The 56819-nt window shown below is 63.4% G+C and carries 58 protein-coding genes and 1 pseudogene (2 of these 59 only partly in view); 24 read left to right on the top strand and 35 right to left on the bottom strand.

Annotated elements, in window-relative coordinates; genetic code table 11:
- The 10 genes from ACQY9S_RS01325 to ACQY9S_RS01280 all read right to left on the bottom strand — a co-directional run.
- Positions 1-617 carry the 5' portion of a VWA domain-containing protein gene (locus tag ACQY9S_RS01325; protein ID WP_428422773.1) on the bottom strand. The gene continues 553 nt to the left of window position 1, outside the view, so only the first 617 of its 1170 coding nucleotides appear in the window; the start codon lies at positions 615-617; the stop codon falls past the left edge of the window.
- 1 nt (position 618) lies between these two features.
- Positions 619-1527: an AAA family ATPase gene (locus ACQY9S_RS01320; RefSeq protein ID WP_428422772.1), complete on the bottom strand. Its 909-nt coding sequence runs from the start codon at positions 1525-1527 to the stop codon at positions 619-621.
- Between the two features lie 4 nt (positions 1528-1531).
- Entirely contained in the window at positions 1532-2140 is a 609-nt protein-coding gene (locus ACQY9S_RS01315) for an SRPBCC family protein (RefSeq protein WP_428422771.1), read from the bottom strand.
- Complete coding sequence (locus ACQY9S_RS01310; RefSeq protein WP_428422770.1) at positions 2140-4554, bottom strand: aerobic carbon-monoxide dehydrogenase large subunit; 2415 nt, start codon at positions 4552-4554, stop codon at positions 2140-2142. Before ACQY9S_RS01310 ends, ACQY9S_RS01315 begins: the two co-directional genes overlap by 1 nt.
- Positions 4551-5042, bottom strand: coding sequence for a (2Fe-2S)-binding protein (locus ACQY9S_RS01305; RefSeq protein ID WP_428422769.1), 492 nt, complete (start codon positions 5040-5042; stop codon positions 4551-4553). The genes ACQY9S_RS01310 and ACQY9S_RS01305 overlap by 4 nt, the downstream gene beginning before the upstream one ends.
- Before the next feature lie 20 nt (positions 5043-5062).
- Positions 5063-5926, bottom strand: a complete 864-nt coding sequence (locus tag ACQY9S_RS01300) for an FAD binding domain-containing protein (RefSeq protein ID WP_428422768.1) — start codon at positions 5924-5926, stop codon at positions 5063-5065.
- 288 nt (positions 5927-6214) lie between these two features.
- Positions 6215-6580 (bottom strand): thioredoxin domain-containing protein, encoded by a 366-nt coding sequence (locus ACQY9S_RS01295; RefSeq protein ID WP_428422767.1) that lies wholly within the window; start codon positions 6578-6580, stop codon positions 6215-6217.
- Positions 6581-6640: 60 nt separating this feature from the next.
- Entirely contained in the window at positions 6641-7327 is a 687-nt protein-coding gene (locus ACQY9S_RS01290; RefSeq protein WP_428425547.1) for a LytR/AlgR family response regulator transcription factor, read from the bottom strand.
- A 225-nt stretch (positions 7328-7552) separates the two neighbouring features.
- Positions 7553-8185: an OmpW/AlkL family protein gene (locus ACQY9S_RS01285; protein ID WP_428422766.1), complete on the bottom strand. Its 633-nt coding sequence runs from the start codon at positions 8183-8185 to the stop codon at positions 7553-7555.
- 374 nt (positions 8186-8559) lie between these two features.
- On the bottom strand, positions 8560-8787 hold the full coding sequence (locus ACQY9S_RS01280; RefSeq protein ID WP_428425545.1) for a LysR substrate-binding domain-containing protein: 228 nt from the start codon (positions 8785-8787) through the stop codon (positions 8560-8562).
- 281 nt (positions 8788-9068) lie between these two features.
- Here ACQY9S_RS01280 and ACQY9S_RS01275 point away from each other — a divergent pair, with 281 nt between their 5' ends.
- The 6 genes from ACQY9S_RS01275 (at position 9069) to ACQY9S_RS01250 (ending at position 13747) form a co-directional block, all read left to right on the top strand.
- On the top strand, positions 9069-10436 hold the full coding sequence (locus ACQY9S_RS01275; protein ID WP_428422765.1) for a YncE family protein: 1368 nt from the start codon (positions 9069-9071) through the stop codon (positions 10434-10436).
- Positions 10433-10882 carry a CopM family metallochaperone gene (gene copM / locus ACQY9S_RS01270; protein WP_428422764.1) on the top strand — a complete coding sequence of 150 codons (450 nt, stop codon included), beginning with the start codon at positions 10433-10435 and terminating at the stop codon, positions 10880-10882. The genes ACQY9S_RS01275 and copM overlap by 4 nt, the downstream gene beginning before the upstream one ends.
- 77 nt (positions 10883-10959) lie before the next feature.
- Positions 10960-11496, top strand: coding sequence for an RNA polymerase sigma factor (locus ACQY9S_RS01265; protein ID WP_428422763.1), 537 nt, complete (start codon positions 10960-10962; stop codon positions 11494-11496).
- 1 nt (position 11497) lies between these two features.
- Positions 11498-12103: a hypothetical protein gene (locus tag ACQY9S_RS01260; protein WP_428422762.1), complete on the top strand. Its 606-nt coding sequence runs from the start codon at positions 11498-11500 to the stop codon at positions 12101-12103.
- 58 nt (positions 12104-12161) lie between these two features.
- The gene (locus tag ACQY9S_RS01255) at positions 12162-13397 is read left to right on the top strand and encodes a sulfite oxidase (RefSeq protein ID WP_428422761.1); all 1236 of its coding nucleotides are present in this window, start codon (positions 12162-12164) and stop codon (positions 13395-13397) included.
- Entirely contained in the window at positions 13394-13747 is a 354-nt protein-coding gene (locus ACQY9S_RS01250; protein ID WP_428422760.1) for a c-type cytochrome, read from the top strand. Before ACQY9S_RS01255 ends, ACQY9S_RS01250 begins: the two co-directional genes overlap by 4 nt.
- Positions 13748-13982: 235 nt before the next feature.
- On the opposite strand, the gene ACQY9S_RS01245 is transcribed toward ACQY9S_RS01250, so the two are convergent.
- The gene (locus tag ACQY9S_RS01245; RefSeq protein WP_428422759.1) at positions 13983-14138 is read right to left on the bottom strand and encodes a hypothetical protein; all 156 of its coding nucleotides are present in this window, start codon (positions 14136-14138) and stop codon (positions 13983-13985) included.
- A 1078-nt stretch (positions 14139-15216) separates the two neighbouring features.
- Positions 15217-15477, bottom strand: a complete 261-nt coding sequence (locus ACQY9S_RS01240) for a hypothetical protein (RefSeq protein WP_428422758.1) — start codon at positions 15475-15477, stop codon at positions 15217-15219.
- Positions 15478-15479: 2 nt separating this feature from the next.
- On the opposite strand from ACQY9S_RS01240, the gene ACQY9S_RS01235 reads away from it, so the two are divergent.
- The 3 genes from ACQY9S_RS01235 to ACQY9S_RS01225 all read left to right on the top strand — a co-directional run bounded on the left by ACQY9S_RS01235 (position 15480) and on the right by ACQY9S_RS01225 (position 19591).
- Positions 15480-17666 carry a di-heme oxidoredictase family protein gene (locus tag ACQY9S_RS01235; protein ID WP_428422757.1) on the top strand — a complete coding sequence of 729 codons (2187 nt, stop codon included), beginning with the start codon at positions 15480-15482 and terminating at the stop codon, positions 17664-17666.
- Positions 17663-18889, top strand: a complete 1227-nt coding sequence (locus tag ACQY9S_RS01230; protein ID WP_428422756.1) for a glycoside hydrolase family protein — start codon at positions 17663-17665, stop codon at positions 18887-18889. Before ACQY9S_RS01235 ends, ACQY9S_RS01230 begins: the two co-directional genes overlap by 4 nt.
- 336 nt (positions 18890-19225) lie before the next feature.
- Positions 19226-19591, top strand: coding sequence for a DUF1304 domain-containing protein (locus ACQY9S_RS01225; RefSeq protein ID WP_428422755.1), 366 nt, complete (start codon positions 19226-19228; stop codon positions 19589-19591).
- 153 nt (positions 19592-19744) lie between these two features.
- On the opposite strand, the gene ACQY9S_RS01220 is transcribed toward ACQY9S_RS01225, so the two are convergent.
- Positions 19745-20287, bottom strand: coding sequence for a chorismate--pyruvate lyase family protein (locus tag ACQY9S_RS01220; RefSeq protein ID WP_428422754.1), 543 nt, complete (start codon positions 20285-20287; stop codon positions 19745-19747).
- A gap of 326 nt (positions 20288-20613) precedes the next feature.
- Between ACQY9S_RS01220 and ACQY9S_RS01215 the strand changes: the two genes are divergently transcribed.
- Complete coding sequence (locus ACQY9S_RS01215) at positions 20614-21069, top strand: hypothetical protein (protein ID WP_428422753.1); 456 nt, start codon at positions 20614-20616, stop codon at positions 21067-21069.
- 216 nt (positions 21070-21285) lie between these two features.
- Here the strand turns inward: ACQY9S_RS01215 and ACQY9S_RS01210 are convergent, their stop codons facing one another.
- Entirely contained in the window at positions 21286-22185 is a 900-nt protein-coding gene (locus ACQY9S_RS01210) for a LysR substrate-binding domain-containing protein (RefSeq protein ID WP_428422752.1), read from the bottom strand.
- A 136-nt stretch (positions 22186-22321) separates the two neighbouring features.
- Here ACQY9S_RS01210 and ACQY9S_RS01205 point away from each other — a divergent pair, with 136 nt between their 5' ends.
- Both ACQY9S_RS01205 and ACQY9S_RS01200 read left to right on the top strand, forming a co-directional pair.
- Positions 22322-22954, top strand: a complete 633-nt coding sequence (locus ACQY9S_RS01205) for an NADPH-dependent F420 reductase (protein WP_428422751.1) — start codon at positions 22322-22324, stop codon at positions 22952-22954.
- 191 nt (positions 22955-23145) lie between these two features.
- On the top strand, positions 23146-23544 hold the full coding sequence (locus ACQY9S_RS01200; RefSeq protein WP_428422750.1) for a DoxX family protein: 399 nt from the start codon (positions 23146-23148) through the stop codon (positions 23542-23544).
- 44 nt (positions 23545-23588) lie between these two features.
- Here the strand turns inward: ACQY9S_RS01200 and ACQY9S_RS01195 are convergent, their stop codons facing one another.
- The 17 genes from ACQY9S_RS01195 to ACQY9S_RS01115 all read right to left on the bottom strand — a co-directional run bounded on the left by ACQY9S_RS01195 (position 23589) and on the right by ACQY9S_RS01115 (position 39688).
- Complete coding sequence (locus tag ACQY9S_RS01195) at positions 23589-24566, bottom strand: tripartite tricarboxylate transporter substrate-binding protein (protein WP_428422749.1); 978 nt, start codon at positions 24564-24566, stop codon at positions 23589-23591.
- Positions 24567-24713: 147 nt separating this feature from the next.
- Positions 24714-25115, bottom strand: a complete 402-nt coding sequence (locus ACQY9S_RS01190) for a hypothetical protein (RefSeq protein ID WP_428422748.1) — start codon at positions 25113-25115, stop codon at positions 24714-24716.
- A gap of 83 nt (positions 25116-25198) precedes the next feature.
- On the bottom strand, positions 25199-25987 hold the full coding sequence (gene dmpH, locus ACQY9S_RS01185; RefSeq protein ID WP_428422747.1) for a 2-oxo-3-hexenedioate decarboxylase: 789 nt from the start codon (positions 25985-25987) through the stop codon (positions 25199-25201).
- Positions 25984-27027, bottom strand: coding sequence for a 4-hydroxy-2-oxovalerate aldolase (gene dmpG / locus ACQY9S_RS01180; protein WP_428422746.1), 1044 nt, complete (start codon positions 27025-27027; stop codon positions 25984-25986). Before dmpG ends, dmpH begins: the two co-directional genes overlap by 4 nt.
- Before the next feature lie 11 nt (positions 27028-27038).
- Complete coding sequence (locus tag ACQY9S_RS01175; protein WP_428422745.1) at positions 27039-27953, bottom strand: acetaldehyde dehydrogenase (acetylating); 915 nt, start codon at positions 27951-27953, stop codon at positions 27039-27041.
- A 10-nt stretch (positions 27954-27963) separates the two neighbouring features.
- Positions 27964-28746, bottom strand: coding sequence for a 2-oxopent-4-enoate hydratase (gene dmpE / locus ACQY9S_RS01170; RefSeq protein WP_428422744.1), 783 nt, complete (start codon positions 28744-28746; stop codon positions 27964-27966).
- Between the two features lie 27 nt (positions 28747-28773).
- Positions 28774-29202: a RidA family protein gene (locus ACQY9S_RS01165; protein ID WP_428422743.1), complete on the bottom strand. Its 429-nt coding sequence runs from the start codon at positions 29200-29202 to the stop codon at positions 28774-28776.
- Entirely contained in the window at positions 29199-30668 is a 1470-nt protein-coding gene (locus ACQY9S_RS01160) for a 2-hydroxymuconic semialdehyde dehydrogenase (protein ID WP_428422742.1), read from the bottom strand. The genes ACQY9S_RS01165 and ACQY9S_RS01160 overlap by 4 nt, the downstream gene beginning before the upstream one ends.
- Before the next feature lie 22 nt (positions 30669-30690).
- Positions 30691-32757: an ABC transporter permease subunit gene (locus tag ACQY9S_RS01155; RefSeq protein WP_428422741.1), complete on the bottom strand. Its 2067-nt coding sequence runs from the start codon at positions 32755-32757 to the stop codon at positions 30691-30693.
- Positions 32754-33674, bottom strand: a complete 921-nt coding sequence (locus ACQY9S_RS01150; protein WP_428422740.1) for a branched-chain amino acid ABC transporter permease — start codon at positions 33672-33674, stop codon at positions 32754-32756. The genes ACQY9S_RS01155 and ACQY9S_RS01150 overlap by 4 nt, the downstream gene beginning before the upstream one ends.
- Positions 33667-34401: an ABC transporter ATP-binding protein gene (locus ACQY9S_RS01145; protein WP_428422739.1), complete on the bottom strand. Its 735-nt coding sequence runs from the start codon at positions 34399-34401 to the stop codon at positions 33667-33669. Before ACQY9S_RS01145 ends, ACQY9S_RS01150 begins: the two co-directional genes overlap by 8 nt.
- Positions 34402-34429: 28 nt before the next feature.
- Positions 34430-35146, bottom strand: a complete 717-nt coding sequence (locus tag ACQY9S_RS01140) for an ABC transporter ATP-binding protein (RefSeq protein WP_428422738.1) — start codon at positions 35144-35146, stop codon at positions 34430-34432.
- A gap of 8 nt (positions 35147-35154) precedes the next feature.
- The gene (locus ACQY9S_RS01135) at positions 35155-36027 is read right to left on the bottom strand and encodes an alpha/beta hydrolase (RefSeq protein WP_428422737.1); all 873 of its coding nucleotides are present in this window, start codon (positions 36025-36027) and stop codon (positions 35155-35157) included.
- Between the two features lie 119 nt (positions 36028-36146).
- Entirely contained in the window at positions 36147-37397 is a 1251-nt protein-coding gene (locus ACQY9S_RS01130; RefSeq protein WP_428422736.1) for an ABC transporter substrate-binding protein, read from the bottom strand.
- Positions 37398-37454: 57 nt separating this feature from the next.
- Entirely contained in the window at positions 37455-38270 is an 816-nt protein-coding gene (locus tag ACQY9S_RS01125; RefSeq protein WP_428422735.1) for a tRNA U-34 5-methylaminomethyl-2-thiouridine biosynthesis protein, read from the bottom strand.
- A gap of 12 nt (positions 38271-38282) precedes the next feature.
- Positions 38283-39269: a 2-aminophenol 1,6-dioxygenase subunit beta gene (gene cnbCb / locus ACQY9S_RS01120; protein WP_428422734.1), complete on the bottom strand. Its 987-nt coding sequence runs from the start codon at positions 39267-39269 to the stop codon at positions 38283-38285.
- 17 nt (positions 39270-39286) lie between these two features.
- Positions 39287-39688, bottom strand: coding sequence for a RidA family protein (locus ACQY9S_RS01115; protein ID WP_428422733.1), 402 nt, complete (start codon positions 39686-39688; stop codon positions 39287-39289).
- A gap of 321 nt (positions 39689-40009) precedes the next feature.
- Here ACQY9S_RS01115 and ACQY9S_RS01110 point away from each other — a divergent pair, with 321 nt between their 5' ends.
- From ACQY9S_RS01110 to ACQY9S_RS01055, 12 genes and pseudogenes are all read left to right on the top strand, one after another.
- Positions 40010-40597: a MarR family winged helix-turn-helix transcriptional regulator gene (locus ACQY9S_RS01110; protein ID WP_428422732.1), complete on the top strand. Its 588-nt coding sequence runs from the start codon at positions 40010-40012 to the stop codon at positions 40595-40597.
- 34 nt (positions 40598-40631) lie between these two features.
- Positions 40632-42305, top strand: a complete 1674-nt coding sequence (locus tag ACQY9S_RS01105) for a flotillin family protein (protein ID WP_428422731.1) — start codon at positions 40632-40634, stop codon at positions 42303-42305.
- Between the two features lie 87 nt (positions 42306-42392).
- The gene (locus ACQY9S_RS01100) at positions 42393-43958 is read left to right on the top strand and encodes a methyl-accepting chemotaxis protein (protein WP_428422730.1); all 1566 of its coding nucleotides are present in this window, start codon (positions 42393-42395) and stop codon (positions 43956-43958) included.
- A gap of 24 nt (positions 43959-43982) precedes the next feature.
- Entirely contained in the window at positions 43983-44876 is an 894-nt protein-coding gene (locus ACQY9S_RS01095; RefSeq protein WP_428422729.1) for a LysR substrate-binding domain-containing protein, read from the top strand.
- A 165-nt stretch (positions 44877-45041) separates the two neighbouring features.
- A complete protein-coding gene (locus ACQY9S_RS01090) occupies positions 45042-45938 on the top strand; it encodes a SphA family protein (RefSeq protein ID WP_428422728.1) in 897 nt (298 codons plus the stop codon).
- A 387-nt stretch (positions 45939-46325) separates the two neighbouring features.
- Entirely contained in the window at positions 46326-47186 is an 861-nt protein-coding gene (locus ACQY9S_RS01085; protein ID WP_428422727.1) for a hypothetical protein, read from the top strand.
- 49 nt (positions 47187-47235) lie between these two features.
- The gene (locus ACQY9S_RS01080; protein WP_428422726.1) at positions 47236-47808 is read left to right on the top strand and encodes a YceI family protein; all 573 of its coding nucleotides are present in this window, start codon (positions 47236-47238) and stop codon (positions 47806-47808) included.
- A 3-nt stretch (positions 47809-47811) separates the two neighbouring features.
- On the top strand, positions 47812-48423 hold the full coding sequence (locus ACQY9S_RS01075) for a cytochrome b (protein ID WP_428422725.1): 612 nt from the start codon (positions 47812-47814) through the stop codon (positions 48421-48423).
- An 18-nt stretch (positions 48424-48441) separates the two neighbouring features.
- Complete coding sequence (locus ACQY9S_RS01070; RefSeq protein ID WP_428422724.1) at positions 48442-48999, top strand: YceI family protein; 558 nt, start codon at positions 48442-48444, stop codon at positions 48997-48999.
- A gap of 98 nt (positions 49000-49097) precedes the next feature.
- A pseudogene (locus ACQY9S_RS01065) lies at positions 49098-49253 on the top strand (DUF1427 family protein); the annotation flags it as partial.
- Positions 49254-49284: 31 nt separating this feature from the next.
- Positions 49285-49671 (top strand): hypothetical protein, encoded by a 387-nt coding sequence (locus ACQY9S_RS01060; protein WP_428422723.1) that lies wholly within the window; start codon positions 49285-49287, stop codon positions 49669-49671.
- Between the two features lie 51 nt (positions 49672-49722).
- Positions 49723-50106, top strand: coding sequence for a hypothetical protein (locus ACQY9S_RS01055; RefSeq protein WP_428422722.1), 384 nt, complete (start codon positions 49723-49725; stop codon positions 50104-50106).
- A 308-nt stretch (positions 50107-50414) separates the two neighbouring features.
- Here ACQY9S_RS01055 and ACQY9S_RS01050 read toward each other — a convergent pair whose 3' ends face one another.
- The 4 genes in view from ACQY9S_RS01050 to ACQY9S_RS01035 are tightly spaced (at most 46 nt apart) and all read right to left on the bottom strand, a layout consistent with a single transcriptional unit that may run on beyond the window.
- The gene (locus ACQY9S_RS01050; protein ID WP_428422721.1) at positions 50415-51812 is read right to left on the bottom strand and encodes an FAD-binding oxidoreductase; all 1398 of its coding nucleotides are present in this window, start codon (positions 51810-51812) and stop codon (positions 50415-50417) included.
- 46 nt (positions 51813-51858) lie between these two features.
- Positions 51859-55380, bottom strand: coding sequence for an indolepyruvate ferredoxin oxidoreductase family protein (locus tag ACQY9S_RS01045; protein ID WP_428422720.1), 3522 nt, complete (start codon positions 55378-55380; stop codon positions 51859-51861).
- Complete coding sequence (locus ACQY9S_RS01040) at positions 55377-56648, bottom strand: NADH:flavin oxidoreductase/NADH oxidase family protein (protein ID WP_428422719.1); 1272 nt, start codon at positions 56646-56648, stop codon at positions 55377-55379. Before ACQY9S_RS01040 ends, ACQY9S_RS01045 begins: the two co-directional genes overlap by 4 nt.
- Positions 56649-56677: 29 nt before the next feature.
- Positions 56678-56819, bottom strand: the final stretch of a protein-coding gene (locus tag ACQY9S_RS01035; protein WP_428422718.1) for a VOC family protein. It continues 320 nt past the right edge of the window; the window shows 142 of its 462 coding nt (coding positions 321-462); its start codon lies off the right edge, out of view — the gene reads right to left on this strand; its stop codon occupies positions 56678-56680.

Raw genomic sequence — 56819 nt, 5'->3', positions numbered from 1 at the left:
CCGCCCGTCGCCAAACAGCGCCGCAACGTGCTGCGCAGGTCCAGCCGATGCCCGGTTGGCACCCGGCGCCACCGGCGCGTGAGTCGCCTGCGCATCGCCTTGGCGATCTGCTCGGCCAACCTGTCGAGCAGTGCCAGATCCTGCGGCAGCCATTGCGAGAACGACCGGTCGTGCAAGGCTTCGGTTCGGCTGGCGCCGCCTTGTGCGCGCTGCACCGGCGAGTCCTGCTCCGCGACAGTTGCTCCCTCGACCGACGTATCGAGCGACTCGGGGCGCCTGTCGCCCGCGCCGTTCGACTCGATCTGCTGCTGCATGTCGCGCACGACCTGCTCCAGAGTTCGTCCCGGCCGGGTCCGCCCGCTGACGCGCGTACTCCCCTTGATGGCCTCGGGCCACCAGTACCGCTGGAACAGGTCCGGCCAACGACGCCAATCGCGTACGTCGTGGCAGGCGATAGCGCGCCACGCTCCATTGAGACGTGCGTACTCGGTCACCGGCCAAGCCAGTGCCGCCCGGACCATAGCCTGCTGCTCCGGGACACCGACCGTCAAGCCGTGCTCGCGCAGCATCGCCGCAAACCCGGCGATGCGCTCGATTGGCTCCGGCTTTCCCGCCATGTCAGCCTGCCCGCGCCGCACGTTCGGCGATACCGACGACCCGCCGCCCTTCGATCAACTGCCGGACACGGTCGTCCGAGAGTTGGAAGCGGTCTTCGCGGGTCTTGATCAGACACCCGAGCGTGGGCGTCAGCGAACCAGGGTCGTCGGGAAGCGACTGGAAGTCGAAGTCATGCAATGCTTTGACCCAGTCGAGCGTCTCGGCGATCCCCGGGTTCTTTGCGAGATCCTCGCGCCGCAGGCGTTGGACGAACGCGACCGCCTGCTCGACCAGCGCTGGCTCGGCCTCGGGCACTGCGGCACGAACAATTGCGATCTCACGCGCAAGCGTCGGGAACTCAAGGTAGTGGTACAGGCAGCGTCGGCGCAGGGCGTCGGAAAGCTCGCGGGTCCCGTTGCTGGTCAGAATCACCCGGGGCGGCAGCGTCGCACGCACCGTTCCCAACTCCGGCACCGTGATCTGATACTCCGCCAGCACCTCCAGCAAGAACGCCTCGAACGCCTCGTCGGCGCGGTCGATCTCGTCGATCAACAAGACGGCAGCCGTCTCGCCGGAGAGGGCCTGCATCAAAGGGCGCTCCAGAAGGAACTCCCGCGAGAACAGATCCGACTCGGCGATCACCCCCTGACCCGACTCCTGCAAACGTATGGCCAGCAGTTGCCGGCCGTAGTTCCACTCGTACGCTGCCTGCGAAAGATCCAACCCTTCGTAGCATTGCAACCGGACCAGCCTCAGCCCTTCGAACCTCGCGAGGGCCAGCGCCAGGGCCGTCTTGCCAACGCCTGCATCTCCTTCAAGCAGCAGCGGTCGTTGCAGTCGCCCAGCCAGCCACAGCGTGGCAGCAAGAGGCTGGTCGGCTATGTACCCGGCGTGGTGCAGCCCTTCGCGCAGGACATCGTCGCGTGGCATGGGCTCAAGCCGCCTTCTTGCCGAAGAGGCCGGCGAACCAGCCCTTGATGACCATCCACATCAAGCCCAGGGCATTGAGCTCACGCGGCGCAACCCGAGGTGCCGGAGGTTGGCCACTGCTGCTGGCGGCAGTGGCGCCCACGCCGGCAGGCGGAGGAACCGCTTCAGCCGCCACTCGAAAGTTGTCAGCAAACTGCGCCAACATCGCATCGGCCACCGGGACCAGCAGACGGCCGCCGAACTGCGCGAGTTTGCCGTTGACCGTGATCGTCGCCAGGCCGATAAGCACCGAAGAGCCGCGAGTGTCACCGTTCTCAATACGAGCCGCCAGGTTCATCGAGGCCGATGATCCGGCCTTGTCCGCACCCTTGCCGAGAATCTCCAGGCGCCGCTGGCTGACATCCCTTCCGAGAAGTTCGATGTCACCGTTGAAGGTCATCACCGCCGGCCCGACCTTGCTCTTGACCAGGCCCTTGAAGTGCGTCTCATCGGACTGTTCGGTGATCTGCGCCCCGGGCATGCACGCCGCCACAGCACGGATGTCGGACAGAATGACCCAAGCCTGTTCCGGAGACACCGGCAGTGGGTAGCGTTTGTCGAGTTGGACTTCCATTACAGGACCACCCCGCACTGCTTGAGTTGCTGCCAGACGCGGAAGCTGTTGTGGGGCATGGTCATCTGCGTGACTCCGAGGTGGGCGAAGGCGTCGACGACCGCCGACGTGAAGGTTGGAATCGAGCCGACATGGGGTGACTCGGCCACCCCCTTTGCGCCGATAGGATGGTGCGGGCTGGGAGTCACGGTGTAGTCGGTCTCCCAATGCGGCGTCTCGACAGCAGTGGGCAAGTAGTAGTCCATCAGCGTGTTGCCGAGCAAATTGCCCTGGGCGTCAAACGGCATCTGCTGACCCATCGCTACCGCGAAGCCCTCGGTCAGTCCGCCGTGGATCTGGCCCTCGATGATCATTGGGTTGATGCGCGTTCCGCAATCGTCGAGCGCGTAGAAGCGGCGAATCTTCGTCTCGCCGGTGCCGCGGTCGATGTCGACCACGCACAGGTAGATGCCAAACGGGAAGGTGAAGTTGGGCGGGTCGTAGTAGTGCACCGCCTCCAGGCCCGGCTCCAGCCCGGGCGGCGGGCTGTTGTAAGCGGCCCAGGAGATGTCCTTCATCGACTTGAACTTGCTTTCGTTGCCCTTGACCTTGAAGCGGTCGATCTCCCAGTCGAGGTCGTTCTCGCCGACCTCCAGCAGATGCGCGGCGATCTTGCGCGCCTTCGCGTGTATCTTGCGTGCGGCCAGGGCGATGGCGGCGCCCGCTACGGGGGTGCTGCGACTCCCATAGGTGCCCAGGCCATATGGCGCAGTGCTGGTGTCACCCTCCTCCACCTGAATCACCTCACTGGGAATGCCCAGTTCCGTCGCGATGATTTGCGCGTAAGTGGTCTGGTGGCCTTGGCCCTGTGTGATCGTGCCCATGCGGGCAATGGCGCTGCCTGTGGGGTGAATGCGAATCTCGCAACTGTCGAACATCCCCACGCCGAGGATGTCGCACATCTTGCTCGGCCCTGCCCCGACGACCTCGGTGAAGGTGACCAGGCCGATGCCCATCAGCGTGGGGCAGTTCGGATCTGCACGCTTGGCGGCCTGTTCTCGGCGAAGCTCCGGGTAGTCGCAGGCGTCCAGGACCTTCTTGAGTCCCGTGTGATAGTCCCCGGAGTCGTACTCGAATCCGAAAGGGCTGTGGTACGGAAACTGTTCCTTGCGGATGAAGTTCTTCGCCCGAATCTCGGCCTTGTCGATGTTCAGCTTCTGCGCAAGCACATCGACCATTCGCTCGATCAGGTACACCGCCTCCGTAACACGGAACGAGCAACGGTAGGCCACGCCCCCGGGTGCCTTGTTGGTGTAGACACCCTTGACCTTGCAGTAGGCGGCCGCGATGTCGTACGAGCCGGAACAAATGTGGAACAGGCCTGCCGGGAACTTGGTCGGATCCGCGCAAGCGTCGAACGCGCCGTGGTCGGCCAGCACGTTGACGCGCAGCCCCAGGATGCGCCCATCTGGGGTCGCGGCGAGCTCACCGTCCATGTGGTAATCGCGGGCGAATGCGGTCGTCGAGATGTTCTCTACGCGGTCCTCCACCCACTTGACCGGCTTCCCGAGCACGATGCTGGAGACGATTGCGCACACATAGCCTGGATAGATGCCGACCTTGTTGCCAAAACCACCGCCGATGTCTGGCGAAACGATCCGGACCTTCGACTCCGGAATGCCAGACAACAAGGACACCACGGTGCGCACGACGTGCGGCGCCTGCGAGGTGATGTAGGTGGTCAAGTCGCCGCGCACGGGGTCGAAGCTGGCCACGCAGCCGCAAGTCTCCAGCGGGCAGGGGTGCACTCGCGGGTAGAAGATGCGCTCGGCCACCTTCACGGGTGCCTTGTCGAAGGCGGCATCGGCGGCGGCCTTGTCGCCGGCCTCCCAGGTGAAGATGTGGTTGTGGTGGTCACGCTTGCCGTGGGCACCTTCGGTCTTGCCGGCCAGGTCTTCGCGCAAGACCGGGGCATCTGGTGCCAGTGCTGCGAAGGGGTCGATCACTGGCGGCAGTTCCTCGTACTCCACCTGCACGGCCTCAACGCCATCGGCGGCCGCATAGCGGTCCTCCGCTATGACGACCGCCACCTCCTGCATCTGAAAGTGAACCTTCTCGTCGGCCAGGACGGCCGCGACGTCTCCGGCCAGTGTCGGCATCCAATGCAGCTTCAGTGGCTTGAGATCTTCGGCCGTGAGCACAGCCACCACCCCTGGCACCTTGAGAGCCTCGGTCTTGTCGATCTTCTTGATCCGCGCGTGAGCCACCGACGCACGCACGATGTCCATGTGCAGCATGCCAGGCAACTTGATGTCATCGACGTAGTTGCCCTTGCCCTGGATGAAGCGCGCATCCTCCTTGCGCAGGCGGCTGTCGCCCATGCCCTGCAGGGCGGCGCTGCGTTCCAGCAGCTTCGGATCGGCGGGCGCGTTCATGCGGCCTCCTTCTGGGTTTGCTGGAGCTTGGCCGCGGCGTATAGCACCGCCTTGACGATGTTCTGGTAGCCGGTGCAGCGGCACAGGTTGCCGCTCATGCCGGCGCGGATCTCTTCCTCGCTCGGGTTCGGGTTCTCCTGCAAAAAGCGCCAGGCGCGCATCAGCATGCCCGGGGTGCAGAAGCCGCACTGCAGGCCGTGCTCCTTGTAGAAGCCCTCTTGCACGGCATGCAGCACGCCGGCGTTGGCCAGCCCCTCGACCGTGAGGATGTTCGAACCCTCGCACTGCACGGCAAGGTGCGTGCAACTCTTGACCGAGCGACCGTCGACGTCGACCGTGCACGCGCCGCAGTGGCTGGTGTCGCACCCGATGTGGGCCCCTGTCAGTTGGCAATCTTCACGAAGGAAGTGAATCAACAGGTTCCGAGGCTCCACCGCCTTCTCGACGGTGCGCCCGTTGACCGTTGTGGTCAGCAGCTTCTTTGTCATGGTTGTAGTCTCCGAGTTGCCTATTTGCAGCGCGCAGCCGCTTTGCGGATAGCACGCCTGAACATTTCTCCGGCCATCGCCGTCTTGTATTCGCGATCCCCACGCAAGTCTTCGGCAGGGTCACAAGCAGCCATCACTTCGCCCGCAGCCTGCGCGATCGCCGACTCGGTCAGTGGTTTTCCGACCAAAGTTGCCTCGGCAGCCGGCACCCGCACCGCAGTCGGCGCGACATTGGTCAGAGCGATGCGAACACTGCTGACCTTTTCCGCAGACATCCGCAGAACCACAGCGGCCCCCGCCGTCGCCCAGTCGCCGGTCTTGCGCTTGAGCTTCTCGTAGGCATAGCCTGTCTTGGCTGCAAAAGCGGGGATCCGGATCTCCACAAGGATCTCGTCCTCAGCCAGTTCGGTCATGTAGGTGCCGTGGAAGAAGCCCTCCGCCTTGACTTGGCGCTGGCCCTTCGGTCCTTGAAGTACGAAGGTCGCATCGACCGCCAGCATCAACGCGGGGTGGTCGTTTCCCGGGTCACCGTGGGCGACATCGCCGCCGATCGTGCCTCGATTGCGCACTTGCGGATCGGCAATCAGGCGGGCTGCTTCGGGCAGCAGCGGCATCTTGGCCTGCAGAATCTTCGACTCGATGAGATCGTTCTCGACCGTCATCGCACCAATCACGATGGTCCCGCCGTCCTCTCGAATCCCTCGCAGCGAATCGATACGATTCAGGTCGATCAGGTGAGCCGGCTGCGCGAAGCGCAGTTTCATCATCGGCAGCAGGCTGTGCCCCCCCGCGAGCAGCTTGGCATCGGATCCAAGCTGCCCCATGAGCTTCAGCGCATCTGCCACTGACGTCGGAGCGTGGTAGTCGAAAGTTGGCGGAATCATTGGGATCTCCACAGAGTTGAAATCGTCTTGTTGGAGAGTCTCGCCCCGTGCCGTCGCTTGATCAATCGGCCGCTACAGCCTCAGCTGCGAGCACGAAGGGCCGCATCGTTTGCGCGACTGACCACATCGAACGCACGAACTGCGCGTTTCGCGCAAGTTGCTCACGCGGTGTTCATAGGGAAACCGATTGCTAGGGGAAACCCGTTTCGTGCGTTGCGCCAGTGCGCAGGAGCGTCGCCAGAGATCGGCAGCGCTCAACGAAATGAAATCGACGACACGCACATGCCGTCAAAGGCTTGGAGGCCGCTGCCGCAGTCCTTCGACCAAGCCTGCGAGTCCCATCGGGTGATCTGCTCGAAACTCGGCACCGCCTTGGTCCGCCAGTGCGCGTCTGAGCAAGGCACGCAGCGTTTCCTCACGCGCCTCGACAGGCCCGGCAAACTTCACGCCACTGGGGCCAACCAGCACCAAGGTCGGAAACGTCTCGACGTCCAGGTCACCGAGTAGGTCGGCCTCACCTTCGATGTCAACCCAATGCCACCGACAGACGCGGCCTTCTGGAGGGCGTTCCGCAGCAATGCGCTCGAAGACCGGCCTGTAGCTCTCGCAGGTTCTGCACCACGCCGCGCAAAGGCACGCAATATCCCAGGTCATCAACTCAATCCGACTACTGGTTGGGGCCAGGCACCCCAGGACGCTTCACTCGGCATCAGCCTATGTAGGGGTTCGCTTCTTGCGGGCCAAACGCATCGCATCACCTCGCATGCCAAGATGCACGCGAAGCTCCGCCGCTGCCGTGCGCGCTACCGGAATACTCGGCCCGCCATTGGACAACTGGAGCACAAGGCGGCCCCCTTCGCGGACCAGTGCTTTGATCGCAGAAAGATTGACGATGTGACTGCGGTGCACCCGAACAAACTGTTCCGGATCCAGGCGCGCTTCGAGATCTCCGATGCTGAGGTTGCAGAAACGATTGTCGTCAGCGGTAATGACGCGCGTGTAGTGCCCGTCCGAGTGCAGGTGCAGAAGATCCTCGGAGTCGACCAGAACCAGCCTCTGTCCCGACATCGTCGGGATCTTCTTCAGTCGTCTGGTTTGATTGTTCTTGGCCGACTTCGGAGGCTCGCTGCTCACCAGATCGGTGATGTCGTAGAAGGCCAGCGTGTACCCAGCGGGGCGCCGCTGGCCGTCGGAAAGGCGCGACACCTTGATCAGCAGCACCCGCTCCGGGATGTTGATGATCATGGTCATCGGAGGAGGATTGGAGACTGGGCAAACAGCTGCCTGGTCCAGCATGAACGCGACCTTCGGCTGCGAGCGCTCGGGATGAAAGGCAAGAACCCGCTTGTCAAATGGCTGCTTGTCCTCCAACGGCAGCGTTCGGCGAGCGAGGTCGTTCATCGAGACCACGCGCCGCTCCTCGTCCAACTGGACAATTCCTAGATCGAACCTCTCGAGGAGGTAGAGCGGTGAATGAACCACACCAGTAGCCCTCGCGGCAATCTCGCCGGCTTGCGTCAAATTATGGGCTGTGCAAGGCAGGTATGGGCGACAGACACAGGTCTGCAGCATCTGCGCCAGGTTTCGTCACTCTCACAGTTGTGCCGACCGACCTGCTGCGGAGGCTCAGAACCGCTTGCCAACACCAAGCCCGAACAGCACCGGGTCTACCCGCAACTTCCCAACGGAGTTCCCATTGGAGTAGACGGTAGTTCCGATCTGAACCTTCTTGACGTCCGCGTTGAGGAGCCATCCGCCCCCGATCGGGACGTCCACACCAAGTTGAACAGCGAGCCCGAAGCTGTTGTGTTTGACACCCAGGTTCAGCGCCGCAACGTTGGAGTCGAACTTCACCGAAGACAGGTTCGTGTAGTTGATACCGGCTCCGACGTAGGGCCTGAAGTTGCCCAGCCCCGTGAAGTGGTACTGCATCGTCAGCGTCGGCGGAAGGTGCTTGAACGTGCCGATGTCGGCACCGACGACGCTCGAATGAATGGTCTGCTTCTGCGGATAGGTCAGGATCAACTCAGCCGCGAGGTTTGGCGAGAAGAAGTACGAAATGTCAACTTCAGGCAGAACCTTGTTGTTGATCGTCAGGCCAAAACCTGTGTCGTCTTTGTTCGCTGAGTCGAGGTGGACGACTCTGGCGCGAACGAGCCAGTTGCCGGCGTCCTGGGCGTGCGCATCCGAGGCTCCACCCGTTGCCCCAAGAACTACGCAAGCAACCCCGGCAAGAAGACGTCGATCTCCAGTGTTCATTCATTGGCCCTCAAGTTGGACAAGAGTAGTTGGTATGGGGCAGAGCGACGCACGGCCTCGCACCTGCCTTGGGGCAAGTCTCGCGAAGAATTCGAGCGCACTCAAGCACCCTATCCAGCCGACCACAAGCGAACGAAGTGCTCCATGCCTCGCACGAGTTGCAGTTCACCTGAATGAACGGCTACGTAAGCGACATCAGCGTGGCGCGTGATCCAAGGGAAACCGATGCCCTAGGAAACCCTGACGCGCACGGCTCCGGCCCGTCGTGTCAGACAAGCGGAGCCGACGCTTGGCCTCATGAACTTCGCGCTGCATCAATGCGTGGGCGGCGCGGCTCGCCGCGCCCGCGAGAGCCTGCCAGGCACAAGGCACCCTCAACTGGCCTCGTGAGTCTCCATGGGTCGACAAGCCATGGCCTGAGCGACGAAGTTGCGTAGCGCGGGCGCCCCGTGTTTCTGCCGGTGCACTACGAGGTAGCACTGGCGCCTCATCTCAGGCAAGGTCGTGGCCAAGCACACGAGACGCCCAGTGCGTATCAGATCGTCGACGACCCAAGACGACAGGCAAGCTAGTCCAAGGCCCGCCCCCGCCGCGTGTTTGATGGCCTCTGAACTCCCAAGCTCGATGCTTCGCTGATACGACCGCAGACTAGGGAGCCTGGTCGGTAGCTTCGCGAGTACGCGCTGTCGTCAGGGGCCGACCGCGCCGAGTTGGCGCGGATCTCGTCGGAGGTGTACCAACAGTTGGACGGCACGGCAACGGGGAAATAGCGTGCGCATGGAATGAAGTCCTTCTGGCGCCGCTCTTTAGCTCGGTACCCCCGAGACCGCGCCACTATCGGGCGCGCTCTGGCCCGATTCTCGACCTCGCCCCAAGGAACCCCATGACCCAGGATCGACGCGACTTCCTGACGCACACCCTCGCCGCTGCCGCCGCGGCCGTACTGCCTGCCGCAATGGCGCAAGGCAACCCTGGACCCGACGGCCCCGACCCGCGCGACCGAGTCTTCATCACCAACGAAGACTCGAACACTCTGGTCGTCATCGACCCACGCCGCAACGCGGTGGAGACCACGATCAACCTGACGAGCTTCGACGAGGATCCGCGACCGCCGTTCCGCTACGTCACGGCCGGCGTGGCCCCCACGCACGCTGCGATGATCCACAAGCCGCTGTACCACGGCTGCATCGACGCACACGGCGCCGTGCCGTCGCCCGACGGCACATTGCTGGCCACCAGCGGCCGCGGCTCCAGCAACATCTACCTCATCGATGCGGTTGACAAACGAGTGATCGGCAACACGCCGAATCCCGCAGCCAGTGAGACGACGAGCGCCGAACGGCTCTCGAGTGGCATCCTGCTCGGCCGCGAACCGCACGAGCCCACGTTCACGCGCAACGGCAAGGAATTGTGGGTCACGCTGCGGGGTGAGGCCCGAATCGCAATCCTCGACGTGGCGCAGGCGCTTCGCCACCTTCGCGGCGCTGACCTATCACCGGTACGGCAATACCTGCCCACACTGAACGGCCCTGCTCAGGTCTGGTTCAACCGTGAAGGCACGCTGGCCTTCGTGGCGAGCCAGAAGGTCGCCCGTGTTGACGTATTTCGCGTCAACGCAGGCCCGGACGGCCATTCGCGGCCCGAGCGGCTGACGACGCTGGATGTCTCCGCGCAGGACAAACCCGGCTTCACGCCCTTCATGAAGACCACCGCCGACGGCGACGAGGTCTGGTTTTCGCACAAACTGGCCGACGCCGTGTCGTGCCGCTCGACTCGGGGTACCTTCGATTTGCACGACAGCGTAGCGCTCGGCATGGGGGCGCGACCCAATCACGTGGAGTTCGTCGCCAATGCCCGGGGCAGCGTCACCTACGCAAGTCTGGCTCGCGTCGACGACAGCGGCCCGGGCGGAATAGCCTCCAGTCAGATCGCGATCATCGACCGCGGTGCCACGCGCGGCCAACGGCGCATGATCGGCAGCTTCTTCAGCCATGGCCGGGAGGCGCACGGGCTGTGGACCAATCCCGAGAACACATTACTGTATGTGGCCCACGAGCAGGACGAACTGCCGGGCACTCCCAATGCCGGGCAGACCGTGTGCAGCGCGTTCGACGTGAGCGACCCACTCCGGCCAGGATTCATCGCGCAGATCCCACTCGGCAATCTGAACCTGCCGTCCGGCGCGTTGCGCAACAAGAAGAGCATCAACCTCGTCTATGTACGGCCCGGAACGAAGGGGCAAACCGCATGAAGACTGCCAGACCGTGGCACCTTGCACTGCTGCTCACGGCTTTGGGCACCGCCGCAGTGGTGGCCGGCAATGTCGTCTGGGCAGCGGGCGGCGTGCATCACCACGCTCACGAAGCATCACGGCCCGGCACGCCATCCGCCTTTCAGGGTGAAATGGACACGAGCATGGTCGCGATGATGGAAGCCATGCACGCCCCGGGCTACAGCGGCGACCCCGACGTTGATTTCCTTGCGATGATGGTCCCCCACCACCAGGGCGCCGTCGACATGGCGCGCCTGGTGCTTCAGCATGGTCGCGACCCTGTAACGCGCCAACTGGCGGAGGAAATCATCGCCGGGCAGACCGTCGAGATCGATAGCATGCAGCGGCGCCTGGCGCTGCTGCGCAAGGACGTGTGTGCGGGTGCTCCGGAATTTCCTTCGCTCGGAGGCACCCGTGGGCCGTGACGACGCGGGAAAACACCGAGCCTGTTGCCCACGCGCGGCCGGAATGGCGCAGCGACGCCAACGCTCTTAGACACACGATGTTCTCCTCTGCCGAATCACGCTACAACTCTTGGGTGCGAGAGCACTACCGCTTCCTGCTGCGCAGCGCTTGGGCACTGACCGGCTCGCGGGCGATTGCCGAGGACGTGGTGCAGGATTGCTTCGCCGCGGCCTGGCGCTTCAGGGATCAACTCAAGCAAGCGGAATCGGCGCGCGCTTGGCTGTTCCAGATCATGCGGCGCAACGCATATCGCTACCTGGCGCCGGGTCCTGTGTCGATCGACGGCGACGAACTGCCCGAGCAGGCCGCCCCCGATGCTGGCTTGGACGAGAAGCTTGATGTGGTCAAGGCGCTCGCACGTATTGCGCCAATCCATCGCGAGGTGCTGGTGCTGTACTACTTTGACGACATGCCCACGGCGCAAATGGCCGAGGCACTCGAGGTCGCGCCCGGCACGGTGCTGTCGCGCTTGGCTCGCGCGCGCGACGCACTAAAGGCCGTGATGACTGAACCCAGTGCAGCCGGGCCGACCTCTCGCTCGGAAGGGGCCGCGGCCCACCTTCGAAAGGTGTGACATGAAAACCGAAACACCCCTGCCCTCGATGCCCGCCGACAGCGACTTCGACCTGCGCGTACGCGCCGAGATGGCGCTGGCTTTCGAGCCGAGTGATCCGCCACCCCACCTGCTTCGCAAGTCCTCGCCATGGCTGGCGCGGCGCGGTGTCCAGCGCGTCGTCGCCGGCCTGGTACTGGCCGCCACCGGCAGCGGCACGGTATTGGCAATGCGCCCGCCCTCGCTGGTGCGAGACGCGATCGAGCACGAGTCCCACGAGCGCACGCTGCGCGGCAACGCCATGGATCCACAGCAGATGCTTGCTCGGCTTGGTCTCGGCCAAACCAAGGTAGTGCCCGGATTCCCGCAGTTGATGCGCGTCTGCGATATCGAAGGACATGTCGCCTACCACCTGACCACCTACTTCGAGAAGGGCGGCATGGTCACGGTCTTTGCGTTCGACCAGCCCGTCGCACTGAAGGAAGACGGCGGTTGGTGGAACGGCGTGCACTGGCGCGTCATCCGTTCGCGCGAAGGCAAGCCGCTGCTGCTCGTTTCGTCAAAGCAGAAGGGGCTGAGCGTGGCCCAGTTCAGCTTGCAGGGAACGGCACCTCCGGCGCCTGGGTGAGGAACCACTCAGATCCTCACCGAACACACGACAACGATTCCAAACCAGGAGACATTCGATGAGAGAAGAGCCAATCGTCCTACGCCGCCGTCACATGCTGGCAGGCAGTGGTGCCGCCCTCGCCGCCGCGGGTCTGGCCAGTTGGAGTCGAGGCGCAGGCGCAGCGGGCGATACCCCAGCGCCGGTGCCAACGGGCGCCGCACCGAAGCCGCTGCCGGCCTATGTCAGCTGGAAGGATCCGGGCAGCCTCATCGTCCACAGCGGAACCACAATCGAAACCAAGCGCAGTGTGTTCGGCACCAGCGTTGTCACGCCCGCAGAACAACTCTACATTCGCAACAACCTTCCGGCGCCGGACGCGTCGATCCTCTCCGACCGCGATGCGTGGGAAGTGGCGATCGAGGGCGTGAAGAGCCCGCGCAAGCTTGCCTTGCGGGACCTCAAGCGCATGGGCATCGAGACCACGGCGATGGTGCTGCAGTGCTCTGGCAACGGCCGTGGGTACTTCCCAAGCAAGCCGAGCGGTACACCTTGGCAAGTCGGCGCGGCAGGATGTGTGATGTGGAGCGGTGTGCCGGTGCGTTGGGTCGTCGAGGCGCTTGGCGGCGTGCTCGGCGGCATGTCCTACATGACTGGGACCGGGGGCGAAAAATTGCCTGAGGGCCTGGATCCGAAGAGCGTGATCGTCGAGCGATCCGTGCCGGCGGCTGCGATGGCCGATGCGCTGTTGGCCTGGGAGATGAACGGCGTGCCGATCTCCCTTGCGCACGGTGGGCCGCTGCGCCTGATCGTGCCGGGCTACACCGGGGTGAACAACATCAAGTACGTCAAGCGCCTGGCGTTCACGGCGCAGGAGACCGACGCGCGCATCATGTCGCACGGCTACCGGCTGTCTCCTCCAGGTGCAAAGGGTGATCCAACGCAGCCATCGGTGCAGGAGATGAGCGTCAAGTCCTGGATCAATGGTCCTGGCACCGACGGCAAGCCCGTGGCGGCCGGCGACACGCAGATTCATGGCGTAGCCTTCGGGGGGCTCAATGCAATTGCAAAGGTCGAGGTATCGCTCGATGGCGGCAAGACGTGGGCGCAGGCGCGTCTCGTTGGCCCGGACCTCGGGCGCTACGCGTGGCGCCAGTTTGTACTGGCAGCTCGCTTGCCGGCAGGCACCTACACCTTGGCCAGCCGCGCAATCGACACGGCCGGCAACGTACAGCCGGAGCAGAGAAGCGAAAACGCTGGCGGCTACAACAACACCAGTTGGGCAGACCACGCCGTGAAAGTGAGCGTGGCATGAGCGGCAAATTTTGCCTCTTGTCGCCGCATGGTGCGTGCTGCATCTTGGCCACCGTACTTGCCGGTGCGCCGGCGCTGGCCGCAGACGTCTCGGCTCAACTCAAGATCGGAAAGGCGCTGTTCACCAAGGATGCAGTGCCGGCCTGTGCCGTCTGCCACACCCTGAAAGACGCAGGGGCCGCCGGAGCGGTCGGTCCGGTGCTCGACGAGCTGAGACCCGACGCCAGCCGCGTCGCGGCTGCGCTGCGCAATGGCCTCGGACAGATGCCATCCTACAAGGGGAAACTCGACGATAGCCAGATCGCTGCGTTAGCAGCCTATGTCGCAAGCGCCACCGGAGCAGGTAACTAGACCCTGTACTGGTCGGCCGCGCTGAACTCACTTCAGGTCCTTGGACGACCACACCATACCCTTGACCAAGCCTGACCTCCGGTTGCCGTCGTCGCTGCGGCCGACCTGCGCGCCTTCGATCCAAAAAAGGGGGTCGTCTGTGCGCACGAACTCCAGGAGCCTTCCTTCTTCAGGGCGAAGCCGTGAAGGTAGACGGCGCGGCTTGGTCGCTCGGTCATGGTGCCTGCATCGTGGTTCAGCGCTCGGCGAAGCCCTGGGCAGTGGCTTTGACCTGCCGGAGCTTGCCCTCGCGCAGAGCTGTCAATGGTGTCAGCCCGCCCAGCGAGCCCTTGCCTCGGACGAAGAACTGCCACCTCGTGAATCCGTCGAGGTCCTTGAGCAACATGCTCACGGCGGCGAGTTGCCGGCGTTCAAAGGCCAAATTGGAAAAGAAGCTCGGTACACCTTCAGCCCGCTCTTCATCACGAAGAACGAGGTGCCGTCAGCCACTGCTTCGGCGATCGACTCTGCGGAGCAGTTCAAGCGCTTCAGACACTACGCCTCGCCGACGAGTTGATCGGAACTTGTCGTGTCGCCGGTGATGTGCTGGCCTGTCATGCGGGAGATCATGCCGCAACGAATCGTTTCCGTCACTTCGTCGTAGGCGCCCTCCAAAGCAGGGCCGCCGCCACGCACTGCCGCCCCCCCATCGTCACGGCGGCCATGTCGTGCGGCCGCCCAAGTTGCAAGTGGAGGAACCGGGTCGGAACCGGTGGCGGGTCTGGATCGGGATCGCTGGCGCTTTTGGTCCGGAATGCGCATTTGGTGGCCTGACGGCCGTGGCCTTGGTCGATCCAAGTCGGTCGGTTTCTTGACAGGCCTATTTCGCAGAGGCCAATGGCGCGTCGATTGGCCATGCCACCCGACAGGCGCACTGGAGACTTGCACGAATCTCGTCCACCATCAGGCGAAATCAACGGACTGCGTGCTCACGCGGTCCTTTTTCACGCTTGCTCTGAAAGCTTGGAATGAGTTGCACGGGACTTCGCTCTTGAGCTCTAACCACAGCCTGCCTCGCGCCGCACTTTGTGAAGGATATCCAGCTACGAAGGTCAGGGCAGTCTCAAAGCATGAGAGGCGTGGGATGTTCAACTTGCAACGATTTGGACAATCACTTTCGCAAATTCAAGGAATCAAACGACTATCGAAATGCGTCATTCCCCTGATCAGGCGTGTACGCCACCTACTCACACCGTAACGACCGACAAGGACGTTTGCTACGCATCATCAATTCGCAGACCATCCCCCCACCACACGGGTGATCGCGCGCATGGACTACGCCAGCGAGTTGGTTGCTAACTGCGCATCGAACCGGTTCGTCAACAAAAAATCGAAATACTCCGAGGGAGAGTCAATGAGTACCAACAAAGCTTTGGCCGCCGAGATTGGCAGTGGGCGGTCGCATTCGTTCGTCGCCCTCGGGGTGATGTTCAGCGCGGTTCTGGCGCTTTCCGGTTGTGGCGGCGGCGGCGCCGGCACGCCAGCACCCACCGGGTCGGCACCCGTACCCGCACCCGCGCCGGTAGGTGCCCCCGCACCCGCACCCGCACCCGCACCCGCACCCGCACCCGCACCCGCACCCGCACCCGCACCTGCACCTGCACCTGCACCTGCACCCGCACCCGCACCCGCACCCGCACCCGCACCTGCACCTGCACCTGCACCTGCACCTGCACCTGCACCTGCGCCAAACGTGCCGACCCCGCCCCAGACGACGCCGACCACCACCGGTTTCTCGAGCGTTGCAATTCCTGTCACTCAAGGCGCCGCCATTGCCGCGCCGGCAGGCTTGGGGGCTACCGACTATGTGCCGCTCTTCGTCAGCGGCACCAAGGTCGTCGAGCAAGTCCAGTACACGGAGCCCGACGGCACGCTCGTTACCTACTCAGGCTTCCGCCCCACGGCGCGCCACGGGCGCGAGGGGGGCGAGGACTGGAAAGACCCGATCGACAGGGGACCGGGCGACTACTTTGCGTTTCCCTCGTTCTATTTCCAGAATCGCACTTGGGGCCTGGTCATTCGCGATGAGGTTCCGGCCGGTCGCCAGAAGATCACCGCGTACCTCAAGCCCAATATGGGCACCTTGATCGACGCCAGCTTCAATGCCTTCCGCCGCGTTGACCCTGGCGTCATCGAGTACGGTTGGAAGAATAACGGTGGCTACGACAAGAATCGTTGCACCCCGACTGAAAACATCGCGGAGATGTGCAAGTCCAATCCGATTACGGACTATTGGCGCTTCAGCGACGACAGGGAGTACCTGGGGACTACGTCGCGGCCGGACAACAAACTCAGGATTGGCGACAAGATCGAGATGACGGCCGGCGTGTTCCTTGATCATGATCCCGCCAATCTCGTGGCGTTGATCGACGGAGGCGGCGCCCGCGACTACTCGCTTGAGCAGTTGTATGTTGTCGGCAAGGGCATGGTGCCGTGGTACGGCGCCGCACCAAGGCTCGACACCACTCCGCTGCCAGATGATGCACTGCTGGGTGGCCAGACCACCGTGCCGTACAACTACTCCGAAGAGCCGCATCGAGTGTTTCAGCAGTCAGCTGGCAACATCGGCATCGCCAACATGCAACGGTTCGTCGAAGGGCGACGCTTGTTCCACACGTCCTTCGTCGATGGCGTGCACTCGGAACACGTCGGAGTGAATCCGGTGTTCACCGCACACGCTAACCAGATTGGAGCACGCTTCAACGAAGTGCGTTGCCTGGGCTGCCACACACTGAACGGTCGCAGCCCGGCGGCCGAAGTCGGCACGCCGCTGAACAAGTTCGCGGTGATGACTGCGGCAGCGAGCACAAACGCCGGCATCACGCCCGACCCGACCTACGGCACCAACGTTCAGCAACGGGCGAGCGCGACTGGCGGGACGGACTTGTCAGTCACGATCCAGTCCTTCGTGAATTCCGTACGCACATTGTTTGGTGGCGAGACCGTCAATCTGCAGAAGCCGGTCCTTGCATTCAAGGGCCCGACTCCCGCGCAGGTCTCGTTGCGTCAGGCGCCGCAGGTCATCGGCATGGGTCTGCTCGAAGCGATCGACGAAAAGACGATTCTTGCGCTGGCCGACTCCACTGACAGCGATGGCGACGGTGTGCGCGGCGTGCCCAACTGGTCGATCAATCCTGAAACGGGTCAGCGCCAACTCGGCCGCTTCGGCTGGAAGGCCGGCAAGGCCACAGTGCGTCATCAGAGTTCGATCGCGTTTTTACAGGACCTGGGTGTCACCACGCCGGCCTACAGATCTGCTGTCTGCCAACAACGCGGCGGTGCTTCGTCCGAATGCAAGAGCAGCACAGCCACGCCTTCACTGTCGGACTTCGAGATAGACCGGATTTCGTCGTACCTGCAGCTCTTGGGCGTGCCGGCGCAGAGCAAGTACGCTAGCGGCTACACGGACGGCGCGATCACGCCACCCGAGCGTGAAGTGACGGCCGCGACGATCAACGCGATCAGCCGCGGCAGTCAGTTGTTTGCACAGTCCGCCTGCACCGCATGCCATGTGGCCGAACTCAAGACCGGTGCCAACCATCCCTTCTACGAACTACGCAATCAGACCATTCGCCCGTACTCCGACTTATTGCTGCACGACATGGGGGCAGAACTCGCGGACACGTTGACCGAAGGTCAAGCCAGCCCAAGCATGTGGCGCACGCAGCCGCTGTGGGGCTTGGGCTCGTTGAAGTATGTTCAGAAAGGCACCGGCGCAAGCGACCCGAGAGCTGTGCGCTATCTGCACGACGGACGTGCTCGCACCTTGGTGGAAGCCATTGGCTGGCACGGGGGTGAAGCCTCCGGCAGCAGAGCCAAATTTGAAGCCCTGTCCAAGGCCGACCGCGATGCGGTGCTTGTGTTCCTGGAGTCTCTATGACCCAGCGCAGCAACCCCGTTCGTTCGGCAGGCACTGACGTGTTGGTATTGGAGCCCGGCAACTTGCGTCGCAGGCAGATGTTGATCTCTACGGCCGCCGCGACCCTCGCAGCTTGCGGTGGCGGCGGCAGTTCGGAGCCTGCGGCACCTGCACCTGCACCTGCACCTGCACCTGCACCTGCACCTGCACCTGCACCCGCATCGAAGAGTGCAAAGCGCGGCGTCGCCTACGCGCTGGAAACTGCCAATGACTACGCGGCAATGGCTCCTGGCTTGAGCTGGTGGTATGACTGGAGTAGTGCGCCGAAGGGCGGCACGCCCACGGAGTTGCGCGCACGCCATGGCATGGACTACATCCCGATGGTGTGGAGCCAGGTTTTCGACGACGCGCAGATCACCCAGATGTTGCGCGCCAATCCGCAGATTCACTACTTGCTGGCGCTCAATGAACCGAACCTGAATGGCCAAGCCACTCGCACGCCTCAGCAGGCAGCCGACCTGTGGCCGCGCATCGAGACGATTGCTCAAGCCACTGGCGTGAGGATCGTTGGGCCGCAGATTACCTGGGGCAATCTGCCCGGATATGAAGACCCGGCGGTGTGGATGGATGCGTTCTACGCAGCCTACCGCGCTGCCAACGGTGGTCGTGACCCGCGGATCGACTACCTGGGCTTTCACTGGTACGACTACGGGCTTGCGGGGCAACTCGACCGCTTGGCCAAGTACGGCAAGGCGTTCTGGGTTACCGAGATGGCGAACTGGCACGTCGGCGACGGAGCCGCGGCGATCGATTCGGTCGACAAGCAGAAGGCGCAAATGACCGAGATGGTGGCACTTTGCGAGTCGCGCGCCGACGTGTTCCGCTACGCTTGGTTCACAGGTCGGGGCGGAGCCGATTTGAACAGTCGATTCACCACCTTGCTGGGAGCCGACGGCGAGTTGACGGCGTTGGGCCATCACTACCTGAGCCTGCCTGCTTCGACAGCAGTGCTGCTTGGCTGCAGCGACACGATCTCGGGCAATCACGGCCACGTGCTGACCGTTCCCCAAGCCGATCTCGATTCAGCTGTGGACAAGGTCTACGACATCCGGGGTTCGGCGGGCCACACGCATACCGTGACGCTGGCCGTTACCCAGTTGCGCCAACTCAAGGCGGGCACGGCGGCAATGGTGACTTCGAGTGACTCAGGGCACACGCACGATGTTCGCGTGTATTGTGCATAGTGACTAGAAGCGTCCTGCGGGTCGCCCGCGTGGTGAGCGCCCCGCAGGCGCGGTCTTGGTACTGCGCATTGCCGCGAATTGAACAGTACGTGGCCCCGGGCTCACGAGAATTCGAGCCACGCATGGTCATCAACCGCTTGCACAACCGGCTGTCACTGCAGAGAATCTGCCGGCTTCTGTGTTCGTGGGCGAGGCAAACGCCCGGGATCCGTGATGGCTTGCGCGGCATGGTGCTGCTACGTCTCGCGCCCGAGCTATCTCGGTTCGGATGACCCGACCAACTTGTTCCTTTGTCTTGGGCGGAAGACCGCCCACCTAACCAGTATCGGAGATCCAATGTCAATGGCAGCAAAGGTTGTGATAGCGGCGATTGGTGTCCTGCATGTCTACATTCTCGTACTTGAGATGTTCTTGTGGGACAGGCCGGCCGGCATGAAAGCATTCGGACAGTCGCACATTCAGGCGGCAGCGACAAAGGTCATGGCGGCCAACCAAGGTCTCTACAACGGCTTCCTCGCTGTGGGATTGTTCTGGGGCCTCCTTCTCGGTGATGATGGCAGGCACGTGCAAGTCTTCTTCCTTGCGTGCGTCCTTGTCGCCGGGCTGTTTGGCGCTATCACTGTTGGCCGCAAGCCGCTGTTGATCCAAGCGCTGCCGGCGACGGTCGGGCTGACGCTACTTTGGCTCGCCAAGATGCAGTAGCGAACCGCTGGATGTCGTCCTGGCTGCACTCGCTTCACCTCTGAGCGACCAGAACCAGCTTTCACGTCCGGGCGACCGCCGAAGCAGCACGTCGGCCTGTCGCCGCATCGGGGCGGGAAGCGCGTACACAGTCGCACCCCTGCTCTCTGCCGGCTACTCGCGCCTCTTCATCAGCATGCCGCGCCGATAGGTCTCAACAACGATCATTCTCGGACCATCAGGGGCAACTATTCGATAGGCGCGCGTTGCCGCGTCGTCGGGCAAGCCGACCGCAGTCCAAATGGGTGCAGCGAGACTGGCTGCCTCGGCAATAGGCTCACGCCGCGTCCACAGGGATGTCAACAGGTGACCGATGGGCCGGAGGCCGGCCAACAAGTCGGCCTTGAGCCCGGCGTCTAGTCCATCCAGTGCCACATAGGACACGCTGTCCAGCATGACCTCGCCGCGCGCAAAGAGGAAGCTCACGCGTTCAATGAAGCGGTCGCCGCGCAGTAGTTGTCGAACCAAGTCAGGCACGCTGCCAGTCATCTGCTGGCGCACTACCTGCACCCCAACAGGACCTTGAGCGACCGCCTCACACAACCGGGTCGCTGACCCGTCTTGGGCAAGCAGGATGTCAAGAATGCGCGCTTGACAAGTAGTCGGGGCGTTTGCGAAAGGCCTGCGCGACACCGAAGTGGTTGGTTGTGGGTTCATCGTGATGAGGAGCGAATTGCGAGATGGTCGTCAAAGTGAAATCCACGCCCAACTCCGAGCACTAGATATGGACCCGACAGCGCTCGCCTAGCCGGCAGTGTGGTTGCTTGTGCGACCTTGGGAGCGAGGCCGCAACGACGTCGCGAGATAGCGCCGCACCCCTCCGCTCAGGTCGTCATCGGCGGGACAGCAAAACCATGCGGCGCACGTCAGTCTCCCGGCGATCGACGAAACCGGGGCTTTGTGCCTCACAGCAAGCGCAACGGCGCGAAGTGCAGCGAGGCGTTGTTGCCGTATTCTTTGTTCTCATTTCAGAAGGTGTTTCAATGATCTCATCGCTTCAGAGTTTCGACGACAAAACGATTCACGACATCGAGGTCCATCGCAAGCAAACCGGATCCTCCATAGTCCAGTTGCTCGGCGCATATTCCAGAACTTGGAGCCGAAACCTTTCTACAGAGGAGCGCCGCGCGATCATCGCCACGATCTGGGAGCCCGACGGCACCTACACTGATCCGACCGCGTCTTCGCTCTCGCCTTCAAAACTTACGGACCACATCGAGCGAATGGTCGAACTACTTGGCGAGGCCGAACTGCGCTTGGCTGGGCAGCCAGTCTTCTACGGCAACATCGTGGCGTTCTCTTGGGAGTATGCGGATGGAAATGGCAAGCGACTCGGCCTCTTCACCACCTTTGGAACCGACTTCGTCGAACTCTCAGATCGCGGCAAGCTTCGCTCCATTGTCGGCCTCTTTGGCACTCGATTGGACGTGCCCGCCTGAGCGGGGTCGCTGCAGAATCGGCTGCAAGATGCGCCATCCTCTTGGTCACCAGCGACGCGCTTCTCTGCGGCGCAGAGTCGCGCGTTTGGGTTGACCCGCTCGAGCAACGTGCACACCTTGTCGCGCACGTATTGGCAATTCGGCCCAGCCAAGCCTTCTCGGCCATCTGTTGGGTTTCGTGTCCGGAGTCCAAGACTGACGATGGCAGTGCTCAAGTCAATCGAGCCAACGCGGAGTCCGAAACGACTCGACGAGGAAGTCGATCAGAAGTCGGACTTTCGGAGACACGTGCTTTCGGGTTGGGTAAACCGCGCTGATGTCGAGTTCGATCGAGCGGTACTCAGGCATTAGTTCAACCAGCGTGCCTGAGCGCAGGTCCGCGCCCACCATGAAGCTCGGCTGAAGAACGATGCCCCGATGTTGGAGAGCGCCGGCGCGGCACGTCTCGCCGTTGTTGCTTCGGATGCTCGGCCGCGTCCTTACGGTCACCTTTCCAGAAGGGCCATCGAACTGCCACTCGTCGCGCGTTGCCCAGTAGCTGTAGGCGAGCACTGAGTGGTCGGCAAGTTCGGAAGGGCGTCGCGGCACGCCGGCGCGCTTCAGGTATTGCGGTGAGGCGCACATCACCATCCTTGTGGTCGCCAGTTTTCGCGTGATCAGGCTGGAGTTCGGCAACCTCGCGATGCGAATGGCGAGGTCGTAGCCTTCCTCTACCAGATCGACAACGCGGTCGCTCAGAGTGACGTCGAGAGTGACTTTGGGGTGGCGTGTCATGAAGTCGCCCCACAAATCGGCAAGATGCAAAATGCCGAAAGACAACGGCGCGTTGATTCGCACGAGACCCGCCGCAGTGCCTGTTCTCGAAGTGACTTCGGCCTCCGCCTCGTCGACGGCCGCCAAGAGATCCTTGCAGCGTGCATGGAACACCTCTCCCTCTTCGGTGAGCGAGAGCTTTCGGGTCGTACGGTGCATTAGGCGCAAACCCAGCCGCGCTTCCAGTTCGGCCACCAGGCGTGAGATGACCGGCGTGGACGAGGCGAGCGCGTCAGCAGCCTTGACGAAGCTCCCCGCATCGACGACAGCAGCAAAGGCCCGCATTTCTTGAAACTTGTCCAATTCTTTCAGTCCTCAGAACAGTTCATCTCGGGGCCGCGTGTTTATCTCTGCCGCCTTCCCGCCTAAATTCCCTCTCGCGCCCTGCCAGCCAGGGCCCGGACCCTCCGTCATTCCCATTCCACGTACAGGAACTCACATGAACATTCTCGTCATCGGCAGCGGCAACATGGGCTCAGCCTTCGTCAAGCAACTTCACCGCGCCGGCCACAAAGTGAGCGTCACGGCGGCAGACTCGGCCCAGGCCGCAAGCGTCGCAGCCCAATACCCCGGCACGCGTGCGGTCCCTGCCGAAGGCGCCGCCGCCTCCGCCGAGATCGTCATCCTTGCCACCGCATACTCCGATGCTGTCGCCGCCCTCTGCTCGGTGGGATCGTTGGCCGGAAAGTATGTCATCGACATCACGAATCCCCTGACGGCAGACTACATGGGCCTGACCATTGGCCACAGCACCTCGGCGTCCGAAGAAATCGCCAAGGAGGTTCCCCAGGCGACGGTCGTGAAGGCGTTCAACACAGTCTTCGCGCAAGTGCTGGCCGAAGGCGCAGACTTCGGGAACGGGCGCAAGGTCAGCGTCTTCTTGGCCAGCGACAGCGCGCCAGGCAAAGCAGCAGTGAAGACCTTGGCCGAAGGGATGGGGTTCGTGACCGTCGATGCAGGTGGCCTGAAGAACGCACGCTACCTCGAACCGCTGGCCGGCCTGAACATCTACCTGGGCTACGGCGCCGGCTTGGGAACAGCTATCGCCCCGACGTGGTTGCACAGGGCATGAGCGTTGGGCTTGCAGGGGGACTTTCATTCAAGGACGGTCTTGTACTGGGCGTCTACCTGCTGGCCTTGTCCTGTGCGGCATACCAAGCCTTCGGGCAAGGGTACTGAAGAGAACTGGCCCTCAGACGCAGCCGCCTGTCGGCCACCGATGCCTTCTTCATCCCACAACTATCAACTCTAGGAGACCTCAACGTGAACAACCAACGTTCGGACATCGCCGCGCTCATCTTGCGCATCACCCTGGGCACCGCCCTCATCGCACATGGCTTGCTCAAGTTCCTCGTCTTCACGCTGCCTGGCGCGGCAGCCTTCTTCACATCGGTCGGCTTTCCTGGCTGGGCTGCCTACGTGGTCGCGCCGCTTGAGGTGGTGACCGGCGTTGCGGTTCTGGTCGGCTTCAACGTAACCATCGCTGCATTGATTGCGTTGCCCGTGTTGCTTGGAGCCTTGGTGGTTCACTCGGGCAACGGCTGGCTGTTCATCAACCCGAACGGTGGCTGGGAATACCCGGCTGTTCTGGCCTTGCTCGCGGTTGGCGTTGCCCTCTTGGGTGATGGTGCCTACAGCCTGCGCCGCACCACGAAGCCTTAGCCCAGAGTCACCGAGCGGGTGGATCGGCATACCGCAGTAGAGGGTCAGCTTTCGGCAGTGAAGCCGGAGGCCCTTACTACCGGGCCCCAACGCAAGGTCTCCGCCCGGATTCGCTTGGCGAACTCGGCCTGCGGAAGGGTGTAGGGGTCGAAGCCTGCCTTTTCTAGCGGTTCGGCGAACGCTTGGTGTTGCACCGCGGCCAGCGTGTTCGCGTGCAGGCTGTCGATAACGGCCTGCGGCGTGGTGGCTGGCACGAAGAGACCGTACCAGTCGACGCCGGTGACCTCGCCAAACCCCTGTTCGGCAAAGGTCGGGACCTCGGGTAGAAAGCGCGAACGTCTCTCGCTGGTGACAGCAAGCGCACGCAGCTTTCCAGTGGCGATATGCTGCGTCACGTCACCCATGACCGCCATGGAGCTTGGCAGGTTGCCGCCGATGAGATCCAGCACCACGGCGGCCATGCCGCGGTAGGCGACATGGGTCAACTGGATGCCGGCCTTCTGCTGAAACACCAATCCCTGGAAGTGCATGATGGAACCTGCGGCCGGCGTGCCGTAAGCACCCTTTCCCGGGTTGGCTTTGGCCCAATCGACGAACTGCGCCAGCGTGCGCACCTGCTCCGGCACCGCGGAACTGATCACGAAGACTTGCGCGTTCGAACACACCGGCGTTACCGCAACCAGGTCCTTCTGAGGGTCATATGCCAGCTTGCTGTACACGTGCGGAAAGATCACGATCGGCGACGATGGCGACAGCACCATGGCCCCGCCGTTCGGGGTCGCGCTCTTCAGCGCTTCATTGGCGATGCGGCCACCGGCGCCGACTTTCGATTCGACGATCACCGTCTCGCCATAGCTCCCCTTGAACCTGTCCGCCAGACGCCGTGCGATCACGTCCAGCGTGCCCCCGGCGGCGAATCCGACGTAGACCCTGCTCAGGCTGGGCTGCGCCCACGCGGGCACTGACGCAAGGGCCACAGCGGATGCCGCGGAATGAACAAATGAGCGGCGTGAGCAGAGCATGTCTGTTGTCCTTCCAGTGGTATCAGCGAGACGAGATCGGGGACCCCAACTGTTGCCAGGCCACGCGTCGAAGCAGGCAGACCAGCGCTTTGGCGGCGCGCAGCGAAGGTCCCCCCGTGCATCGAAGTCGACCAGGTTCGACTTGCGTTACTGCACCGTCGATACCAGCCGTGCGAAGTGGCCGCGGTACTGATAGGCAAGCAGTCCACCGGTGACCACCAAGATGATTGCAACAGGGATGCCACTGGGATTGAGCACAAGGTGGAAGAGCACGATGACCACCATGATGGGTGACAGGAGGGCCAAGCCTAGTGCCGGCGCCCTGTTGGTCAGGAGACAAAGCGCACCGATCAGTTGGACGATCTTCATCAACGGCCAGAAGAATCCTACCGCCTGCAACGCAGCCTGGAATGCCGCGCCACTGTCAGAGGTGGGTGGGTGGATGAGATGGTCGCCCGTGAAGATGTAGGCGAATCCATCGATGGCGCCGATCAAGAAGATTAGCCCGAGCACGATGCGTGGGATGGTTGTCAGCAGAACGTGTTTCATGCGCCCCCAACTTAAATGGGCCCCTTGTGGGGGCTAGCCAGTCTTGTCTTGAGCGGCGGCCGCAGGCGCCTTCAGACCGACTCTCAGATGAAGCGCATTCCGACACTGCCCATGCCTTGGACCCGCAAGGTCACTGCGTCGCCGGCCTTCACGGACACCGCCTCGGTGATGCCACCTGACAAAATCAACGTTCCCGCGGGGATTTCTCTGTCGCTGGCAGCAAGATGGTTCGCAAGCAAGGCAATCGCCGCAGCAGGATGCCCCAGCACTGCGGCACCAGCGCCGAATGCCACGGGTTCCCCGTTCTTCTCGAGCACGATGCCCACCGTACGCAGGTCGACGCCTTCGAGCGTCGTTGGCTGTCCGCCAACCACGAAGCGCGAAGCGGAGGTGTTGTCGGCAACCACGCTCTTCAGGTCGAACTTGAAGTCGCGATAGCGGCTGTCGATGACCTCGATGCCCGGCAGCACGAAGTCAACAGCGGCCAGCACAGCTGCGATGTTGCAGCCGGGACCCTTGAGTGCGCGTTTGGTCACGAACGCAATCTCGGGCTCAACCTTGGGATGGATCAATTCGCTGATCTTGCACTCGCCGCCGTCGGGCACGGCATAGTCATCGGTGATGAAGCCGAACACGGGCGTGGTCACGCCCATCTGCTTCATCTTCGCGTGCGAGGTGAGCCCCGCCTTGAGGCCCGCGAGGCGGGCCCCTCGCGCAAGCTTGCGGGCGAGAATGGCATCCTGGATGGCATAGGCGTCATCCCAGTCCATCTCGGGGTGGTCGTCGGTGATCTTCGTCGTGTCCTTGACTTGCAACTGGCACGATTCCAGATGCTCCGCCAGGCCCGCGATGGTGTTTGCGTGCAGCTTCATGCGGCCGCCTTGCGCAGAAGGTTGCGCTCACGAGCCATTGTCAGCGCCGTGTCCTCGATCATGTCCTCTTGCCCACCGACCATGCCGCGTCGGCCCAGTTCGACCACGATTTCGCGTGCCGGGATACCGTACTTCTTCTCGGCACGCTTGGCGAACAGCAAGAAGCTGGAGTACACGCCAGCATAGCCAAGAGTCAGGGAATCGCGATCGACACGAATGACATGGTCCATCATCGGCACGACCAAGTCTTCGGCAACGTCTTGAATGGCGAAGAGATTGACGCCGGTCTCGATCCCCATGCGGTCACACACGGCAACGAAGACTTCCAGAGGCGTGTTGCCGGCGCCCGCACCCAGTCCCGCCGCCGCCGCATCGATTCGGTTGGCACCTGCGGCCACCGCGGCGATGGAGTTGGCCACGCCCATGGCCAGGTTGTGGTGGCCGTGGAAGCCCAGTTCGGTCTCGGGCTTGAGGGCTGCGCGAACTGCCTCCAAGCGCGAGGTCACGTCGTGCGGAAGCATGTAGCCCGCAGAGTCGGTCACGTAGATGCAGTTGGCGCCGTAGCTCTCCATCAGCTTGGCTTGGGCGACCAACGTTTCCGGGCCAGCCATGTGGGCCATCATCAGGAAGCCCACGGTGTCCAGACCTAGGTGGCGGGCCTTGGCGATGTGCTGCTCACTCACATCAGCTTCAGTGCAATGGGTGGCGACGCGGATCGACGCCACGCCCAGATCCTTGGCCATCATCAGGTGATCGACGGTACCGATGCCCGGGATCAGCAGCGCAGAAACGTTGGCTCGCTTCATCAGCGGGATGACGGCGCTCAGATACTCTTGATCAGTATGCGCCGGTTGGCCATAGGTGACCGAAGCGCCGCCCAAGCCATCGCCGTGGGTCACCTCGATCAACTCGACGCCTGCTGCGTCGAGACCGACAGCAACCTCGGTCATCTGCTTGAGCGTCATCAGATGGCGCTTGGGATGCATGCCGTCACGCAGGGTCATGTCGTGAACGGTGACTTTTCTGCCCTTGAGGGTCATCGTGTTCTCCTTCAGTTGGCTGTAGCTGTGAGCTTGAATGAACCAGAGGAGATTTCCTCTGCGAACATTTCGGCGGTACGCGTAGCGGCTGCGGTCATGATGTCGAGATTGCCCGCGTACTTGGGCAGGTAGTCGCCCAGGCCCTCGACCTCTACGAAGACCGACACCCGATTGCCATCGACCACCGGACCGTTGACGAGCTTGTAGCCAGGCACGTAGCGCTGGACTTCCTTGATCATGGCGTGCACCGAGGCCTCGATCATCGCCAGACTGGGTGTCTCCTGGGTCAGGCAGTGGATCGTGTCGCGCATGATCAACGCCGGCTCCGCCGGGTTGATGATGATGATGGCCTTGCCTTCTCGGGCACCACCCACCTTCTCGATCGCCTGGGCCGTTGTGCGCGTAAATTCGTCGATGTTCTTGCGCGTACCAGGGCCCACGGAGCGACTCGACACGGTGGCGATGATTTCCCCGTAAGTTACCTTCTGAACGCGGCTGATGGCAGCCACCATGGGAATGGTGGCCTGCCCGCCGCAGGTGACCATGTTGACGTTCATCTCGCGCTTGCCCAGGTGCTGCGCCAGATTGACCGGGGGAACGCAGTAGGGCCCGATCGCAGCGGGCGTGAGGTCGATCATCATCACGCCCAGAGCGTTGAGCTTGCGTGAGTTCTCGGCGTGAACATAGGCGCTGGTCGCGTCGAACGCGATCTGCACACCGTCGGCCTTGATGTGAGGAAGCAGGCCGTCGACGCCATTGGCTGTGGTCTTGATGCCCATCTCACTGGCGCGTTTGAGGCCGTCGGATTGCGGGTCGATCCCCACCATCCACACGGGGTCGAGAATTGCACTGCGCTTGAGCTTGATCAGCAGGTCCGTTCCGATGTTTCCCGGACCGATAACTGCACACTTGATCTTCTTCGCCATGGTGGCCTCTCTAGTGGAAGCGGACCGAGCATCCGCCCAGGCCGCCAATCGATACACGGAAGTTGTCGCCGGCCTGCGCCGGGAACATGGCGGCCAGCGCGCCCGACAAGACGATGTCGCCGGCAGCCAAGCCCTCGCCGAGGCGACCCAGCGTGTTGGCCAGCCAGGCCACGGCGTTGAGCGGCGAACCGAGAGCGGCAGCGCCCGCGCCGGTGGCGACAATCTCGCCGTTCTTTTCGAGCACCATGCCGCAGGTTGACAGGTCGATGCGGCGCGGGTCGATCGCACGATCACCCAGCACGAAGACGCCGCACGATGCGTTGTCGGCCACCGTGTCCTGAATCTTGATCTTCCAGTCGCGAACGCGCGAGTCGACGATCTCGAAGCAGGGCATGACACATTCGGTCGCCGCGAGCACGTCGGCGTTTGTCACGCCTGGGCCGCTCAGATCACGTTTCATCACGAACGCGATCTCACCTTCGGCCTTGGGTTGGATCAGCGTGGACATGTCGATGGACTCGCCTTCGTTGACAACCATCGCGTCGAGCAGGTACCCGAAGTCGGGCTGGAACACACCCAGCATGTTCATGACGGCACGCGAGGTCACGCCGATCTTCTTCCCGATGACTCGGTCGCCGTCTTGCAGGCGGCGCGAGATCATGCGCTGCTGCACCTGGTAGGCATCTTCGATGGTCATGGTGGGGTGGCGCTCGGTCAGCGGGGCCACGACTTGCCGGTGCCGAAGGCCGGTGTACAACTCGTCGCCGAGTTGATGGATCAATGAGATCTCCATGGGATTTTCCGTAAGGTTGCGGACGCTCTACGCGCCCAGAGGTTTGTAGGCCACCGCCTTGATTTCGATCAGCAGATGCGGGTGCGGCAACTGATGCACGGCCACCGTGGTGCGGGCGGGGCCAGACTCGTCGAAGTACTCTGCGTAGACTTGGTTGTAGATCCCGAAGTCGTTCATGCTGACCAGATAGCTGCACACCTCGACCACGTCGCTCAGATCTGCACCTACGCTTTGCAGGATGCTGCGGATGTTGTCGAGCACCGTGCGGGTCTGGGCGCGGATGTCGAGCGTCACGGTGCCCATGGCATCGGCGCTGGCACCGGCGATCGTGTTGTCGGGGTTGCGGGAACTTGTGCCGGACACGAATAGAAAGTCGCCCGCTCGCTTGACGTGCGGAAAGCGCCCGCGCGGCGTGGCCTTGCCGGCAACCACACTGGCCTGGGTTTTCGCCGTCATGCCGCGGCCCCTTCGACGCGAACGCACACGTTGGTGAGCTCCGAGTAGAAGTTCAGCGAATGCATGCCGCCCTCGCGGCCGATGCCCGACAAGCCGCTGCCGCCGAACGGCGTACGCAGGTCGCGCAGGAACCAGGCGTTGACCCACGAGATGCCGACTCGCATCGACTCGGCAACGCGATGCGCACGGTTGACGTTGCTGGTCCAGATCGAAGCGGCCAACCCGTAACGGGTGTCGTTGGCGCGGGCGATGACCTCGGCCTCGGTGTCGAACGGCGTGACGTGGCAGACGGGACCAAAGATCTCTTCGCGCATGCAGCGCGCTTGGTCGGACAAGCCGGTGATCAGCGTCGGTTCGACCCAGAAGCCCTTGTCACGTGCGTCGCTGAACTTCGGCACCTTTCCGCCGGCCACGATGGTGGCGCCTTCGTCACGGGCGATCTGGTAGTAGCTCAGGACCTTGTCGCGGTGCTCGGCCGAGATGAGCGGCCCCATGGTGGTGGCCTTGTTGGTCGGCCAGTCGAGCTTCATCGACGACATGCGTTCGGCCACGGCGGCAACGAATCGGTCGTAGATCGGCCGCTCGACAAAGACCCGTTCCGAGCACAGGCACACTTGCCCACTGTTGAGGAAGATCGCCCGCATCATTCCGTCGATCGTCTTGTCGAAATCGCAATCGGCGAAGACGATGGCGGCGTTCTTGCCCCCCAGTTCGAACGAGATCGGCTTCACGTGCTCGGCCGCCGCACGCATGATCGCGGAGCCGGTGCGTGATTCCCCAGTGAACGTGATGGCATCGATGTCGGCGCTGGTCGTGATGAATTCACCCGCAGAGCCAGGGCCGAAGCCATGAACCAGGTTGAACACGCCGGGCGGCACGCCAACCGTTTCCATCACCTCGGCCAACAGCGTGGCTGTGGCTGGTGTTTCCTCCGACGGCTTGGCGACTACCGCATTGCCGCAGGCCAGCGCGGGTGCCACCTTCCACGTCAACAGCAGAAGCGGCAGGTTCCAGGGCGAAATGATGCCGACCACGCCAAGCGGCTTGCGCACCGTGTAGTTGATGGCATGAGCGCCATCGGGCAGGGTCGTGCGGAAGGACTCGAGCGGGGCGGTCTTGAGGATGTCAGCGAAGATTCGAAAGTTCGCGGCACCGCGCGGCACATCGATGGTCGAGGCCATGGAATGCGGCTTTCCGGTATCGCTCATCTCCGCCTCCAGGAAGTCGTCGAACCGGCGATCCATCTCGTCGGCGATGCGGTACAGAACCTTGGCACGGTCTTCAACAGACATCTTTCCCCAAGGCCCGCCCACGGCGCGCCGTCCGGCGGCGATGGCCGCGTCAACCATGGTGCGATCGGCCTCGTGCACTTGCGCAATCAGCGAACCGTCGGCAGGGTTCAGGTCGTCAAAGAGCTTGGGGCTCTCGACGAACTTTCCATCGATGTAGTTTCGGAGCTGTTTCACAACTTGGTCTTCCTTGTGGATGTCATAGGAGGCGGATCACAGCGCAGCCTGCGCCATATTGCGGCCCGTAGGCCAGCACCCGGGCCCGGCTGAGCCGGCCGCCGAGTGCACCCAACGCGAATGCGAAATGCTTGAAGCCCATGTCGACCCGGGCCTGAGCCACGTAGTCGGGAAGAACGCGCATCAGTTCGTCGAGTTCACCCGATTCGATGATCTTCAGCACACGCTTGTTCCAGTCGTCATCGCTCGCACTGGCAACCGCATCGGACTCGAGCGGCCGCTCGTCGCGGTACAGACTGCCCGAGAGTTCCCCTACCGCCAGCACCACGACCCGCTTTCCCTGCGCGGTGGCCTGGCCCGCCGCCAACTCGCCAAGGGTTCTGGTGGTCGCGAAGTCGTGGTACAGGTTGTTGGCCACGATCATCGTCGGCACCACACCGTCGGCGTTCACCAAAACGTTGGCCGCCAAGCTGCCCGAGTCGAGCGGAAAGCCCGCGTAGTCGACCAGCTTGGAGGCGATGCCCGCGTGGCTCGCCGCTCGCACGCAGGCGCGCGCCAGGGAGACGTCGGTGGTCAGATCGAAGCGAATTTCTCCATGTTCGTGCCACTGCTCGTCGACATGGAGTCCGGTGATTCGAGCGCGGCCTTGCCAGAGTTGGTCAAGCACCGCGTACCAGCGGGTCGAATAGATCACCAAGGCGTCGGGCCTGAGCTCTTCGATCTCGCGCGCCACTTGACCCAGCGCTGCACGCAGTTCGGCATAGGCCGGCACGTCGCCCCGCAACACCAGTAGTGGGCTGCCCGGGACGAGGTACGCACCCACCACACCGGGCTGGTCGACCAGAGCGGCTCGGTCGGACTGAGCACCGTCGCCGAGCAACAAGCGGCGCCACTGCGCCAGGCCGGAACGGCGGCGCCCGTGTGGGTGGCGCAAGTCATGCACCAGCCCCATCACACCGCGCGGCAGCAGCAGCATGAGTGCGATCGACAGCGCACCGAGCAGCAGCAAGCCCTGACCCGCCGCCGCGCCCAGCAAGCGGTCGACAATGATGAAGAGGACTGCGCCGACGATCGGGCCTGCCACCGTGCCCATGCCTCCGGCGACAACTACGAACACGATGTACGACGCCCAGGAGATGGCGAACGCCGAGGGCGGCGTGATGATCACCACATCCATGAAGTACAGGCCGGAAGCCAACCCAGTAAGCACGGCACTGACCAAGAACACGGCCGCCTTGACCCGTGCGACGTCGATTCCGCTGCTGCGCGCGGCGTCTTCGTCGTCGCGCACGGCCGTCAGCGCAAGACCGTAGGAGGACCGCATCCAGCGCCAGACCACCGCAGTCGTGACAACCATCAGCGCCAACGCCACGTAGTAGAGTTGCAGTGGAGTAACGTCCGACTTGAGCTGCATTCCCCCACCCGCACCGGCCACGTTCCATCCGTTGAACACAGTGGCTACGGATTCGGCGATCAACCACGTGGCGATAGCGAAGTAGGCCCCCTGCAGGCGCAGCAGGGGCAGCGCACCGAGGAAGATCATCAGCAATATTGCGACCCGCCGAACGTAGTGGCTCTGGAACACGTCGGCCGCCGGCTGGAAGGCAATCAAGATCTCGTAGGCGATCCAGAGCAGCACCGCGACTGTCACACCTATCCACATGCGCCGCTTGCTGCCGCTCTCGCGCACAGGCAGACAAAGCAGCCAAGCGAAGGCGAGCGAGGCCAGACCTGAAATCGGCCACGCCAGCCAAATTGACGCTGGCGTGTAGTAGTACAGCAATGCCTGCGCAAAACCGCCGATGCCGACAAACAACTGCTGGCCGAAGGTAAGCAAGCCGGCATAGCCGGCCATCAGATTCCAGGCGTGGCCGAACGTGGCGAACAAGAAAACCGAGAACAGCAGGTGCAGCGTGTAGCTCTGGCCCGGCAGTGTGGCCGGAAGCAGCAACAGCGCGAGCACAAGCACGGCTGCCCAGATGCCACCACCTCGGCCACGAAAGGAGTCAAAGAAGCGCCGGACGGTCATGCTGATTCCACGGGTCTTGGCGGTGGCGCTTGGCGTGCCGGATTTGGGGTCGCTGGTCATTTGGAGAACAACCCTTGTGGCCGCACCGCCAAGACCAGAAGGATCAGCAGGTAACCCGAGACCTGCTGTGCGGCCGGGCCGAAGTAGGTCCCGGCGAGCACCTGCACGATGCCGAGCGTGATGCCGCCAGCGAAGCAACCCGCCAGCGAACCCAACCCGCCGAGGATGACGACGCCAAAGGCCATCAGCAGAAATGGGGGGCCGTCGAAGGGCTGGAACGAGCGCGACATGCCGATCATGAAACCCGCGACCGACGCTGAGGCCAGCGCGACACCGCTGGCCACCGCATAGACATGTGGCGTGCGCATGCCCATCAGCGTGGCGATCTCGGGATCGTCTGACGCCGCGCGGATGGCACGACCTGTGTGCGTGGTTCGCATCCAGGCCGCAAGCGCCGCAAGCAACACTGCCGCAGCGACGAAGAACCCCAGGCGCAGCGTGGAAACGCTCAGGTCTTCGGACAGTCGGACGGCCGAGAACGAGAGGTCGTTGCGGATGGTTGCGGCGTCGGCATTGAACACCAGCAGCATGCCCTGGCTCAACACGATTGACAGCCCGAAGGTCACGAGCAGCGGCAGCATCAGCCCGAACACTGGCGACATGCCGCGCCGCTCAGCCGACTGAACCGAAACATGATTGAGCAGCAGACGCTGCACCAGGTAGCCGATCACGTACATGAGGGGCGCAACGATGACGAGACTCCAGAAGGGCGAGACCGGCACCGCACCGAGCAGCACGACGCAGAAGTAGGCGGCAACGATCAGCCAGTCGCCGTGCGACAAGTTGACCAGCCTCATGACGCCGAAGTTCAGAGCCAGTCCGACGCTGATGAGCGCGTAGTAGCCCCCCAGCATGGCGCCGGAGAGCACCCCATTGGCGAGATCGACGAAGAGCCAGTAGAAGTCGTTGTTATCCATTAGAGGCTCCCGCGCTCGCGGACATGCCGAAGTAGGCGGCGGTGATTGCGGACACGTCGACTTCGCCTGGCCGGCCTTCCAGAACGATGCTGCCTTCGAGCATCACCACGAAACGGGTGCAGGCGCTCAGCGCGCGCTGAAGGTCCTGCTCGACCACGACCACGGTAGTGCCGGACTCGATGATGCGGGCCAGATTGCGATAGATCTCCTCGACCATTGCCGGCGACAGTCCGAGCGAGAGTTCGTCGAGGATCAGCAGCTTGGGCGAGGACATCAGCGCGCGACCGATCGCCACCATCTGCTGTTCGCCGCCCGACATCTGCGACACCACCTGGCGGCGGCGCTCGCGCAGGCGCGGAAACAGCGTGTACATCTCTTCGAGCTTGCGAGGAATGTCTGCGCGGCAGCGTGGCAGGTAGGCGCCTGCAAGCAGGTTGTCTTCGACCGACATGCGCGCAAACAGGCGTCGGCCCTCGGGCACCATCGCCATGCCGGCGTCGACAATGCTGTCGGGCATCAACTTGTCCAAGCGCTGGCCGTCGAACTCGATCACGCCGCGAATGCGCGTGGTTCCCCCGCTGGTCATCAACCCCACCAGCGAGCGCAGCAGCGTCGACTTCCCGGCCCCGTTTGCGCCGATGATGGCCAGCACATCGCGCCGATACAACTCGAGCGAAATGTCGGAGATGGCGCGCAGTTCGCCGTAGTAGCCAGAAAGGCTCGCCACCCGCAGAACGGGCTGCGTCTTCGACGCGTCATGCTCCGAGATAGACACGCTGGACTTCCGGTAGTTTGATCACGTCGTGTGGCTTGCCGATCGCCAGTACCTTGCCGCCGGCAAGCGCCATGAGGCGGTCCGTTGCGGTCAGCATCGTTCGGATGACGTGTTCGATCCAGATCACCGTGCTGCCCATGTTTCGGATGTGGCGCACGAGTTCGATGAATTCGCTCACCTCTTCTTCGGTCAGGCCGGCCGCCACCTCGTCGATGAGCAGCAGCTTCGGCCGCATCGCCAGCGCACGGGCCAGTTCATGGCGCTTGCGTACCAAGAGCGGCAGCCGGCCAGCGAGCGTGCCGGCGTAGCGGTTCAGGCCGGTCGTTGCAATGGTCCGTTCGATCCACTCGGTGGCTTCTGCACCGGAGAGTCCGGCACCGAAGGTGGCAGCAACACGTAGGTTGTCGAAGACCGTCATCTGGCCGAAGGGACGCGGAATCTGGTAAGTGCGAGCGATGCCACGGCGAGCGCGCTCATGGGTGGCCAGCGAGGTGATGTCTTCGCCCCGAAAGCTGAGCCTCCCCGCGGACGGCACGACGTGACCCGACAGCATGCCGAACAGCGTCGTCTTGCCGGCGCCGTTGGGGCCGATGACGCCGACGATCTCTCCTTCGGCCACATCGAAATCGATGTCACTGGCTACGGCGATGGCACCAAATGACTTGGTGAGCCCGCGCACGCTAAGGACCTCTGCCATGGGTTCGCTCAGCTTCGCGGCGTGTTGGCGGCCTGCAGGACCCACTGGCACAGTGGGCTCTTGGCATCCTCAAAACCGTAGATCGCGGTGAAGTGATTCGCGCCCGGCTGTTCCAGCCGCTTGGCGGCGTTGCCGGCCTCTTTCCACGCTGCAAGGTAGGCGTCGGATTGGCGGCGGAACTCGTCCGGCTCATCACCACCCCAGGTGACCAGCGCCGGCGTGGCCGACGCGCGGACCTGGAAGAGCGGTGAGTTGCGCTGGATGACGCCGTCATCGAACTGCAGTTGCGGCTGCATGCATGAGTAGCGCAGCGGGTGCAGGTCAAACAGACCGCTCACCATGACGGCGCCGGCCATGGGGTCGGGCGCGAGGCCGTAGTCTTCACTCCACTGGGTTTGCGCCAGCATGGCGGTCAGGTGCCCACCTGCCGAATGCCCACCGACGACCACACGCTTTGGATCACCACCGTGGTGCTGGATGTTGCGCAGCACCCAGGCGACCGCCGAGCGCGACTGGCGCGTGATCTCGTCGAGCGACACCTTGGGCAGAAGTTCGTAGTTGACGACCACGGTGGTGATGCCCAGTTGGTTCAGGCCCAAGGCCACGCAACTGAACTCCTTCGAGGTGAGCATGCGCCAGTAGCCACCGTGGAAAAACACAAACACCGGTGCGTTGGGCTCTGCCGCCGGGAAGATGTCGAGCGTTTCCGCGCGCGTAGGACCGTAGGGAATGTCGAGTTCGCAGCGCAACCGGGTGCGCGTGGCGCGGCTTTCCTCGATGTAGTGGCGCGCATACACCATGAAGTCAGGCACCGAGCGCTCGACGTCGTACTGCGCATCAATTTCGGCTTGTGTGGTGAACTGGCGGTAGAGTTTTGACATGGCAACTCCCAGACGGCGGCGCGCGAGGCGCTGGCCGCGTGTGTTGGGGGCAAAGGAGGGAAAGTCCAGCCGCCCGCAGCAAGCGGGCGGCGCTAGGTGCGTGCGTCTCGTGTTGGCGATTACTGCGCGTAGAGCTTCATCTCGGAAGTCTTCTTCACCTCGGGGTAGACGGCGTTGTAGACGTTCTCCTTGACGAGCCGCTTTGTTGCGGCGTCGTAGCGCCACTGCGCTCCGCCGAGCGGCTGCACTGAGTAGTGCTGGGCATTGAACTTGACCTTGCCGACCACCGTGTCCAGTGCAGTTGCGTCGAGCGCTTTCAGCACGGCAGCCCGATCTTTCGTTCCTGCGCGCTGGATGGCATCAAACAGCACGTCGTAGGAAGCGTCGTCATAGCCCAACGGCGGAATGAACTGCTTGCCGGTCTGCTTCTCGTAGGCGTCCACGAGGCCCTGGCCGTCATAGCCCCCGAACTTCGACTTGCCCGGGTAGGCCGGCGACCAGAAGTTCACAGACAGTACACCGTAGCCCGCCTTGCCCAGCGCATTCATCGGTTCGGGGTAGCCAGTGCCCTTGTCGATGATGTACATCTTCGGCACAAAGCCGGCCTGCGCAGCTTGCTGCAGATAGTTCTGCATATCCGGCGGCGCCAACACACCCGCGACCACCTCGACCTTGTTGCGCTTGAACTGATTGATGACGGACGAGAAGTCCGGCAGGCCTTGCTGGAAGCGGCCCGGGTCGGTGGGCTTCCAGCCTTCCTTCTTGAAGGTGGGATCGAACAACTGGGCGAACACGGTGCCGTCGGGATCGTTCGGATACAGGTAGCCGATCGAACCATTGAAGCCGCCTGGCAGAGACTTGATCATGCCCACATGATTGGCAACCAGGTCGGGCACGGAGAAGAAGAAGTGGTAGGTGTACTTGTAGGTCTTGGGCTTGCCGTCGGGCCCGAAAAGCCAGGGCTCCACCGGTGTGTTGGAAGTGATGCACGGCACCTGGTTGCGCTCGCACAGGTCGGCTGGCGCATTGGTGGTGTCGGGCGTACCCTGGGCCATCAGGAAGTCGACCTTGTCTTGCAGGATGGCGCGAGTGGCCGCCTCCGCCGAACCGGCCACGGTGCTCTTGCTGTCATAGATCTTGTATTCGATCTTGCAGCTGTCATTGCCAACCTTGAGGCCGCCGGCCTTGTTGATCGGATTGATCTTGGCGTCGTCGACCCAAGGCGTGTCCTTGCCCACGTCCGCAAGCGGGCCGGTGACAGGGACGACGCGTCCGATCTTGATCGTGCAGGCTTGCGCGAGTGCAGCCAAAGGCAGGATTGCGCATGCGCCGCCGACTGCCATTGCAGCCAGCTTCAAGGTCCAATTCATGTCTAGTTCTCCATTGTTCGTGAGGGGTAGATCAGTGACGAAGAAAGGCAGGCGGTCTCAAAGCGTGAACTCGACCACGGCACCGCCGCTGCCATAGAGGGGCCCGTATCCGTGCACTCGTGCGCCGGCGAAGCGGCCCTGCAATGCACCCAGAATCCAGTAGAAGTGCTTGAAGCCCATGTCAGCGCGAGCCTCCTTGGCGAAGTCGGGGAGCACTCGGCGCAGTTGTGGGACGTCGCCTGACTCGATGAGTTGCAGAACACGCTGGTTCCACTTGTCATGCTCCGGGTCTGAGATGCGATCCGCGCCCAGTTCGATCTGATCGCTGAACGCGACGCTGGAGAGTTCACCCACCCCGACGACAGCCACCCGCTTGCCCTGATCGTCCGCGCAGGCGGCCGCCAGTGCGCCGAGCTTCTCGGTTTGCTCGGGGCTGTGGTAGAGATTGTTCGACGCCGCGACGAGTGGGAGAGCCGATGTCCCGATGCCCATCAGCGCGCACGCCGAGATCGTTCCGGAGTCGATGGGGAACCCGTCGTAGTTGACGCCGCGCGCATGCACGCCAATGCGTGCCGACGCTGCCACGCAGGCGTGCGCCAACTCGGTGTCCGAAGCGATGTCGAACTTCATCTCACCGTGCTCGTGCCAGTTGTCGTCGACGTGCACCCCGGCACTCTTGCGGCGTGTCAGCCACTGTTCGTCAAGCACGGCGTACCACTGAGTTGAGTACAAGAGGACGGCGTCAGGACGCGAGGCAGCCAACGCACGCCCAGCGCGCTGATACGCGGCGGCGAGACGACCCCAGGGCAGGTTGTCGGGCTTGAGAAGCGGAAGCGGACTGCCCGGAACTAGAAAAGCGGAAACGACTGGCATGCTGTTTCTCCGTCAGTCGACAAGGCGGGACCGACGTTCATTGGTGGCGGCCACGGCCCCACTCGAACGCGAAGCCAGGCCGCCGGCGGCAGGCGAGTCGAGCGCGCTCAATCCGGCCTTCTTGAGATTCCACTCCATCACCGCATTTCCGGTGCCGATGACAGTGCCGTAACCGTGCAGTTCCCCTGCAAGTTCCGGGTACCCCATGGCCGAATGCATCCATGTGAAGGCGCCGGACTTGACTTCGGCAAACGCTTCCTCGATGAACTGCGGCAGCAGCTTGAACGTCTCGCGCATCTTGCCCTTGCGCATCAGGTCGATCATGCGCATGTCCCATTGGTAGCCAGCGTAGGTCTGCGGGTGCTCCTTGGACATGTCTTCTGGAATGGCGGGCTCCTCATGAAAGTGCCAGTGCGAAAGCGTGTTGCTCGCCAGCAGCACGGCGCGCTTGCCACTCTTTCGGACCGCCTCGCGCGTGGCCGTACCCAGCAACTCCATCGCACCCAGCCCCTCCTTCGTGTTGAGGTAGTAGGGCGTGTTGTTCGCCGAGATGCCAACAATCGGGATATCCCATTGCGGCCGGATCATGTGCAACGTTGTGATCGTCCCGTAGTCGACGCGGAAGTTCGGGTTGCGCATCATCTTCGTGACGAGTCCGAGCTTGCTGCCTTCTTCGCGGCAAGCCTCTGCGAGATCGACGTCGACATCGAGCGAGAAGTTGTAGCGAAAGAGGTTCGGAAAGATCGGGTCCACGGACTTGCCCGTGAGTCGGCGCACGCCGAGAAAGTGATGCCCGACCTGCGTGATCCAGTGCGGCGAGTGAATCAGCAGAACGTCAGGCTTGAGTTCATCGAGGCTTGCACGAGCCCGTTCGTAGGCCCAACGCAAAGGCTCCCAGCCGCCTTGCGACTTCGGCTCGTTCTGTTCGGGGTTTTCGCCGTAGACCAGATGCGGCGGGTGGGGGGCCAGAAAGCCGGCCAGGATTTCGCCTTGTGCCATGGAAATATCCCTTCCTCTCAAATCACCAACTGAAACTCGATCTCCACCGCAGCATCGAGCGGAAGAGAGCGAACGCCCACAAAACTACGCGCGGGTGGCGCGCCGACGACGAAGGCCGCATCCCAAGCGCGGTTCACGTCGGCCGGCGACGCGTCGGCCGAGTGGTAGATGCGAGCCATGATGAGTTGCTCTGACGTCCAGCCATGTTCATCGAGCAGCGCCCAGAGGTTCTTCAGAACCTGACTCGTCTGACCGTGGGCGCCACCCGACGCGAGAGCGCCCGTCGACGCGTCGAGCCCGATCAGGCCAGACACGAACACGAACGGCCCAGCCTTGACGACCGGGCTGTAGCGAAACCTCGGGGCTGGCAAGCTGAGCGTCGGCAGGATCTGACGCTCGATACGATCACTGATGGTCATAGACATGAAGTCCGAAGTGACGAGTAATTATGCCGTACACGTCGTTTCCGTTACGCCGTATACGTCTTATTTATGCGAACTTTAGAGGGCGAACAAGAACTCGTCAAGAACTGATTCGAGAGAAGCTCATAGGTGTTATCCCGAGGCGAAAGACACCATTTCTACCTGCGGCGAGCCGCACCAGACTTCTCCGTACAAACGCTGATACAAGCATTCTTTCTACGCAACTATGCTACGTATACGTGTTAGATTGGTGATCGGAGCGTAGCCCACGCCGCTCGCCGTCAACCCTCAGCGTCCGCTCTCGAACCCGGAAACCCAATGGCCCTATCCAGCACGCGCAAGCCATCCTCAGCCCAAGTTCGCGCGAAGGCCCGCAAGTCATCGCCGAAGGACCTCGCCTTGGCCCATACAGACCCGCGCGACGCGGTCGAGCCATCGGTCAGGCGGATCCTCGACGAGTTCCGGCTTGAGGAAGTGCCTTCGCATCTGCTGCGACGAGCTCATTTCGCTGCAGAGGAGTTGTTTGCTCGTGAGTTCGCAGCTGAGGGGCTGACGCCGCGCCAGAAGGCGACGCTCGTCATCCTGTATCAGCACCCCGGACTGAACCAGAACGAACTTGCTGATCGCCTGTTCATGGACAGGAACACGGTGGCTGAGATGGCAAAGAGGCTTGCGGCCAACGGACTTATCGACCGCATGCCAGCGCCGGAAGATCAGCGCGCCTATTGCCTCTTTCTAGCGCCTGACGGCGTCGCGATGATCAACCGCGTCTTGCCGCGCGACCGCGGCGTCGAGGACAAGCTTCTTGAGAGGCTGCCTGCCGAGTATCACGCGCTCTTTCTCAAGTGCTTGCGGCTAATCGTTGGCCTGCCGGCCCATGCGTCGACCGAGTCGACGTCAGATTGAAACCATCTAAGAACTAACCGACAGGAAGATTCCTATGCAAGTCAACTTCGGAGCGGTCATTCTGGGCATCGTCGTGCTCATTGTCGCTATCGCCATCCTCTGGTGGATCATGTCGAAGCTGTACCAGCGCTCGACGACAGAGCGTGCGTTTGTGCGCACGGGCTTTATGGGGCAACGCGTGGCCATCTCGGGAGGCGCGCTAGTTGTTCCGGTTTTGCACGAATTGACCTGGGTGAACATGAGCACCCTTCGCATCAGCCTGTCGCACCACAACGAGAACGCGCTGATCACCCACGACCGGCTGCGCCTGAACGTGGATGCTGACTTCTACGTCCGCGTGAAGGCCGATGCCGCCTCAGTCGCAGCTGCGGCGCGCTCACTGGGCAGCAAGACAGCTTCAGTGGAGGCGATGCGCCAATTGCTCGAAGCGCGCTTCAACGACGCGTTGCGCACAGCGGCTGCCGAAGCCTCGATGGAAGGACTTCACGAGAACCGCAGTGCCTATTCGACGCGGGTGCGCCAGCTCGCATCAGCGGGCATCGACGGCAGCGGCCTGGAGATCGACAGCGTGTCGATCTCCAAGCTCGACCAGGCGTCGCGCGAGTTCTTCAACCCGAACAACGCCTTCGACGCAGCCGGCCTCACGATCCTCACGGCCGAGATCGAAGAGCGCCGCAAGCGCCGCAACGAGATCGAGCGCGACTCGCAAGTGGCCATTCAACGCAAGAACCTTGCCGCTGAGCAGCAGATGCTCGAGTTGCAGAAGGAAGAGGAGTACGCACGACTGCAACAAGAGCGTGAGATCGCGGTGCGGCGCGCGCAGCAGCAGTCGGAGATCGCCGTCGAGACGCAGGAGATGCAGCGCTTGTCGAAGGTGGCGGAGGTGAATGCGACCGAAGCCGTCGAGAAGGCGCGCCTGGACTCGGACCGAACCCTGCGCGAGCAGAAGCTGCGCCTGGAACAGCAGGTGCAGGAAATCGAAGTCGGCCGCACGCGCGCGATCGGCATTGCCGAGAACGAGCGGCGCGGCGCGCTCGAACTGGCCCAGCAGCAGACCGAGATCGCCATCGCGGAGCACTCGAAGCGACGCAACGTCGCGTTGGCCGAAGCGCAGGCGTCGCGCGCCGACGCGGTCCGCGCAGAGGAAAGTGTCATCTCGGCCCGCGAACTGGAGCGCGCCGAGCGCGAGAAGGCACTCTTCCTGCTGGCCGCCGCCAAGGATATCGAGGCGAAAGGACTGGCCGTGCTCAAGCAGGCCGCCACCGAACGCGAAGCCGCCGGCAAGCGCGCAGAAACCATGCAATTGCTGTCGCAGGCCGAAGCCGATGCGGACAAGCTGCGACAGCTGTCCGCGAAGCTGCGTCACGACGTCGAGGCCGGCGGCCGACGCGCGCTCAACGAAGCGGAAAACGTCATGTCGCCCGACGCGATGGCGCTGCGCGCGAAGCTCGCCGCCATCGAGCGCATGGAAGCCGTCGTGCGCGAAAGCGCCAAGCCGCTGGAACGCATCAGCGACATCAAGATCGTCCACGTGGACGGCCTGGCCGGGCTCTCGGGCGGAGCAGACGGCCAGGCGGCGAACGCCAGCGTGTCCGACCAGGTCATGCACAGCGCGCTCAAGTACAAGCTCCAGGCACCGCTCGTCAACGCCCTGCTCGCAAGCGCGGGGCTCGACCTGCACGACGCGAGCCGCGTGCTGAAGTCCTGACGCCGAGCGCCACGCCCGATCCGGTCCGCACGCGCGCAAAAAGCAGCGCGCCGTCCGGCGGATTCTGCCTTTCTGCCGGAGCCACCCATGCCATTGAAATCCTTGACGGTGGGCAAACGCCTGTCCATCGCGTTCGCCGCATTGCTGGCCTTCATGGTGGCCATCGCCGGCTCGGGTGTCTGGGCGCTGCATGAGGCCAGCGGCAATCTCGACACGGTCGTCAACCGCAACAACGAGAAGCTGTCACTCGCCTACCGGATGCAGGCGGACGTGCTCTCCATCGGCATCGCCATCCGCAACATGGGGCTGCTGGACCAGGTGGCCGACGTGGCACAGCAAGAGTCCGCGCTGAAGGACAGAAGCAAGGACTACGGGATCGGTTTCGAGGCGCTGAAGGCACGGTCCCAGTTGACGCAGGAAGCGGCGCTGCTCGACGAGTTGATCACGGTCGAGAAGGCGGCGCGGCCGACCATTGCGAACGCGGCCCGCCTCTTCGCGACGACGAGCAACAACGCCGTGGCATCCAAGCCAATCGTCGAGAAGGTAAACAGCGACCAGGCCGCATGGATTGCGACGCTGGTCAAGATCGTCGACTTCCAGCGTGCACAAAGCAGGCGTGCGTATGACGAAGCGAGAGTCGCCGGCCAGCGCGCCACGCTGGTGGTCTTCGCGCTCACCGGCGGCGCCATCGCGATCGGCGTCCTGCTCGCCGGTGGCACCACCCGCAGCATCACGCGGCCGATCAAGGACAGCGTCGAGGTCGCCGAGCGTGTCTCGTCGGGCGACCTAACCCGTCGCCCGCTCGACCTGGAACGCGGCGACGAGTTCGGCCAGTTGTTCACTGCGCTGCACCGGATGACCACGAACCTCGATGGAATCGTCTCGAGCGTGCGGCAAGGCACCGAAAGCATCGCCAGCGCGGCCAGCGAGATCGCCACCGGAAACTCCGACCTGTCCACGCGCACCGAGTTGCAGGCGGCGACACTTCAGCGCGTGAGTTCGAGCATGCAAGGCGTGGCCGAGGCGGTCGCGCACAACGCCGAGATGGCGCGTGACGCGGGCCGCGTCGTCAGCACGACCGTGGACGTGACGAAGGGCGGCGAAGCCGTCATGGCGCAGCTGATCACGCGGATGAAAGCGATCCGGGCGAGTTCCATCCGGGTCGGCGAAACGGTGGCCTTGATCGATGCCATCGCCTTCCAGACCAACATCCTCGCGCTCAATGCGGCCGTCGAGGCCGCGCGCGCGGGCGAGGCCGGGAGAGGCTTCGCCGTGGTGGCCGGCGATGTCAGAAGCCTGGCGCAGAAGGCCGCCGTGGCGGCCAGCGAGATCAAGCAGTTGATCGCGGAATCGACGTCGAACGTCGAATCTGGCGACAGCCTCGTGAAGGAAGCGGGACATTCGATGGCGCAGATTCTCGCGAGCGTGGACAAGGTGTCTGCGCTCACGCACGAGATTGCCGATGCATCTGAGCACCAGCGAAAAGAACTGGAACAGACGCTCGCGTCGGTGCGCAAGCTCGATGACATGACGCAGCAGAACGCCGCCCTCGTCGAGCAGTCCGCTGCGGCGGCGAACTCGCTTCACCAGCAAAGCCGCTCGGTGGCCAGCGCCGTTGCAGTTTTCAAGGTTTCGGGCGGCGCCGCAGCCTGACCCGCGCCGCAGCGCCGCGGAGCCATGGAACTTCGACACCTTCGGTACTTCGTCGCGATTGCCGACGCGGGCACGCTCTCGCGCGCTGCCGAGCGGGTGTTCGTCACGCAGTCGACGCTGTCGCATCAACTGGCCCAGCTCGAAGGCGAACTGGGCGTCAAGCTGTTCGAGCGCATCGGCAGAAGCCTGCGCATGTCGGATGCAGGCACCGAGCTGCTGCGCCATGCGCGCGGGGCGATCGAGAAGGTGCAGGAAGGCCAGCGCGCCATGGCACAGATCAGGAACGTTGCCACGGGCGACCTGCAGGTCGGCGTCACCCATTCGCTAGTCAATCGACTCATCCCGCATGTGGCCGATGCCTTCGTCAATGCCCATCCGGCAGTGCAATTGCGCATCAGCCATCTGCCAGCCATGGACATCGAGGCCCAGGTGGCGTCCGGCGCCTTGCACCTGGGCGTCGCATTCCACCCGACGAGCGACGAGGCGGTGCTGGGCGAGCACTTGTTCGACGATGACCTCGCGTTGGCGGTGTCGTGGACGCATCCGCTCGCAGGCAGGGACTCGCTCAGGTTCACCGAGTTGAAGGACCTCCCGCTGGCCCTGACGAGCCGCAGCAGCGTCACGCGACGGATTCTCGACAGCAGCTTCCAGCGCGCGGGGATCGAACCGCGGGTGGTGATGGAGATCGACTCCGTCCATGCGCTCCAGCACATCGCGGAGAACGGCATCACCGCGGCATTCCTATCACGCAGGACCACCCCGCCCAGCGACAGGCTCACGCTGATTCGCATGACCGATCCGCTGCCGCAGAGATCGGTGGGCCTGGTGTGGAAACGCTCGACTTACCGCTGTGCAGCAGCCGTCGCGTTCTCCAAGGCGCTTCGGCTGGCTGTCGAGGAATCCTTTCGGCCGGAGTAGTGCGAACAGGCCCAAATGCGGGTCGATATAAACCCCGACGAATGTTCGACCGCATCGATATGCACGGCGCAATTTCTCATTGGATCGAGATGACATGGCTCGGTAGTCTCGATGACAGCGCGGAAGACCGCACCGGCGCATCAATCCAAAACGTTCGAGGACTTTATGAAATTCAAAGAACTTCTCTCCGCCACCCTGTTCTGCGCGGCCTTTGCCGTCGCCACGGTGTCGCATGCCACCGAGGGGGGCGGCTCGGTCTATCCCGCCGGCGTCGAGAACTACACCTGCTGCGCGGTGCCACCTCCTGGCTGGTACGGCATTGCGTATGCCGAGCACTTCAGGTCGGACACGCTGCGCGATAGCAACGGCGACCGCATTCCCGTTCCAGGTTTCAAGGTGCGCGCCAACGTGTTCGCGCCGCGGCTCATCTACGTCACCCCGCAAACCGTGGCTGGCGGGTCGCTGGCGGTGCACGCGATCCTGCCAGTGGTCGATCTGAAGGTCGATGCCGCGGGACAGAGCGACAGCCGCTCGGGCATCGGCGACCTCACACTCGGCGCGGCGCTCGCCTGGCACCACAGCGCCGCGCTGCACACCTTGATCGCCCTCGACGTCTATGCGCCGACCGGCGGCTACGAGGCCGGCCGGCTCGCCAACATCGGCCGCAACTACTGGGCCGTGCAGCCGCTGGTCGGCGTCTCGTACATCGACCCCAACGGCATCAACGCTGACGCCAAGGTGATGTACACGGTTAATGCGAAGAACAAGGACACCGACTACCGCTCCGGCCAGGAATTGATCGTCGACTATGCCCTCGGCTGGGGCTTGGGCAATGGCTGGGTGGTGGGCGCTGGCGGCTATGTCTACGAGCAGACCACCGACGACAGGCAGGCCGGCGCCACAGTCAGCAATGCCAAGGGCCGCGCCTTCGCGATCGGCCCGTCGGTGCGATACGACAGCGGCAAGGGCTGGTTCGCAACGCTCAAGTATCACAAAGACTCGAACGTGCGCAATCGAGCTGAAGGCTCCGCGCTCTGGCTTAAGGCCGTCGTGCCGTTCTGACACTCGGCGGTCAAGTCGACCAGAGACTGCGGCCCTGCCCTGCCTCGAGGCCGCGCCAGCGGCCAAGCTGTACGCGCGGGCCCGACCCACGGGCCTACCTAAAAGATGTGCTCGAGCGGCTGCCGCACCGCTGGAAGCCGGCGGCCTGACGCTTAGCTTCACCCGCGCGCTTAACGATTCACCCGAAGAAACCCGGATAAGCGTTCGACCGGATCGATATGTCCTTCTGAATTGATCATTGGATAGAAGCAGAGGCGCTGGATAGGATGACCGCTTTCGCGAGCGCCATGCACCAAACCGTCGATTGAAAAGTCCTCGGCGCTGGGCCGGAAGGCGGTTGACCATGTATCGAGGCGCTACCAACTCAACATTGTCTTGGAACAAATCTTGAAAACAAAGAAACTTTCAATTGCCTCATCGGTGGCGATGCTGGGGATCTGTGGTAGTTCATTGACTCATGCCGAGGAAACGTTTCAGCTGACGTCATTGACATTTGCCACAACGAAGTCTGCCAAGCTGAATGCAGTCACTGGTGTCGGGAGCGAGTCGGAAAGCCTGCAAACACTCCAGTTCGAGCACTTCGGTGTCAATCGCTGGGGCTATCTGTATTTCGATCTTGAGAGCTACAACGGCCGCCATGTGGGCGCCATACCGGTTATCAATGACGGGGGCCAAGCCTACGATCTTTTCGCCATCGTGACGCCCAGCCTGAGCCTTACCAAGGTGACGGGGACGAGTTTCACCTTCGGACCGATCTCTGACGTGTCATTGATTGCGATGGGTCGCCAAGCGAGTTACTACCGGTACAAAACGTGGGGTGCGGGGGTGTCGCTGAACTTTGCGGTACCCGGGTTCGATTGGTTCGAATCGGGCGTGCTCACGCATGACAGTAGTTGGAACGTAGAGCCACAGACGTTCGCAACCAACACTGGCCAGAACTATCGATTGGACAAGCGCCGCTGGATGTGGCGAACACTGCTGATTTCAAAACCTATCGACATCAGCAGCCAGCGATTCAATTTCAACTTTTTCGCCATTGTCAACAGCACCGGCAACGGCGAGGTTGGAAAACACGGCATCGAGAAGTTCGTCAGAACCGAACTCCTCTGGCAGATTGGTGGTAGCTCCGATCATCAGCTGGGAGTTCGTTACGAGTACTTCAGGCACAAGAACTCACTCTCCAATGGCTTTGGGGACAATAGCTATTCGTCCGGTGCACCGTATCTCATGTACAAATATACGCTCTAGTTGAGACCATAGACATCACCTGTTTGACGACAAATAACTGAAGGAACTTATGAAAAAACACTTCGCCGCAGCGGTGCTTGCGATCGCGCTCCCTGTTGCATCCGTTGCCGCGCCAAAGGGATACATCGTCGACCCGCAGCATTCGGTTCCTCGCTTCACGTACAACCATTTTGGCTTCTCAACCCAAATGGCACGCTTCAACAAGGTGTCTGGAAAATTCTCCATTGACTGGGAGGCCAAGACCGGTACTGTGGAATTCAGTATCGATGCCTCATCGATTGACAGTGGCATCGAGCCATTGAACAAACATCTGCGAGGCCCGGACTTCTTCGACGTCGAGAAATATCCGACGGCGACCTTCAAATCGACGTTGGTGACGTTCGAGGGCGATCGCCCTGTTTCAATCCAGGGCGATTTGACGATGCACGGCGCCACGCAGAGCGTCAATTTCATCGTCACTTCGTTTAAGCATGGACCCCACGGGTTCCTGCAAAACAGAGAGAGCATCGGCGGAACGGCAACGGCAATCATGTCCCGCACCGCCTTCGGTCTGGGGCGCTATGCTCCAAACGTCGGCGACGATGTGACGGTCACCATTTCGCTGGAGGCGGTCAAGGAGTAGGGCGTGGACGCTTCCTCCAACGCCGAACAAGCGAGGGCGCGCTTCGATGACGTCGCCTCTCAGAGCGCCACGCAAGAGGGCGTTGGGGGCCGGACGCGCTACGACACGACGACGATTGTGTTGCACTGGCTGCTGGCACTCGCCATCGTGGGGCTGCTGGTGACGGGTTTCCTGATGGTTGACCTGCCACTGTCGATCAAGAGAGTCAAGCTGTACAACTGGCACAAGTGGGTCGGCGCGATGGTGCTCGTGGCGTCTGTCATTCGCCTCGTGTGGCGGCTGACCCAAACAGCACTGCCGGCTGCCGGGATGCGGATCTGGCAGCGCCGTGCGGCACGAGTAACACACGTTGCGTTGTATGCGCTTTCGCTGGTGGTGCCGCTGTCCGGTTGGTTCTACTCCTCAGCTGCTGGCGTGCCGATTGTGTGGTTCGGGTGGATACCGATACCTGATCTGGTTCCTGCCGATGCGGTACTCGCGCAGTCGTTCAAGTCGCTGCACGCCCAATCTGCTGTGATGCTGACTGTCCTGGCGTCTCTGCACATGGCGGCAGCACTCAAGCACCACTTTGTTGACCGCGACGGTTTGCTGTTTCGCGTATGGCCGGGCCGCTAACCTATCTTCCCTCTGCCCATGAATCGCCGACTATTTCAATTGCTGGTCTTTGGTGCCTGCTGGATTGGCAACGCCTTGGTGCACGCAGAGTCAAAGCTGTTACGCGAACAAGGTGAAATTCTCTTCACGCTTCAGCAGATGGGGGCCCCACTGCAAGGACGCTTTCGCAGCTTCGATGCCCGAGTCGACTACGATCCCAGCGCACTAGCCGCTACGCGCGTCTCGATGACGATCGATTTGGGCAGCGTGTCGCTCGGCGTGTCGGAATTCGACGAAGAGGCCACGAAGCGCGATTGGCTCGCGGTGAGGGCGTTTCCGCAAGCGACATTCGTCAGCAGTGCCGTCAAAGTTATCGCACCAGACCAACTGGAGGTTGCGGGACGTCTGACGATAAAGGGGGCAAGCCGGGACATGACAATTCCCGTGAGACTGTCGCCCTCGGGAAGGAACACCATGGCTACCGGCGCGTTTGTGATCAAGCGCCTTGACTACAAAGTTGGCGACGGCGAGTGGAAGGACACGTCCGTCATCGCGAACGAAATTCAGGTGCGTTTCAAGTTCGTGCTAAGCACCTGACGCCGCCCAGCGGCGCAGCCGCCTCGGGCCGAGAGCTACCCGGCGGCAGTGCATCCCCAATCTGGCGCACGAGCGCCCCTTGATCCACCGAACTTTCGATGAAACCCTATCTTGCTTCTCTGGCTATCGGTGTCCTGGTCGGCGTGATCTACGCTCTCTTCAGCATTCGCTCGCCCGCCCCTCCGGTGATCGCGCTGGTCGGCCTTTTTGGGATGCTTGTTGGCGAGCAGCTTCCGGACCTTGTCAAGCTCCTGTTTCAATAGTGATCCACCGGTAGGTTTGGTGATGACCAAGCTCTTGCGAACTCCCGTGTTTTTCGGATTGGCGGAGCCGGTGGTCGATCAAGTGCTAGAGCACCTTTCCGACTTCTCGGGACCGCCTGATCGATGCTTTGTCTACGGCTCGGACATGCAGTTGCTAGGGGCGCTGGTCGAACAATGGAAGACCCGCGTGGAGATCGTCGTCGTGCTTGTTCCTCAGCTTGGTATCGACACGCTGGACGCCGCCATCTTGATCTTGGAGCATGAGGGCTTGGAACCCAGCGCCGCTGCGTGGGTGTGCGGCACGGCCGAAGCAGCGGAGTTGAGCCGTGAGTGGCGCGCCGTCGTGTCAACCGGCGACACTGACGCCAAAGCCATCGCTGAAGCACTGGCGCAAGAACTGTCCCGCTAATGTGCGTTCGGCAATCCCCTTCGACCTTCAACTCACGGTCAGCCCGCCGCAATGACGATCACGTTGCCCGTCTGGCCGCGCAGCCTAGTCGACGATGTGCTGCGTCATGCGCCGCCGACGCCGGCCGAACTCGAACGCGCGATCGATGTCATAGAGGACGCCTTGACGGACTCGCCCCTCGCGCGGTCCGGCCGCGGCAATCTTCTGACTGCCGACGCCTTGTTGCAGGCCTTGCCTGGCCTCGAAACCCCTGGCATGCGGCTGACCCGCGACGCCGTCGAAGCGCTGTTTCAGCGGCTGGCGTCCCGCTCGCTCGGTATGCCTGTTCCGACGGCGGCGCTGCCCGCAGGGCGGAATGTCGTTGCGGCACTCGTGATCTTGCGCGAGTGCATGCACCGTCTCGGCTTTGATGTCGTGGCCATGATCTCTGCATGACGTCCGGCGGCCGCGCGCGGCTCCGCTAGGCGCTGGCCGCGAGGCCCAACAACTCGCGGGCCTGTGCGGGCCGCGACTACCCGCCCATGGTCGTGGCACATCTTGACCACCTCGCGCACCAGTGCGGCATTCGACGGCGCCAAGGTATCGCGGTCAGACGGCCACGTTGGGCCTGAAAAAGGCCTCGGCAGTCAACTCTGCGACCAAGACGGTAGGATCGCCGACGAGTCGGCAGCGTCGCACCGGTACCTGCCGGCACCGGTGAGGACCGTAGTTGGCGGGTGCGTGCAGTCGGGGCCGGCCTACTGTCAACTCGCCGCCGGCTCTCGGCCCATGAGTTTGCCTGCATTGAGCATCCCGCACGGGTCGAGTGCCGCGCGAAGTCGGCGCATCAGCTCGATTTCGGTATGGCTGCGGCTGACGCTCAGCCAGGGTCTCTTCTCCAGCCCAATGCCATGCTCGGCCGAGACTGAGCCGCCGATCTCCGCCAAGGGCTGGTACACGAGGGTCTCAACGCGTGGGCGCAGCCGCATGTAGTCCTGCGGCTTGACTTGGACAATGACGTGCAGGTTGCCATCTCCCAGGTGCCCGAAGAGCCACAGCTTGTGCTCGCCGATGCCGCAGCGCAGCGACTGGCCCAACTGCTGTGTATAGGACTGCATCCGGCTGAGGGGCAGCGAGATGTCGAACACTACCGGGGCGCCGCCATTCATGACCTGGCCGACATCGTCGCGCAGTGCCCACAAGGCGTGGCGCTCGGCTTGTGACTGGGCGATCACGGCGTCCGCGACCCACTGGCGATCCATCGCCGCTCCCAGTGCGTCGGCGAAGCAGGCCGTGTCGACCACTGCGTCGGCACCTTGGCTTTCGATCAGCACGTAGAAGGCGTGCTCACTACTTAGGGGAGGCAGACCCTTGGCTGGTGGCGTGGTCACGAGGTGATAGAAGTCCGGCCACATGACCTCGAAGGCCGATAGTTTGCCGCCCAGGCTGGCGTCCATGTGCTTCAGCAACTGGGTGACGGCCTCGAAGCTGGGGGCACCGACCAGCGCGACATCCTGGGACTTCGGCCGCTCGCGCAGACGCAGCACAAGCCTCGTGATCACGCCCAACGTACCTTCGGAGCCGATGAACCAGTGCTTGAGGTCGTAGCCCGTGTTGTTCTTGAGCAGATGGTTCATGGCGCTGACGACGGTGCCATCGGCCAGAACAACCTCCAGGCCAAGGATCATTTCGCGTGCCATCCCGTAGCGAAGTACACGGTTGCCTCCTGCGTTGGTGGCCGCAATCCCGCCCAGCGTCGCAGAGCCGCGCGCTCCAAGGTCGAGCGGAAACGCCAGGTCTTGCGCTTCGACGGCCTCCTGCAGCGCCTGCAGCGTGACGCCTGCCTGCACGACCGCCGTGCGCTGCACGCTGTCGATCTGCCCGATGCCGCGCATTCGCTCAAGCGAAAGGATCACCTCGCCCGGCCCCGCGTCGGCGCCGTGAACGAGCCCGGTGAGCCCACCTTGGGCGACCACGGGAATGCCGCGGCGATGGCAACTGCGCATGACGCGCGACACTTCCTCGGTGTTCGCCGGTCGGACGAGCAGCATGGCCTGCAGCTTGTCGGTCCGCATGAATCCTGCGGACCGCTCGGAGAGCGTCGCCGCGTCGAGGACCCCGTTGTGGCCCACGATGGACCGCAGTTCGTCGATCAGTTCCATGATTCAATTCGATCTTTGGCTGGCTTTCCGAGGGCGCAGTTGCGGGTCATGCGGCCTGCACTGCGGCGGTACGTGTTGCAGCGAGTTCCTTCATCCACTGTTCGCGCTGCGTGTCCGCGGCGGCCGCCTGCGTCTCTTTGACGTGCCCGTAGCCGCGAATGCGCTGCGGCAGCGAGGCCAGCTTGACGACGAGTTCTTGAGTCCGGGGGTTGAGCCCCGCGAGCCAGACTTCGAGATCTTGCTCGTACTGCACCAGCAGTCGACGCTCCAGCACGCGCTCCGTGCTGAAGCGGAAGGGATCGAGCCAACTGCCCCGCAGACCGCGCAACCGCGCCATCCACGTGAACGCCGTCATCACCCAAGGGCCAACCTCGGCCTTGACGACCATGCCGCTGCGCTTGTCGTGCCGCGCAAAGGGCCAGGCTCCGATGTGAAAGCGCAGCCGCAGCGAGCCTTCGAATTCCTGATCGAGCGCGGCGCGAAATTCGGGAGCGGCGTACAGGCGCGCCACTTCCCACTCATCCTTCACGGCGAGCAAGCGGTGGTAGTTGTGCGCGACTGCCCGCGTGAGGCCATCGCCCAGGCCAAGTACGGCCTCAGTCTGCCGCACCCGATTGACCAGGACGCGATAGCGCGTCGCCAGCGCCTCGCCGGTGTGCGCCAGAAGATGCTCCGAGCGCTGGCTCACCAGTTGATCCACTGTGCGTGTCAGGCGCGGCACGATGGACACTACCTGCGCCACGACCGGCTGCATGCCCTGGATGAACTGCTGCACGGCCTGGGCGTCGTGCGCCGCTCGGCGGCCCCAGGTGAAGGCCGCCAGGTTCATCTGCACGGCAACGTCGTTCAACTCGATGGCGCGCTCGATGGCGTTCCTGCGCAGCGGCAGCAGCCCGCGCTGCCAGGCCACGCCCAGCATGAACATGTTCACCGCGATGGGCTCGCCGACGAGCGCCGTGGCCAGCCGCTGCGCGTCCAGCAGCAGCGCGCGGTCGCCTAGCACCCCAGTCAACCGGCTCTGGAGCGCATCGGCGTCGATCTGCCAGTCCGGATTGCGCGCGAACTCGGCCGTCGGCACGACGTCGGTGCAGACGACCGCGTGGCTCCGAGCGGCAGACAGCTTGGACAGCGACTCGTCCGACGCGGCGACGATGAGATCGCAGCCGATCAGCAGGTCGGCTTCGCCGTCGCCGATGCGCGTGGCATGCAGCAGCGCGGGGTCGGGCGCGAAGCGGACGTGGGAGTTCACCGCACCGTACTTCTGCGCCAGGCCGGTCACATCGAGATTGGAGCTGTGCGCCCCTTGCAGGTGGGCGGCCATGGCCACGGTCTGGCCGATGGTGACCACGCCGGTGCCGCCGATGCCACCGATGAGCACGCTGTAGGCGCGCTGCGGCATCTCGATGCGCGGCTCGGGCAGCGGCGCGTCCCACGCCGCACGCGCAGCCGCCTGTGGTGCGATGGCGGCACGCCGCGGCTTGGCGCCCTGCACCGTGACGAAACTGGGGCAGAAGCCCTCGACGCAGGAGAAGTCCTTGTTGCAACTCGCCTGGTTGATGCGGCGCTTGCGGCCAAACTCGGTTTCCAGCGGCTCGACCGACATGCAGTTGGAGGCCGTGCCGCAGTCTCCGCAGCCCTCGCATACGGCCGGGTTGATGAACAGGCGCCGGTCCGGGTCCGGCCACTTGCCGCGCTTGCGCATGCGGCGGCGCTCCGTGGCGCAGGGCTGGTCGTAGAGGATGACCGATACGCCCGGGTACTCGCGGAACTCGCGCTGCACGACGTCCATGTGCCGACGGTGATGAACCGGCACTCCCGGCGGCAGCGCAACGCCGTCGTATCGCGCGGGCTCGTCGGTGACGACGGCCATCTTGCCCACACCCTCGGCCGCCAGGCCGGCCAGGATCTGCTGCGGGCTCAGTTCGCCCTCGACCGGCTGCCCACCGGTCATCGAAACGAAGCCGTTGTAGAGCAGCTTGTAGGTGATGGGCACCTTGGCGGCGATGGCCTGGCGCACGGCAAGGAATCCCGAGTGCGCGAATGTGCCGTCGCCAATGTTGGCGAACACGTGGCGTTCGGCGGTGAAGGGCTGCTGCCCCAGCCACATCACGCCTTCGGCGCCCATGTGCGAAACGGTGGTGGTCTGCCTGGGGTTCACCAACATCGCCATCGTGTGGCAGCCGATGCCGGCCAGGGCCCGGCTGCCCTCGGGTACTCGGGTGGAGCGGTTGTGGGGACAGCCCGAGCAGAAGCTCGGCAGGCGTGTCGGCCCCGGGACCTTCGGGACGGCAGCATCGCCAGCCTCTCCGATGCAGGTCGGTACATGCGGCGCCACTCCCGACACGCCGCCCGGAACACGTGCCAACACCTTGGCCACCGCACCCGGCGAGATTTCGCCGTTGTTCGGGAAGGCGACCTCGGTGAAGCCGGCGTCGAACACGGCGCCACCGAAGTGCTTTCCCACCAGGCGCGGCGCGTTGGCCTGCCCGTAGAGAGCGGCGCGTACCTGGTCCTCCAGCACGGGGCGCTTCTCTTCGACGACGACAATGGTGTCCAGGCCCCGCGCGAAATCGCGGACGATCTCCGGGTCCAGCGGCCACACCAGGCCGATCTTCAGCAGCCGCAACCCCGAGTGCTCAATCGCGGACGGCGCGCGCTGCCCCAGCGCCTGCAGCACGTCCTGCCAGGCCTTGCCCGCCGCGATCACGCCGACGCGGGCGCCTTCGGGGCTGGCGACGATGCGGTTCAGCCCGTTCGCCCGCGCATAGGCCAGGGCCGCGGCGAGTTTGTGGTTGTAGAGCCGGTCTTCCTGCGGCAGCGGCATGTCGAAGCCACGGATGTGGTACCCGCGACCAAATGGGTCCCGCGGCGTGCTGGGCGCCTCGGGCAGGACGACGCTCGGCGCGTCGGGGCCCACGTAGACCGAGCCACCGCCTTCGACGACGTCTGTCACCACCTTCATGCCCACCCAACAGCCGGAAAAGCGGCTCATCGCGATGCCGTGTAGCCCATAGTCCAGCAGTTCCTGGGTGTTGGATGGGTACAGCAACGGCATGCCCACCGCCATGAAGACGGGATCGGAGAAGTTGGCCACGGTGGAACTCTTGGCGCCGTGGTCGTCACCGGCCAGGCAGAGCACGCCACCCTTGGGCGAGGTGCCGGCGAGGTTGGCATGGCGCAGCACGTCGCCCGAGCGGTCCACGCCCGGGCCCTTGCCGTACCAGATGCCGAACACACCGTCGACCTTGGCGCCGGGAAATCCGCCCACGTGCTGTGCTCCCCAAATGGCAGTGGCCGCCAGGTCTTCGTTGAGGCCTGCGCGGAACACGATGTTCGCGGCCTTTAGCGCCTTGTCCGCCGCCCACAACTCCATGTCGTAGCGCCCCATGGGCGAGCCGCGGTAGCCCGAGATGTAGCCGCCGGTGTTCAGACCTTGGGCCGTGTCGCGCAAGCGCTGCTGCAGCGGCAGGCGCACGAGCGCCTGCATGCCGGTCATGTAGAGCCAGCCCTCGGCGGCGCTGTAGCGCTGCTCAAGCGCCGTCACGTCTCGCTCCAAGATTGACGTCATGCCGAACTCTCGCGGGTCGCGGCCGGCCCGGACATCAAGTCGCTCAGAACCCTACCTTCGGCCTGCATAAAGATACCCACGGCTTCGTCGCCGCTCATGGCCAGGTCGGGCTGCAGGCCACCACCCAGGCGGTTGAGCTGCACATTGAGCCAGGGCATGAGCTTGAAGACGTCGATGTTCTTCTCGGGCGTTGCCGCCACCTCGGCCTCGCCGTTGAGCAGCCTGTGGGCGGCGCGGGGGTCGGCCACCAGCGGGCGCCCTATGCCGACCACATCCAACTCGCCCGCAGCCAGCGCCGCCTCCATGCCGGCCTTGCTGCGGAAGCCGCCGGTGACCATGACCGGCATGCGCGCCACCTTCTTGACTTTGGCGGCAAAGTCGAGGAAGTAGGCCTCGCGCTGCACGGCGCTGGCGTTGCCTGGGCGTCGGCCGTCCTCGCCCTCGTCCTTGAGGGTCACACCGACCAGCTTAGGCTGCTCCAGGGAGCCGCCCGACAACTCCAGCAGATCGAGCGAACTGTGATTGAGCAGGCCGACCAGTTCCACGCACTCTGCATTGGTGAAGCCGCCCTTCTGGAAGTCGGACGAATTCAGCTTGATGCCGATGGGGAAGTCCGGCCCCACGACAACGCGCACGGCCTTGAGCGTCTCCAGCAGCAATCGGGCCCGGTTGACCAAGGAACCACCCCAAGCGTCCTTTCGCAGATTGGTGCGCGGGCTGAGGAACTGCGAGAACAGATAGCCGTGTGCGGCGTGGAACTCGATGCCCGTGAAGCCGGCTTCACGCACCTGGCCGGCTGCGAAGCGGAACTGCTCGATCACGTTGGCGATGTCGTCCTCGGTCATCTCGCGGGGCGGGGCAAAGGAAATGGGCAGCCCGCGCGGCGGATCCACCTCGACCACCGAGGGCGCCATCGGGCACGGGTTGATCTCCTTGATCACCTGACGCCCGGTGTGCGCGAGTTGCGGCCAGAAGTGCGCGCCGCCCGACTTGCCGACTGCCGCCAGGCGCTTCAGGGCCTCCAAGCCGGAGCGGTCGTGGATGACGACGTTGCCCGGCCGTTCCAGGTGCAGCCGGTCGACCTGGACATTACCCGACAGCAGCAGCCCGGCACCGCATTGGGCCCAGGTTCGGTACAGCTGTTCTAGGCGCGGCGTGGAATGCTGGTTGGCGTCGGCAAGACCTTCGCTCATCGCCGACTTGCACAGGCGGTTGGACAGCTTGGCGCCGCAGGGAAGCGACAGGGGTTTGGAAAGCGGTGTGCTCATGGCGTCGGGCGCATTGGGAGTGGGAAGGCTCAGGCGGGCGCAGCGAGGCTGCCGCTGGCGTCGGTCTGCTGGGCCGGGAAGTTCAGCTCGATGGTGACGCCCGACGGATCTTCGAAGAAGACCTGGTGCAGACCCAGGCCAGGCACCGTGCGTTCGCGAAAGGGAACGCCC

The sequence above is a fragment of the Methylibium sp. genome, assembly GCF_965279545.1.
In the GTDB taxonomy this organism is placed as follows: domain Bacteria; phylum Pseudomonadota; class Gammaproteobacteria; order Burkholderiales; family Burkholderiaceae_C; genus Methylibium.
This window is presented reverse-complemented; position numbering and strand designations above follow the sequence as displayed.

Coding starts and splice junctions, on each gene's coding strand:
- ACQY9S_RS01220 (WP_428422754.1), bottom strand. CDS start 20,287: ATGAACCCACAACCAACCACTTCGGTGTCGCGCAGGCCTTTCGCAAAC.
- ACQY9S_RS01195 (WP_428422749.1), bottom strand. CDS start 24,566: ATGCTCTGCTCACGCCGCTCATTTGTTCATTCCGCGGCATCCGCTGTG.
- ACQY9S_RS01040 (WP_428422719.1), bottom strand. CDS start 56,648: ATGAGCACACCGCTTTCCAAACCCCTGTCGCTTCCCTGCGGCGCCAAG.
- ACQY9S_RS01090 (WP_428422728.1), top strand. CDS start 45,042: ATGAAATTCAAAGAACTTCTCTCCGCCACCCTGTTCTGCGCGGCCTTT.
- ACQY9S_RS01105 (WP_428422731.1), top strand. CDS start 40,632: ATGCAAGTCAACTTCGGAGCGGTCATTCTGGGCATCGTCGTGCTCATT.
- ACQY9S_RS01300 (WP_428422768.1), bottom strand. CDS start 5,926: ATGATTCCGCCAACTTTCGACTACCACGCTCCGACGTCAGTGGCAGAT.
- ACQY9S_RS01125 (WP_428422735.1), bottom strand. CDS start 38,270: ATGCCAGTCGTTTCCGCTTTTCTAGTTCCGGGCAGTCCGCTTCCGCTT.
- ACQY9S_RS01165 (WP_428422743.1), bottom strand. CDS start 29,202: ATGACGGCGAAAACCCAGGCCAGTGTGGTTGCCGGCAAGGCCACGCCG.
- ACQY9S_RS01080 (WP_428422726.1), top strand. CDS start 47,236: ATGAAAAAACACTTCGCCGCAGCGGTGCTTGCGATCGCGCTCCCTGTT.
- ACQY9S_RS01315 (WP_428422771.1), bottom strand. CDS start 2,140: ATGGAAGTCCAACTCGACAAACGCTACCCACTGCCGGTGTCTCCGGAA.
- dmpE (WP_428422744.1), bottom strand. CDS start 28,746: ATGGAGATCTCATTGATCCATCAACTCGGCGACGAGTTGTACACCGGC.
- ACQY9S_RS01175 (WP_428422745.1), bottom strand. CDS start 27,953: ATGGCGAAGAAGATCAAGTGTGCAGTTATCGGTCCGGGAAACATCGGA.
- ACQY9S_RS01310 (WP_428422770.1), bottom strand. CDS start 4,554: ATGAACGCGCCCGCCGATCCGAAGCTGCTGGAACGCAGCGCCGCCCTG.
- ACQY9S_RS01115 (WP_428422733.1), bottom strand. CDS start 39,688: ATGACCATCAGTGATCGTATCGAGCGTCAGATCCTGCCGACGCTCAGC.
- ACQY9S_RS01225 (WP_428422755.1), top strand. CDS start 19,226: ATGTCAATGGCAGCAAAGGTTGTGATAGCGGCGATTGGTGTCCTGCAT.
- ACQY9S_RS01250 (WP_428422760.1), top strand. CDS start 13,394: ATGAGCGGCAAATTTTGCCTCTTGTCGCCGCATGGTGCGTGCTGCATC.
- ACQY9S_RS01060 (WP_428422723.1), top strand. CDS start 49,285: ATGACCAAGCTCTTGCGAACTCCCGTGTTTTTCGGATTGGCGGAGCCG.
- ACQY9S_RS01050 (WP_428422721.1), bottom strand. CDS start 51,812: ATGGAACTGATCGACGAACTGCGGTCCATCGTGGGCCACAACGGGGTC.
- ACQY9S_RS01095 (WP_428422729.1), top strand. CDS start 43,983: ATGGAACTTCGACACCTTCGGTACTTCGTCGCGATTGCCGACGCGGGC.
- ACQY9S_RS01320 (WP_428422772.1), bottom strand. CDS start 1,527: ATGCCACGCGACGATGTCCTGCGCGAAGGGCTGCACCACGCCGGGTAC.
- ACQY9S_RS01110 (WP_428422732.1), top strand. CDS start 40,010: ATGGCCCTATCCAGCACGCGCAAGCCATCCTCAGCCCAAGTTCGCGCG.
- copM (WP_428422764.1), top strand. CDS start 10,433: ATGAAGACTGCCAGACCGTGGCACCTTGCACTGCTGCTCACGGCTTTG.
- ACQY9S_RS01255 (WP_428422761.1), top strand. CDS start 12,162: ATGAGAGAAGAGCCAATCGTCCTACGCCGCCGTCACATGCTGGCAGGC.
- ACQY9S_RS01155 (WP_428422741.1), bottom strand. CDS start 32,757: ATGACCAGCGACCCCAAATCCGGCACGCCAAGCGCCACCGCCAAGACC.
- ACQY9S_RS01215 (WP_428422753.1), top strand. CDS start 20,614: ATGATCTCATCGCTTCAGAGTTTCGACGACAAAACGATTCACGACATC.
- ACQY9S_RS01045 (WP_428422720.1), bottom strand. CDS start 55,380: ATGACGTCAATCTTGGAGCGAGACGTGACGGCGCTTGAGCAGCGCTAC.
- ACQY9S_RS01295 (WP_428422767.1), bottom strand. CDS start 6,580: ATGACCTGGGATATTGCGTGCCTTTGCGCGGCGTGGTGCAGAACCTGC.
- ACQY9S_RS01230 (WP_428422756.1), top strand. CDS start 17,663: ATGACCCAGCGCAGCAACCCCGTTCGTTCGGCAGGCACTGACGTGTTG.
- ACQY9S_RS01275 (WP_428422765.1), top strand. CDS start 9,069: ATGACCCAGGATCGACGCGACTTCCTGACGCACACCCTCGCCGCTGCC.
- ACQY9S_RS01260 (WP_428422762.1), top strand. CDS start 11,498: ATGAAAACCGAAACACCCCTGCCCTCGATGCCCGCCGACAGCGACTTC.
- ACQY9S_RS01190 (WP_428422748.1), bottom strand. CDS start 25,115: ATGAAACACGTTCTGCTGACAACCATCCCACGCATCGTGCTCGGGCTA.
- ACQY9S_RS01205 (WP_428422751.1), top strand. CDS start 22,322: ATGAACATTCTCGTCATCGGCAGCGGCAACATGGGCTCAGCCTTCGTC.
- ACQY9S_RS01140 (WP_428422738.1), bottom strand. CDS start 35,146: ATGGCAGAGGTCCTTAGCGTGCGCGGGCTCACCAAGTCATTTGGTGCC.
- ACQY9S_RS01150 (WP_428422740.1), bottom strand. CDS start 33,674: ATGGATAACAACGACTTCTACTGGCTCTTCGTCGATCTCGCCAATGGG.
- cnbCb (WP_428422734.1), bottom strand. CDS start 39,269: ATGGCACAAGGCGAAATCCTGGCCGGCTTTCTGGCCCCCCACCCGCCG.
- ACQY9S_RS01285 (WP_428422766.1), bottom strand. CDS start 8,185: ATGAACACTGGAGATCGACGTCTTCTTGCCGGGGTTGCTTGCGTAGTT.
- ACQY9S_RS01135 (WP_428422737.1), bottom strand. CDS start 36,027: ATGTCAAAACTCTACCGCCAGTTCACCACACAAGCCGAAATTGATGCG.
- dmpG (WP_428422746.1), bottom strand. CDS start 27,027: ATGACCCTCAAGGGCAGAAAAGTCACCGTTCACGACATGACCCTGCGT.
- ACQY9S_RS01100 (WP_428422730.1), top strand. CDS start 42,393: ATGCCATTGAAATCCTTGACGGTGGGCAAACGCCTGTCCATCGCGTTC.
- ACQY9S_RS01305 (WP_428422769.1), bottom strand. CDS start 5,042: ATGACAAAGAAGCTGCTGACCACAACGGTCAACGGGCGCACCGTCGAG.
- dmpH (WP_428422747.1), bottom strand. CDS start 25,987: ATGAAGCTGCACGCAAACACCATCGCGGGCCTGGCGGAGCATCTGGAA.
- ACQY9S_RS01130 (WP_428422736.1), bottom strand. CDS start 37,397: ATGAATTGGACCTTGAAGCTGGCTGCAATGGCAGTCGGCGGCGCATGC.
- ACQY9S_RS01265 (WP_428422763.1), top strand. CDS start 10,960: ATGTTCTCCTCTGCCGAATCACGCTACAACTCTTGGGTGCGAGAGCAC.
- ACQY9S_RS01070 (WP_428422724.1), top strand. CDS start 48,442: ATGAATCGCCGACTATTTCAATTGCTGGTCTTTGGTGCCTGCTGGATT.
- ACQY9S_RS01290 (WP_428425547.1), bottom strand. CDS start 7,327: ATGAACGACCTCGCTCGCCGAACGCTGCCGTTGGAGGACAAGCAGCCA.
- ACQY9S_RS01055 (WP_428422722.1), top strand. CDS start 49,723: ATGACGATCACGTTGCCCGTCTGGCCGCGCAGCCTAGTCGACGATGTG.